Below are 57,671 nucleotides of genomic sequence, written 5' to 3'. Positions count from 1 at the left end.
GTGTCCGGTCGAAGGAGCGGTCTCAAGGGACGCTCGCGGTACCTTTCTCATGTGTTGGAAACAGGTCTGGAGCAAGCCGTAAGCCCCCGGCATTTTTGCCGCAACGCGTGGTGCGCAACCCGGAGTTTAAATGTAGGGTCCGGCACGGCACCACACCCAAGGACAAGGACCAGAGTGTGGTGTGCTTTGCGTCCGAACGTACGAGACCGAAACTTCGGTTAGGGAGCATTTCGGCCGGGTTTGTCAAGGCGCGCCTCGCCCGATCCAAGCGATTGTGGCAAAAACACAAACTGCATTTTTTTGCCGTGAATAGTCCGCAAACGATTACTTATACTTTCCGGACCTCGTTCTCCGAAGCGCGTCGCATGCTACAGGAATGGCTCGAATATCGTCAGCTTGTTAGCTGGAACAGCCCAATAGCTTTGGCGCTGGCGTCAAGCGCGGTCGGCTCCGTCGTAACGCTCGCATGGATCTCCGCGAGAAATGTCAGGGAACGCAGGTCTCAGCGACGCGATACCGCGCTGGAACTGGCGTTATCGTTGGAGAGCTACGCCCGAACCTGCAGGACAATGATGCATAGGGCCGCGTGGGCGGCGACAGAGCTGGCCGACTCGATGGGCCGTGAAGCGGTCCAGACCGTGTCCGTTGCTGCCTTTGGCTACCCAGACAAACTCCGATGGAATGTCCTGAGCCGCAAGGTCGTTTCCGAACTACGCGAGTACCCGGCCACCGTGCACGCCGCCCGGGAGTATGTCGAAGCATTCCGGGAATTCGGCGAGCCGATCGAACTTTGCGGTCTGGTTGAATACGAATGTGCGAAGGCTGCAATGGCCGCGTTAGCCATTGCCCGGACCACACGCCGACGGCACGGAGCCGCGTCGTGGAAGCCGGGCGCCAAAGATTCAGCCATGGAGCGCGAACTGTCCGACTTCATCGCGAGCACTGAAGAAAAACGCAAGGCGTCGCTCCAACGTCGAACGGAATCTACGGTTGCTCGGCGAGCTGACACACAGGCGTTCAAACAGGCACCAAGCGCCTGAAGACACCAAAATTAAAAACGAAAACCAATGCGTCAGGCGTCTCGCGCCCCATTTGCCGCGAGTCGCATACGCGAAAAGCAGACGTTCGCAGCCCGGCGTCGACGGCTATCTCAGCGCGCTGGCAGCGTGAATCCGGGAAGCGCCATTTCCTGGGCCTTGTCCTCCAGCAATCAACGTTCGTGAGCAGCGAAGATGCTATGGCGATAATAGGTAAGCTCGTCTCCTTGGTAAGCCGTCGCACCCTGCGGGCGGAAGGTCATGTCTTCGCAATAACGCCCGAGCGCATTGGAATTGCGGAAGGGGCGCACGCTGCGCTTGCGATGGCGCCAATGCTCTGTGCCGCGGCGATTCTCGGTCGTTCGGATATCGCTTTCGGAGCCGTGGCGGCGTTCTGGAACTGTCTTTGCGATCCGCAAGGGTCCAGGTCACAGCGCCTGAAGGCGATGGCCATCTTCACGGCCATGGGCGTTGTCGTCATGCCGCTGGCGTCCTATGCCGCGCATTGGGGCTATGCCGTCAGCATTGTCACCCTGTTTGTCCTGGTCTTCCTTTGTGGACTGACGCGGTCCTACAAGCCCTCGCTCGGGCCCATGCCGGCGCAGGCGGGGTTGATTGCCTCGCTCGCGGTCGTGATCGGCGTTGCGTCGCCCGAGCCGCTTGCCGCTGCACTCGCTCACGGCGGCTATTTTCTGCTCGGGTCAGTCTGGACCATGCTGTTTTGCATCTTCCTCTGGCCCATCCCGTTCCCACAGTCCGCGGGCTTCACGCTCACGACGATCTTCGGCAGGCTCGGAGACATGGCCTGTTTTTTGGAGTCGCTGGATTCGCGGCCTGGAATGGATGTGCAGGGCTGGATCGAGTTCGATACCGTCTATCGCCGCGGGGTGCGCATGGCGATCGAGCGCGGCAGGACATTGGCGGCGCATGATGTTCGCACCGGCGTCGATCTCGGCCCGGGCATCGATGCCGCGGGCAGGGTGTTTTCCACGCTGATCGCAATCGGTCATGTCCGACGCAATGCGACGATTGCCATCGACGATGGATCGCGGCGATTGCTCCATGGCCTGCGACAGTTGCTGCAAAGCGTGGTCGCGCAGGCCCAGCGAGAACTACCCATTCCCGATCAGCTGATGGCTCAGGCACACGCGTTGTTGCGGCAGACGGCTGACCGGACGGACCAAACGGCAAGCGCCGTTGCCTTTGCGGCAAGGGCCATCGCTCGCCTCGCGGACCGTCGGTACGCGCTCGCAATGGACTCCGAGACACCCGCACCTGCCGCCGCGGGCGCGGTCAAGATTGAAAGGCTGGTCTGGGTCCATGCGCTGAGGGTGGCTGTCGCATCGGTGCTCGCTTTCATGATCGGCACATCGCTGAGTGTCACGTTTGCATACTGGGGCGCGATCGCTGCAATCGTCGTGACCCAACCGGTTTCCGCAAATACATGGTTGCGCGTGCTGGAGCGTGCATGCGGCAGCCTCATCGGCGGAACGATCGCCGCGGTTCTTCTGACGAGTCTGTCCGGTCCGGTTGCGGTGACATTGGCAATCTTGCCGCTTGCCGCGGTGACCGTCGCATTGAGGTTGGTGAACTACGGTCTGTTCGTTGTCTTCCTGACGCCGATGTTCATGCTGATGTCGGATTTCATCCATCCGGCGGACGGACTGATTGTCGCGCGTCTTATCAATGAATTCGTCGGTGCCTGCGTAGGCGTGGCGGCGAGCTTTCTTCTCTGGCCGCCGAAGGAGAGTAACGCGCTGAATGCCGCGATCTCAGCCGCGATTTCGGCCAACATGGCATTCGCGTCCGCCTCCCTTAGGATGGCTGGAGGATCGACCGCCACCCTCGATCGCCTCCAACGCGAAGCCGGTCTGGCCAGCTCACGGCTTGAAGTTGCGAGAGAACGTATGCTTCTGGAGGGCCAGCGGCGATCTGCGCGGCTCGAACAACTGCAGAACTTGACCGTCGCGACGCGGGTGGTTTGCGGCGCCGCAGCGGTGATCGAAGTCCTTCGGAGCGGGGAACCGGACGCATATGACCGGGAAAGGGCCCATCGCTACGATGAGATGACCGCCAAACTGCTGGAAGCCCTGACGTCGAGAGAAGCAATGCAACTGATTCAGTCTTTTGAAACGCCGGCAGATGACCTCGAACAGGCGATCCAGCATCTCATGACCGCATTTAATCGTTACGTGGGAACCGTATAAGAACGCTAGCGTGCCTCTGTTTGACCGCGACCTTGCGTCGGAGAATGCCCGCGTTTCCATGACCGCATTCTTTCAAGCGAAGTGACGAAAAGTCCGCGCTCGTTAGCATGATCGCAATAGCACATGCTCCCATTCCCACATGACAATTGACAACTGCGTACTGTTGTCAACGATCTATAAAGCAGCATCGACCGACCGCTGTTGGCCGACTCTTGCCGAACGGCCAGCGGGCAGAACGCGACCCAATGCTGCCGTTCGGAGCTCCGGCAGGGCAACGACAGCTTCCAATTTGCAACAGCCATTTGTCCGCTCGGCGCGGGCGGCAAGTCATCGCCCATTCCCGCACCCATTAGCCGGCCCACGGCAGTCGCGAAGCCACGAGCACGAAGTTCTTGCTGCTGATTGAAAATGCGTTGGGCGCGATGCCGGCCTCACGACCTGACACCCCGTTTCCTCGCGATAGCCCAGTTCCATCGCGAAGCGGCTGGTGGATTCAATGCACGTATTCGCCAGCAGGCCAATAACAATCACTTGGGTAAGACCTTGCCCATCCCGAAGATGCGGGAAAGCCGGAACAGGCTGTTGGGCCTGACCGCGCGGCACCGCATCCCCGCGCCGAAGGAAAGCAAATTACTCCCGCAATTGGATTTCGTATTTGGACCGACCTACGATATGCCTAATGTCTACGACGGCGGGCGTTGCCAGAGCAGGGGTGCCTTCTGCGTACGTCGACGCTGGTGTCCGCCCGATGCCAGGCCAATCGTCGACGGTGTCCAGATTCCCGAGCCGGAGAGTCGTGGCAACCGTGCGCGTGCCGAACCCGGGTCCGACGTGCTCCCCGTGCGGGACCAGATCCGAGCGATGCTTCGCGGCAGCCGATCCTGCCCGGCAAATCGCATCTGGCTCTCTTCGCTACGTGTTGCTGTCGGCAAACCTGAGGGCCGCGTTGCGGCCTAAGCAATGGGAGGTTCACATGAGCAGCGCTGCAGTCGGGACCCCGAACGTGCGGGGCGTGGACATGAAGCTCGAGGTCATCGTCATCCCTGTTTCCGACGTCGATCGTGCCAAGAGCTTTTACGGCGGCTTGGGGTGGAGGCTTGACGCCGACTTTGCCTCCGACGATGGCTATTTCCGCGTAATCCAGTTCACGCCTTCCGGTTCCGGGTGCTCGGTCATCTTCGGCAAGAACGTCACAGCGGCCACACCCGGATCCGCGCAGGGGCTGTACCTGATCGTTTCCGACGTCGAGGCGGCTCGCAATGAACTGCTGGGACGGGGAATTGAAATCAGCGAAGTGTTCCACGACGCCGCGGGCGCGTACGCCGGCCCGGACGAGCCCTACCTGTTTGGGCGGATACGGCTCGACGGTCCCGACCTCGAGCATCGCAGCTACCGCTCGTTCGCCTCGTTCAGCGATCCGGACGGCAATGGCTGGCTGTTCCAGGAACTCACTCACCGGGCGCCTGGGCGCGTGGACACAGACGCCACGACCTTCACCTCGTCAGCGGATCTCGCGGCGGCGCTCCGACGGGCCGAGGCGGCGCACGGCGAGCACGAGAAGCGGTCCGGCGGCCAACGCGATGAGAATTGGCCGGACTGGTATGCGAAGTACATGACTAGTGAGCAGGCAGGCAAGGACTTGCCTTTGTGAGCTTTCCTGACCTCTGCGCGGAACGGGATCCACTCTATGCTTGGCCACCTTGATACGAAGATGCTGCAGATACGCCAATGGCGCCATCCCAGTGGCCCATTTGAAGCGACGGTTGAGCGTGCGTTCGCGGACGGCGAGCGTGGCCGCGAGCTTATCGAGCAGGAACCCGTCCTGAAGCGTCGCTTCCATACGCTGCTGAGCGCCCGGGACAAGCGGACCGGCATGTCCGTTTTCCTTAAGATGCGTCGCGTACGAGGGTGAGAAGTCCGGTTCATATCGATCAGCAGCGATTTCGCGATTCTCGCTGCGAGCCACGACGTTGAGATACGACGTGACCGAGCCGCCTTGGGAAAATGCCGTCTCCCGAAGTCAGGACCTCCGGGCTCGACGCGTGCCCGAACATCTCATCCGGCATCTCTCGGCGATGGGCGCGCTGCACGCTCAAGGCCGTTACGACCGTCTCACCGACGACCTGTTCAAACTCACCGGGAAAGCGCCGACGAGCATGCACGAATTCGTCGAACGAAATGCCGTCGAATTCGCTCGCGCATAACAACATGCGCTGAATCAGCGTTGCCCCGATGCAGGCGCGGACGAGATCCTTTTCATCTGGAGTTCTCATGTTAAATAATAAAGTCCTTCCCCAGTCCCCTTCCCGCCGCCGCTTCGTGGGGGGCGCGGCGGCCAGTGTCGCAGCGGCTTCGCTGAGCCAGCTCGCTTTTGCCGAAACGAACACATCGATTGTTTCAGTCACGAAGGCGGCAAACGGTGACAAGGACGCGATTCGACCGCTGCGTGTGCACGTGCCCGAGGCGCAGATCACCGATTTGCGCCGACGCATCCGGGCGACGCGCTGGCCGGAACGCGAGACCGTTGCCGACGACTCGCAAGGCGTGCCGCTCGCGCTGACGCAGGAACTCGCGCGTCACTGGACCACGGATTACGACTGGCGCAAGTGCGAGGCGAAACTGAACGGCTATCCGAATTTCATCACCGAGATCGACGGGCTCGACATTCACTTCATTCACGTTCGCTCGAAACATGAGAGCGCGATGTCGCTCATCGTGACGCACGGGTGGCCCGGTTCGGTCATCGAGCAATTCAAGATCATCGATCCGCTGACGAATCCGACCGTGCACGGCGCGAGCGCGTCGGATGCCTTTCATTTGGTCATCCCTTCCTTGCCGGGCTACGGGTTTTCAGGCAAGCCAACGGCGACCGGCTGGGGCCCGGAACGCACCGCGCGCGCCTGGGTGACGCTCATGAAACGGCTCGGCTACGACAAGTTCGCGGCGCAAGGCGGCGATCTGGGCGGTGTGGTCGCGAACGTGATGGGCAAGCAGGCGCCCCCCGGATTGCTGGGCATTCACGTGAACTTCCCGGCGAGCGTTCCCACGGATATCGCCAAAGCGCTGCAGGCCGGCGATCCGCCGCCCGCGGGACTCAACGATGAAGAGAAGCATGCGTACGACCAGCTCGCGAGCGCTGCTAAAAAGCGCCGCGCATACGCGCTCGAAATGGGCACGCGCCCGCAAACGCTCTATGGCATCGCCGATTCCCCGATCGGTCTTGCCGGCTGGCTGCTCGATCACGGCGACGGCTACGTGCAACCGGCCGCGGCGCTGACGTCGGCCGTGTTCGGGCGCGACGTCAACGGCGAGTCGTCCGGCGCGATGACGCGCGATGACGTGATCGACGACATCACGCTCTACTGGCTGACGAACACCGGCGTCTCGGCCGCGCGCTTTTATTGGGAATCACACTTCAACTTCGTCGGCGCGGCGGACGTGTCCGTGCCCGCCGCGGTGAGCGTATTCCCGCGCGAGAACTATCAGGCGCCGCGAAGCTGGACGGAGCGCGCCTATCATAATCTCATCTGGTACAACCGGCTCGACAAGGGCGGGCACTTCGCGGCGTGGGAACAGCCCGACCTTTTTGCCAAGGAAGTGCGTACCGGGTTGAGGTCATTGCGCACATAATCGTGGTCCGCGTCGCCATCGTGTAACAAGCCGGTTATTGCCAGACGGGCCCGCCGAGCCGGGGGGCTGCGAACAGTCGGCTGAGATGCTAGGACGAGATTTTTGTGTGCTACAGGTTTGCTACAGCAACGTGCAGGTCAAACCGGGAGGGCTTCGGAAGAACAGGCTCCCGTTCAAAAACTTGACGGACCACCTCAGGGCGTGAAACGGTCGGTCAGGAACCTCAGCAACGGTCATTCACGTGTGCCGATGCGTTACCTCCCTGAGCACGTCTACGAACGCCCGCAGTCCAGTAGGCACGTGGCGATGCCCGGGATAGTACAGGCAGAGCCCCGGGATAAACGGGCACCAATCTTCCAGCACGGTCACCAGCCGGTCGTCATCCAGGCAGTCGCGAGCGGCGGACTCCGGTACATACGCAAGACCCAACCCATCGGACGCGGCCTCGACCATCAGCCCGGTGTGATCCAGCGTGAGGACACCGGGAACGTCGATCGCGACTTCCTGCCCGTGCTTGCGGAACTCCCAGCGGTAGCGCTTGCCGCTCGGCAGTCGCTGGCGAATGCAGGTGTGATCGCGAAGATCGTCGGGCGTGACGGGTGGCGTTCGTCCCGCGAGATACAAAGGCGCCGCAACGACCACGAAGCGAAGGTCATCGCTGATACGCACCGCCACCATGTCACGCGGGATCGACTCGCCAAGCCGGACGCCGGCATCGAACCCCTGCTCGACGATGTCGACGAGCCGCCCTTCCGCGACCAGATCGAGCGCCATGCCGGGAAACCGCTCCAGAAAGCGCGGCACCACCGTTCTCAACAACAGCCGCGCCGCACTCTCATTGGCGTTGATCCTGAGCGTGCCACTCGGATTGCCGCGCGCATCGGCGACGGCGTCCAGTGCTTCGTCGAGATCGCGAAGCACGGGTGCGAGCCGCGCGAGCAATGTTTCGCCAGCTTCAGTCGGCGCCACGCTGCGCGTCGTGCGATTGAGCAGGCGCACGCCCAGGTCACGCTCCAGAGCAAGCATGGCGTGACTGAGGGAGGAGCGCGAAACGCCGAGTGCATCGGCGGCACGGCGAAAACTCCGATGTGCCGCGACGGCGGAAAACGCAGTGAGGTCGGCAAGTGTCGGTTTGGTCATTGGTGAAGAATTTTCACGGGGTCATACGCACTATAGCGACTTCCCGAACCAATGACTGGTACCTAGACTGTTCATCAGGCAATGCCATTCCATCCAGTCCATGGGAGATATCCAGCATGATTAAGACCTGGCTTATCACCGGTACGTCGTCAGGCCTCGGCCGGCTGCTTGCCGAGCAACTTCTGCAACGCGGCGATCGGGTCGTCGCGACGCTGCGGCGCGAGGGAGCGCTCGACAATCTGAAAAAACAGTACGGCGACCGCTTGCGTGTGCTGACGCTGGACGTCACGGACACGCCGACACTGCGCACGAGTATCGCTGGCGCTTTCGACGCGATGGGCCGTATCGACGTGGTCGTGAACAATGCGGGCTACGGATTGTTCGGCGCGGCCGAGGAAGTGACCGACGAACAGATCGACCGGCAGATCGCCACCAATCTCACCGGTTCGATTCAGGTGATCCGCGCCGCGCTGCCTTTCCTGCGCCGCCAGGGGGGCGGCCGGATCGTCCAGGTCTCGTCCGAAGGCGGACAGATTGCCTACCCGAACTTCAGCCTCTATCACGCAACCAAATGGGGTATCGAAGGATTCGTCGAGTCTGTGGCGCAGGAGGTGGCGCCGTTCGGCATCGACTTCGTGGTCGTAGAACCGGGGCCGACGAACACGCAGTTCGGCGCCGGTCTCGATCACGCGGTGCCGATGCCCGAGTATGACGACACGCCAGCGGGCGAAGTCAGGCGAGCGATTGCGTCCAACAGCTTTGCGATTCGGGGCGATGCCGGCAGAACAATTGCCGCAATGATCGTCGTGGCAGACTCGGCACATCCGCCGTTACGCCTGACGCTCGGCGGCAGTGCATACGAGTCGATCAGCGCTGCATTGGCTGAGCGCCTAAGGATGCTCGAGGCCCAGAAGGACATCGCATTTTCAGCCGACTCGACAAGCTAAGCGGAGCGCGCAAGGGGCGCGTTGCCGTAATAGCTGCATCCGGGATGACGAATGATTGTTGGCAAATAACGGCATGCTGTCGATCGTCCGTTCCTGGCCGGTTGCCGAAGCTCGCAGTTCGCACGCCCTGCATACGGCGTCCTCTACCCGAACTTCCGGACCGGACCCCGAACCGGTCCTTCGGATTTACCGAAAGCAGCCATTCAAGAATGTTAGACCGGGGCATTTAGACCATGTAAGATCATCGAAAACGGTCATGTAGCTGAAATTTAGGAGGTTCGTGTACGAAAGCCCATTTCGAAGTGATGTTCAAAAAATCTACTCTCAGTACATCATCGCAATGGAATCATGTCCAACTCGAACCGCGACCCATTTCGCTTTTCTACGATTGCACACAGTAATCATCGCTACCTCAGCCCACTCTCGGATGGAAAAGCCCAAGGCCTACTCCGAAGCCTGACAAGTAATCTCTCAGCCGAGGACATCGTACTTGATGCCGGCTGCGGGAAGGCTGCATTGCTGCGTGACACGCTTAACATGTCACCTGTATGTGGTGTGGGTGTCGATATCAACCGTGACTTCCTCGATGAGGCGCGTTCGCTCTTCAGCGATGAAGCGCGTCTCACTTTATTCGATTGCCCTTTACTCGAACACAGCCGACCAAGCCAAGGTTACTCAGCTATCATTTGCGTTGGGTCTACGCATGCATTCGGCTCGTTCGAAGAATGCCTGCGCATCAGCATGGATTGGCTTAAACCCGGTGGCCGCATCCTGATCGCCGATGGTTACTGGAAGCAATCTCCATCCCAAGCCTATCTGGATGTTCTTGGCGGAACAGCAGATGAGTTCGTGTCTCATGCTCAAAATGCCGCGCGTGCCCACACACTGGGTTATGCCGTGTTACGGACGGCAACCAGCAGCGACGATGAATGGGACGAGTACGAAGGCGAATATTGCAATGCGATGATGCAACACCTCGCGACGCATCCAGATGATCCTGACTCGGAGAAATTTTCACTCCGTATGCAACGATGGCATCAGGCCTACTTGGAGTGGGGGCGAGCCACTCTCGGCTTTGGCTACTATCTACTCGCTCGTTCATAACAAGCGGTGAGATAGTCATCCGGCTCGGCTGCTTTCTGGCGGGCGAGTTGGATGCCCGATTGTGGTCGGCTACCGGAGTCCAAATCGCGGTTTGTCCAACGACCGCGTGACGCCGAAAAAACCCGGAAATCGTTCAAAGGCCCTGTCGCGCCTTTTACCACCTGCGGAGCGCCATATAAAGGTTTGAGCAACAACCTACGCCATCGCTCGGCGGGTCATCGGCCGAAGTGGCCATGGCCGAGATTGGCCGCGAGTCACGGCTAACGTCCGCTCCTAAACCGCTATTATCGACGTTCGCCCTAAAGGAGAACAACCGATGAGCCGACCAGATTTCATCAAACACTGGACTGAACTCGAAGAACCGGATGCGCATTCCTATCGCGCCGATACCGAGCCAATGGCGCTAGACGCGCCGCTTTCCGCCGCACTCGGCATTACGCGTATTGGCATTCATCATGTGAGGCTTCTGCCCGGGCGGCGGACGTCATATCCGCACGCCGAGAGTACCGAGCAGGAGTTTGTGTACGTGCTCGAGGGCAAGCCCGACGTCTGGATCGACGGCGTGCTGCATCCCATTGCTGAAGGCGATTCCGTCGCGTTTCCGGCAGGCACCGGAATCTGCCACACCTTCATCAACAATACGAAGGACGAAGTCAGGCTGATGGTGATCGGCGAACGTCCGCGCGACGACAACCGTATTCGTTACCCGCTCAACGAAGCGCACGAACTTACCCGCGCGGACCGCTGGGTGGACTGGCCCGCTAGACCACTCGGCGACCATAACGGGATGCCGGACTGAGGCTTACGCGGATGACCGCAATGGCCGATGAAGCACGATTCGTCCTCGCGAATTGAGTGGCCGCTTGCTGGGTGGATCCGACATCTGAACGTCCGCGCAATGGTGCGGGCGAATGACGCTTCATGGGCCGGGTCCTGCCTGTTGGGGATCCGAAGGACACGACCCGTTCGAGTCAGTCCCGATTCGCAAAATCGCACCTGTGCCGCAAGGCAATCATCTCGGCTGAGTGGTGACATCGTGTCGGCAGAACCTCGCGTTTGTAAGGTCGCTGTGCAACACTTTGATGTCAACCTATCGTCACCGCAGGTGAATGCGATGGATCAGCAACGTACTGTCATTACTGCCCCCATTCTTGGCGCCGACTCTGCGGTGTGGTTTTCCGCCTACGGGTTCGGCTGGGGATACCATGCCTTCGCGCTGCCATTTGAAGTTGTTTGCGAAGAGCTTGGCGCTCGCGATGAGACTGCACAACAGGTGCGACTCGCATTCGAGTTGAACAAACGCCGAATTCTGAGGACTGTGCAACCATATGGAGCAACATCTGCAACAGGCGAGCGCATAACGCTCTCGGTCGCAGATCTTCAGCGGGTGACGCCCGAGCTCGACTACTTCGGAGCGTAAAGGCCGACACACCGCTCTTGGCCGACTTTTTCTTGGCAGCGACCGGCAGGACGCGACCCAACGCGGACAACCGGTGGCCCTGTTGGTCGATGTCCGTTCTTTGAGTACAAGGGTCATTGAAGACTCCCGTCAGGCTCCGTTACGCCGCCAATTTCTTCGCTTGATTAAACGGCGCCTGGAGCAGAGACTACACCGGACAGTGTCCGAAACGATCATGCAAGATCAACGGTACGCACGAACTTCAGCAGTTGATCGCTGACATCGGCGGCGGCCTCATGCTGAACCCAATGCCCCACGTCGTCGAGTTCGAGTCCTCCCACAAGGCCCGGTAAGCCGGCGCGAAGGTCGTCGAGGCTAAGCGGATATAGCTCTTTCAGACCGTCCGCCTTGCCCCAGATAAAGAACGACGGCTGAACGATCTTCGCGCCCTTCCACGGAGCGGACAAGGCGAAATACGGCTCCGCCGCGCGGTAGTAATTCAACCCTCCGTGGAAACCGGTACGCTGAAATTCCGCGATGTTATGCGCGACATAGTCCGTTGGCGCCCACGAAGGCAACGGTCCAGGGGCAGCACGATGAAGGCTTCGAGCCGGATCCATTGGACTCCACTGCTGGCCAACTGGCGCGGTACCTGACGCCCAATACAGAACGCCGGGAACGGTCACCGCTGCGTTGGCCCAGATTTTGTCGGCGTCGGCCCGAATCTGCTCGAACATATAGAACTTGTCTTGAAGCCCCGCCTTTCGCATCCTGTCGAAAACACTAACATCTCCGCGCGGCACGAAAGGGACGCTGAGGCAGAACACCGCCGCGAACCTGTCCGGGCGCATCAGCGCCGCGTTCCATGCATGGGTCGCCCCCCAGTCATGTCCGACGAGGACGGCGCGGGGAACCGCTAACGCATCGAGCAGGCCAATCAGATCGCCTGCCGTGTGCAACGGTGTGTAGAGGCTTGCGTCGGCCGGAGCCGAGCTTCGCCCATATCCACGCATATCCGGGGCAATCGCACGAAAACCCGCCGACGCAATGGCCTTCATCTGCCGCCGCCACGTATACGCGGTGTCCGGGAAACCGTGGCAGAACAGCACGGCCGGTCCCTCCCCTTGCTCCGTCACGTGCAAGGTAATGCCGTTGGTCGCAATGTCGTATTGTTTGATGCCATTGCTGTCCGAGGCGATCATGTCATTCCACTCCTTTAGTCGATGTGCAGGACTCTATGCGGGTCAATATTCGTTCGTGATGGCTACGACAGCGCCTTCGCCTCGAGCCAGGCGCGGATGGCCTGGACCAGTTCAGCCTTGTGTTCGAGCGGAAGCCAGTGGCCTGCGCCCAGCGTCGTCACAGACAGATCCGTGCAGGCGTCTCGCATGGGCTCGCCGAGAGCGCTGCGGGTGATGTCGCAGATGCTATCGAATTCACCGTTCACGAACAGGACGGGCTGGCTCAGACGGCCGCTGTCGGGCGCAGTTCGAGCGTAGGCAATGTTGGCGTCATCGTTCAGATACCAGGCGTTACCAGGACGAAACCCGGTCACACGGAACGCATCGACCAGCGCGTCGAAGTCGGCCGACGGCCAGAGCGCCTCGTCCGGCGCCACCGTCGGCGCACGACGTGCCGAGCCGAACCAGCCGCCATTGCGCGAAACCAGCGCGGAGCGACAGACGCGGTCCACCGACTTCGGGTCTCCAGACCGGTAGATCGCCGCCAGTGTCGCTGGTATGTCGGCATTGAAGTCGGCAACGGTCTGATCGAAATGCGTCAGATAGAAACGGTAGTAATCCCATTGCCCGTCCGGATACTGGTCGGCGGGATAGAGTGTCCGGTCAACTAGCGGCAGCAGACTGCGCAACCCGAAGCTCTCGGGCATATACGGAACGGAGACGAACACAACCGCGCGGCTGCGCCTCGCGTGATGCGCGGCGAGCGCCCCGGCCACCGGGCTTCCCAGGTCGTGGCCGACCCATATTGCCGGACCCCCGCCCAGATGGTCATCAAGTTCGACCATGTCGTCGACCACCTCCTTGAGCGCATAGGCATCGGGCGCGCCCGGAGTCGACGAGCCGCCGTATCCGCGCATGTCCGGCGCAATGCAGCGCCAGCCCGCCGACGCAAAAGCCTCGATCTGCGCGCGCCACATCAGACCGACCCCGGGCCAGCCGTGCAGGAAGATCATCAATGGCCCATCGGCGGGACCGGCCTCCCAATAGCGCGTGGAATGACGGGGTGAGGCGAAGGTGCGGGCGAGCATGACAGGAACATTCTCCGATGTACGGTCGTTCGGGTGGGACGCGGTTTTCGAATTCCATTTGCAGCGGGCGTTCGCGAACGCAGCCACACGCGCTTGCCGGCTACGTCGCGAACGGCATTCCGCAAAAGACTAGTACGGAACTCATCTATCGCTGTTCTGGATTACGACTATACTCCAGTTCAGATCCGGTGGCTGAAGCACTCACCACCTTGCCAATTAATGAATTGAGCGTAGCTTTCAAATGGCTTTTCGTAGATTTTTTATCGCAGGCGCGACTGGTGACACGGGCGGAGCAGCGACAGATGCCCTTCTGGCTGCAGGCGAACAGGTACGAACCCTGGTGCGACGCGAGGACGCCCGTTCAGAACGGCTGCGCTCGCGAGGCGTCGAGGTGCTGGTTGGCGATCTCTCGGAGATCGACGATGTCGCACGCGCTCTTCAAGGCATCTCATCGGCCTATTTCGTTTATCCGATCGAGGCTGGTGGGATAGCGGCCAGCGCTTCGTTTGCACAGGCCGCCCGCGAGACCGGAATCGAATCGATTGTGAACATGTCGCAGATTTCGGCTCGCCGTGAAGCGAAAAGCCATGCCGCGCGAGACCACTGGATCTCGGAACAGGTGTTCGACTGGGCCGGCACGCCGGTCACACATCTGCGCCCTACGTTCTTCGCTCAATGGTTGACCTACCCGGGTCAAGTCGCGTCCATCAAAAAGGACGGGATGCTGCGTCTGCCCTTTGGCGAAGGGCGCCATGCGCCGATTGCAGCCGAGGATCAGGGTCGCGTGATTGCCGCGATCCTTCGCGATCCGGCGCCGCACGCGGGCAAGGTCTATCCGCTCTATGGGCCGGTCGAGATGAATCACCATGAGATTGCGGCCGAGATGAGCCAGGCGTTGGGTAGGACGGTCACGTATCAACCGGTCGATCTCGACCTGTTCAAAAAGCGCCTGCATACGGATGCAAAATTCAGCGACACTTTCACGCAGCATCTGCTGTCGGTTGCCGTCGATTACCAGGAAGGCGTTTTCGCCGGCACCAATTCGTTCATTGAGGATTTGACCGGCACTCCGCCGATGACGGTCCAGGCTTTTATCAGGAAGCACGCGGCACGGTTCGCCTGACCACGATTCCACAGCAGAGAAGACGAACAAAACAGGAGCTTGTCATGCAGTCCTCCCACATCGATGCAGCCAAGTGAGATCGCGACCGAGGAATACCTCGCCAATCCCGTATGGATCGCGCTGAGCGAAGCGCCTCCAGCCTTCATCGAGCGCCGCGAAGGCGGTGCCCGGTATCGCCCGGAATTTGCGCCGTTCGGGGCCGCGCAGAATTACTCGGCGCAAAACGTCTCGCAAGTTGCAGCGATGCTCCAGCCGGGACAGCGCCTATCATTTTTCACGGCGGTCAAGCCGGACTTGCCGTCTGGCTTCGACGTCGTGCGCGAGGCTGTGGCCAATCAGATGGTTGCCGCCAACCGGTTCACCGTATCGTCCGACGCGCGGATCGTGCGACTCGGCGTCGACGACACACCTGATATGCTCCGACTCGCCGAGCTAACGGAACCCGGACCATTCAACGCCCGGACCAACGAACTAGGTCACTTCTTTGGCATCAGGGAGGGCGGCCGGCTGGTGGCGATGGCGGGCGAACGAATGACTGCCGGGAAGTACGTCGAAATTAGCGCCGTGTGCACGCACCCGGAATCGCGTGGCCGAGGGCTGGGCCGGCTGTTGATGAAGCATCTGTCGGCAACAATCCAGGAACGCGACAGAGTGCCGTTCCTTCACGTGTTCACCAATAATCTTTCCGCCGTTCGTCTGTATCGGGAGCTCGGCTTTCGCATTGCCAGGACTTTGCAACTGACGGCAATTGTGAGGTCGTCGGGCGACGCGAGCTAACCGCTGCTGAGGGAGCACCGGGCGAACGGCATTGCCGGTTGACTCACAGCACAATACATCTTTGAGACTGAAAAATGGGGCACTCACAAGCTGACAAACTGGCCACGCATCAGCGGATTGTGCAAGTCGCCGCATGTCGTTTCCGCGAGCGTGGCATTGATGGGATCAGTGTCGGCGACATCATGAAAGAAGCTGGCTTGACTGTTGGCGGCTTCTACAAGCATTTCGAGTCCCGCGATACGCTTGTGACCGAGGCTTTCATCATGGCGCTGCAGGACATCGAGCATTTTCAGGCCGCGCTCAAGACGGCGCCTGAGCGCGCAATAAGCACATATGTGTCGGAAAGCCATCGGAACAACCTCCGCAGAGGTTGCCCAATTTCAGCGTTAGTCAACGACGTACAGCGCGCGCCCGAAGCAACCCGCGAGGCATTCACTGAACGTGTCAGTGAGATCATCGCTTTGCTCGCACAGTCTTTGCCGGATACAGAAGACGCCCATGCTAAAGCGGTCATGATCTTCAGCACCTGCGTGGGTTCAATAGCGCTCGCTCGCGCCGTGAATGACCCGCGTCTGTCGAACAGGATAATCGAAGGAGCTCTGGCGGAGATGCTCAAGATGTACGAATGATGCCCATCAGCGGAAAAGGATAATTTGCTGCCTTCGACCGTAAGCCGGTTGATGGAGCAGAGCGGACGCTCGAATGTCTGCGCGGATCAGCGGCCGAATGGCCGCAGTTGGCCGAACCCGGTCCGACGCGGGACCGCCGAGGGGGCCGCCGTTGGTTGTTCCGCATCCGGCAGAAGTCGACCCGGTCCAGCCGTTTGAACTAACCAGACAACTAATCCGCCCAGCGTCTCAAACTCGACACGAAGCTGCCGTACGGGTATAAAAGGTCGCGTAGAGCAGAGAGGGACCGAGCCGGCTTCAGACACCTGTGAGGCCGCTATGAGGCCAAAGTCCAATTGTCTTGACGGCAAGCATGTACCGTTATTGATATGACTTGGGAAGACCCCGAGGCGGGGCGTTCGTTTTAGCCAGATCGATTTTCGAGTGGAGCGCGTGTCATGACCAGGTATCTGCGGCTTTTTCTTACAGTCCCGATTCTGTTGTTCACGATGGCCTGTTCGACGCAGCAGAATGCTCCCTCAGGCATGGGTGATCCAGAACTGGAGGCACAAGCGCGCACGGCGCTCCAGCAACTGTTTGACACGGCTCCCAGGGCTAGAGACCTTCATGACCGGGCGAAAGCAGTTCTTGTGTTCCCGAACATCTTCCGGGCGGGCCTCGGAGTCGGCGGGCAAGGCGGAAGAGGCGTGCTGTTCGGTCCCGACGGCAAAGTCTTGGGCTACTTCCGAGCCACAGGGGTTTCGTGGGGCCTGCAGGCTGGTGCGCAGACGCTCTCGGAGGCGTTGTTCCTGATGAGCGACGCAGCCGCGCGCCAGCCCTTCGATAGCAGCGGATGGTCCGTTGGCGTAGGCCCAAGTATCGTAGTCGTGGACGCGGGCGCAGCCAGGTCGATGAACACCACAACGCTGCAGGCAGATGTCTACGCATTTATCTTCGGCCAGCAGGGGTTGATGGCCGGGCTCGGCGTGCAAGGCCAACGGATTACGAGGCTCAACCTGTGACGTGAGCGACGGCCCCGTCGAGCCGGGGCGTCTCCCTCCAGATTTGCGACTTCGCCGCGACTGTGTTCCCCTCTCGCCCGTATAAGCTCATTGAGGCCACTCGCGACCCCTCCGTCGTCGAGGACACTTACTATAACCTCGGGCTATAGAAGCGTCCCGGACTGAACCTGCCGGCGGTAGGGCGAAGTGCGCCGAACTCATTGTCATCTGTGCGCCGAAGTTCGGCCGTTCGATCGGGCGATATGAATGTCCCTTGATGGCCGAACCCGGTCCGACGCGGGACCGCCGAGGGGGCCGCCGTTGGTTGTTCCGCATCCGGCAGAAGTCGACCCCCAACGGACCTTCGCGTCGCGCGAAAGCAGACGCTCGCGAATTGGGCCTCCCGACCCGCAGTCCGCCTTCAGTTTTCGCCAAAGCCGGCGCTCGCGAATGCCCCTCGATCCCTCAAAACCGTGCTTGCGACGATCAGGTCGACTCCCAAACATAGCGCTGAGTCGAGTTGGTTTCAGTCGCCTGTGAAGTAGCTATGTGACCAAAGTCCAATTGCTTTGTCGGGAAGCCAGCACCACTATCGACGTGACTCTCGAAGAGAATTCGAAGCGGGAGTGCGTTTCATACCTTTCCATCATTTTCTGAATGGAGCACGCGTCATGCTCAAGGCTCTTCGCCTTATTCTCGCGATCCCGCTGCTGCTGCTCGGGGTGGCTTGTTCAATGCAGCAGACTTCGTCACCTCGAACTGGCGATCCGGAACTGGAGGCAGAAGCACGGTAAGCACCTCACGACGACCGTCGTAGACGGCGGCGAGAACCGACATCAAAGTGGTGCCCATCATTTTCGATTTGATGGACATCACTGTGACAGAGTCGGAAGCCAAGCCGGGTAGCCGCAAGGGCGTTGTCACGGTAACTGGTCGGGCTGGTAGAGTGATGCGATGAAGACAACCATGCCGCTGTACCATCGCCATCGATTCCCGGGCGCCGTTATCAGTTGCGCCGTTCGCTGGTATTTTTCGGTTTCAATTGAGCCTGCGCGACATTGAAGAGTTGCTGTTCGAGCGCGGTGTAATCGTCAGCTATGAAACAGTGCGGCGCTGGTGCGACAAATTTGGCGCTGGCTTCTCGCATCGCGTCAAGGCTGCTCGTCGCAAGCCCGGCACCACGTGGCATCTGGATGAGGTGTTTGTGACGCTACGCGGTGAGCCTTATCTACTTTGGCGGGCAGTCGATCAGCATGGCGCCGAACTTGATATCCTGCTGCAGAAGCGGCGCGACAAGGCTGCGGCAAAACGATTCTTCAAACGTGTACTGGCGGCTTGTCCTGAGGTGCCGCGCAAGATTGTCACTGACCAGTTGCGCAGCTATCCGGCGGCGAAGGCCGAGATCCCTGAACTGGCAAACGTGAAGCACGTTTTCGTCAAAGCCAGCGCCCGAGTGAACAACCGGGCCGAAAATAGTCATCAACCCACGCGAGAACGCGAGCGCCGCATGCGTGGTTTCCGCGATCCTGAGCGCACGCAAGCATTCCTGTCGAATTTTGGACCGATCCGGCAGCACTTCGCACTGAAGCGACATCTACTACGTGCCTCGCTCCACCGCAAACAACTCGGCGATCGCTTTGCCGCATGGCATCGTTTCACCGAGCTTAGCCAAAATCCGTCCGGTTTTTGAGAAAAGCTCCGTTCATCGCACTACGGCGACGCGAACACTTTAATGTGACAACGCCGTAATGCAGAGGTCAGCCTCGCGTCACCCCATCAGCGGACAATATAGGTTACTTACCCTTGCGGCGGTGGCGCGGCGACACCCGAGGTTCCGTTCATCGCGTGTGAAGCTGACTATATTTAACTTGACAGGTAGTTCACCATGAAAACTCTGATCTATGCAGCGTTGGTTGCCAACGCGCTCGTCGTCCCCGTGGTCTCTTTTGCACAGGACTCCGCTGCCCCGCTGACGCGTGCCGAAGTGCGCGCCGACCTGGTGCAAATGGAACAGGCGGGGTATCGCCCGGGCCTCAAGGATTTGCACTATCCCACCGATGTTCAGGCTGCGGAGGCACGCATTCATGCGCAGGATGCCACGACGCCGAGCAGCACGGCAGTCGGCGGAGTGCCGATGAACGGCTCCTCGCAGTCGGGTGCGCCGTCGACGACCGCAGGGACTCACTCGATCTACTTTGGTCACTGATGGTGTCGATCGGCACTGAATCCGGCCCTGGGTCCGGGGCCGCATCGCGTGGCTTGCGCGACCGCTGCCAGCGGTCGTTGGACGCACCGCGCTCGTTTGTTTTGTCACGGCCCTAGCGAAGCCCGATTCGAACCCCGCGTTGCCGCGGCTCAACGCTTTGAAGGCGCGCTGTCAGCTTTCCTCTTCACACCTTCATGCGCATGTCATGCGTGAATTGTCGCTTGACTCTCGCCTTAAGGAGATCTTCACGGAAGGTAAGTGACGATCATTCTGGACGATAGGCGCAATAACGCGAAGACCTCGTCTTCAGAATGGAGCCAACCCTTTGAATGCCGTCTGAAAGGAGGCACGAGAACCCTTGGTGGCCTCTCAAAACAATTGGTAATAAAAATCTCTAACGCTTTAATCTTCGCTGGAAATTACGCTAGTTCGCGTCCGTCTGAATAGTGCCGAGCATCATTCCATCCAGCATGGACAAGGTTTTCCCGATATGCGCAGATAGAAAGAAATTGACTCGCCTGGCATTCAAACGTTGCCCGGATGCTATTTCTCCGTCTGCAGGAATCCAGAGCGTTGTGTACATTCGCACTTTGGTTGCGTTTGGGAACACCCGACATAGGTCACAAAGCAATCATCCTCATTGCGAACATCTTCCTGCGCCAGATCTCTGCAAGATGCTCTTGCGTTTCCCCCAAGCCCTGGAATTCTCATGCTCGGTCTAGTTCGTATCGCGCTCCGACGACCCTACACTTTCGTCGTTCTGGCAATCTTCATCCTCATCATCGGGCCACTGTCGGCGATGAAGACGCCCACCGACATTTTCCCGGATATCAGAATCCCGGTGATTAGCGTGGTGTGGCAATACACGGGGCTGCCGCCCGACCAGATGGTCGGCCGGATCACGTCGCCGTTCGAACGCACGCTGACTACCACCGTGAACGATGTCGAACACATCGAGGCGGAATCGGTCGCCGGTTTCGGGATCATCAAGATCTTCTTCCAGCCGGGCGTGAATATCAGCACGGCGAACGCGCAAGTGACCGCGGTCGCGCAAACTCAGTTGCGGCAGTTGCCCGCGGGCACTACGCCGCCGCTGATCCTCAATTACAACGCGTCGACAGTGCCAATCATCCAGTTGGCGCTATCGGGCAAGGGGCTGTCCGAGCAGAGGCTGGGCGACCTCGGTCTGAATGCGGTGCGTCCCGTTCTGACGACTGTCGCCGGTGCGTCCGTTCCCTACCCGTTCGGCGGCAAGACGCGCCAAGTGCAGATTGACATTGATCCTGCGGCACTGCAGGCGCGCGGTTTATCCGCGCAGGACGTCGCCAATGCGCTGGCGGGTCAGAACCTGATCACGCCGGTCGGCACCGAAAAGATCGGCGACTACGAATACACGTTGCAACTCAACAATGCGCCTTCGGAAATCAAGGCCTTGGGCGATCTACCGGTCAAGGCCGCCAATGGCACGACGGTCACTATTCGAGACATTGCGAATGTTCGCGACGGCAGTCCGCCGCAAACCAATATCGTCCATGTGAACGGCCGGCGCTCGGTGCTGATGTCGGTACTCAAGAACGGCTCGGTTTCGACGCTCGGGATCATCTCCGGCATCAAGCAGCAAATCGCCAACGGGAAAGCGTCGTGGCCCGATAACCTCAATGTCGAACCGATCGGCGACCAGTCGATCTTCGTGCGCGCAGCCATCACCGGTGTGGCACGTGAAGGCGTGATCGCGGCCGTGCTCACCAGCCTGATGATTCTGCTGTTCCTCGGCAGCTGGCGTTCGACGATCATCATCGCAACCTCGATCCCACTGGCCATTCTCGGCTCGATCGCCACGCTCTCTGCACTCGGCGAAACCTTGAACATCATGACGCTCGGCGGTCTCGCGCTAGCGGTGGGGATTCTTGTCGACGATGCGACCGTGACGATCGAGAACATCAACTGGCACCTCGAGCACGGCAAGGAGGTGGAGACCGCTATCCTCGATGGCGCCGCGCAGATCGTCACACCCGCGTTCGTTTCCCTGCTGTGCATCTGCATCGTGTTCGTGCCGATGTTCTTCCTGAACGGCGTGGCGCGCTTCCTGTTCGTGCCGATGGCGGAGGCCGTCATTTTCGCGATGATCTCGTCGTTCATCCTCTCGAGAACCCTCGTGCCCACAATGGCCAAATACCTGCTGAAACCGCATACGCAGGGTGAGCACGCCGATGAGACCCGACGTCCGGGTCCGCTCGGACGCTTCCAGCGCGGCTTCGAGGCGCGCTTTGAAAAGGTGCGTGGCGTGTATCGCGTGTTACTCGAGCTCGCGCTGAACCATCGGCGTCCGTTCGTCAGTTGCTTCCTCGGCTTCGTCGCGCTCTCGTTCGCCCTCGCGCCCTTGCTCGGCCGCGACTTCTTCCCGGCGGTCGATGCCGGGCAGATCCTGATGCATGTGCGCGCACCAGTTGGGGTGCGCGTCGAAAAGACTGCGCAATTATTCGCGAATGTCGAAGGCGCGATCCGCCAGATCATCCCGCCGTCCGACCTCGGCACGGTGGTCGACAATATGGGGCTGCCGGTCAGCGGCATCAATACCGCTTACAACAACACCGGGACGGTCGGTTCGCAGGACGGCGACATCCAGATTGCGCTGAACGAAGGGCATCGTCCGACCGACGGGTATGTCCGCATGATGCGTGAAAGATTGCCGCGGGAATTCCCGGGGGTCACGTTCTCTTTCCCACCGGCGGACATCATCGGCCAGATCCTTAACTTCGGCTCGCCAGCACCGATCGACCTGCAGATCCGCGGCAACAACCTGAACGCCGACTACGCGTATGCAGACCATTTGCTGCGCGCGGTACGCGACGTGCCCGGCGTGGTCGATGCACGGATCGCGCAGTCGCACGGCAACCCCACCTTCAACGTCGATGTCGACCGCACGCGTGCACAGTTGCTCGGCATCACTGAGCGCGACGTGACCAACAGCATGGTGGTGAACCTCGCGGGTTCGAGCCAGGTGGCGCCCACGTACTGGCTGAACAATGCAAACGGCGTGTCGTATCCGATCGTGATGCAAACGCCGCAATACAGTCTCGATTCACTGGCAGCGTTGCAAAACCTGCCGATCACCGCCAGCGGCGGAGGCACCGCCCAGATTCTCGGCGGTCTGGCGACGGTCGAGCGCACCACCAGCAACGAAGTCGTCAGCCAATACAACATCCAGCCCATGGTCGAGATCTTCGCGACCACCCAGGACCGCGATCTCGGCGCGGTGTCGGCCGATATCCAGCGCATCATGCACCAGAACGCCAGCACCTTGCCGAAGGGCTCGAGCGTCGCGCTGCTGGGTCAGGTGCAGACGATGAACAGCGCCTTCGCCGGCATGTTGTTCGGCCTGCTTGGCGCAGTGGTGCTGATCTATCTGCTGATCGTCGTCAATTTCCAGTCGTGGGCCGATCCGTTCGTGATTGTGAGCGCATTGCCGGCGGCGTTGGCGGGCATCGTCTGGATGCTGTTCGCGACGCACACGACGCTCTCCGTACCCGCACTCACTGGCGCGATCATGTGCATGGGGGTGGCGACCGCCAATTCGATTCTGGTCGTCAGCTTCTGCCGCGAACGTCTTGCCGTCCATGGCGATCCGTTCAAGGCGGCACTCGAAGCGGGCTTTACGCGCTTTCGCCCGGTGCTCATGACCGCGCTATCCATGATCATCGGCATGGCGCCGATGGCGCTCGCCCTCGGCGAAGGCGGTGAGCAAAACGCGCCGCTCGGCCGCGCCGTGATCGGCGGTTTAATGTTTGCCACCACGGCTTCGCTGTTCCTGGTCCCCGTCATCTTCTGTATTGTTCACGCGCGCCCCGGGCGCGCGGCGACCCCAGCATCCGTCCCGGGAGGTCCTGCCCATGTCGTCTGAATCCGCTTTTCCCACTCACACGCCCCCGTCGCGCCGTCCGCTCCGGATCGCGGGCGTGATCGGCCTGTTGATCGCCTTAGGCATCGTCGTTGGCGGTGTCGCGCTGCGAGCTGTCGACGCCCGCAAGCTGAAAACCTGGACGGAGGCTCAGGCCGTACCGACAGTCAATCTGATCCAGCCCATGCGCGATCCCAACGGACCTTCACTGCGACTGCCCGGCCGGCTCGAAGCGTTTACACGGGCGCCGATTTTCGCGCAGGTCAGCGGCTACCTGAAATCATGGAGCGTCGATATTGGCGCGCCGGTCAAGGCGGGTCAGGTGCTCGCCGAAATCGAAACACCCGAGCTTGATCAGCAGCTCCTTCAGGCACGCGCCGATCTGCAGAGTGCGCAGGCGAATGCCGTCGTAGCGGGTACGACGGCGAAGCGCTGGGAGGCGCTAAGAGGCACCGATTCCGTGGCCCAGCAGGACGTCGACCAACGCACTGCTGATTACACCGCGAAGGAGGCGATCGTGGCGGCCGCGAAGGCCAACGTCGATCGCCTCGCCGCGACGAAGGCCTTCGCGCGGATCGTCGCGCCGTTCGACGGCGTGGTGACCGCGCGCGACACCGACGTTGGCGCGCTGGTGAATGCCGGTAGCGGCGGCGTCGGCCAGGAGCTGTTCGCGGTCTCCGACGTCAAGCAGTTGCGCGTGTATGTTCAGGTACCGCAGAACTACGCTCCGGCGATCCACGATGGCACGACCGCGACCCTGACCGTTCCCGAGTACGCCGACCAGCAGTTCACTGCGCGCGTGATTGCAGCGGCAGACTCCGTCAATTCGAGTTCGGGAACGACGCTGGTGCAGTTGCTGGTCGACAATGCCGACGGCAAGCTGCTGCCGGGCGGTTTCGCCAGCCTGAAATTCACGTTGCCCGCGTCCGCCGATTCACTTCGGGTGCCGGCTAGCGCGCTCGTGTTCGATAGCCGCGGCGTCGTGGTCGCCACGCTCGGTGCGAACAGTCACGTACTGTTCAAGCAGGTGAAGATCGACCGCGATCTGGGCGACTCGGTGGAGATCGGCTCGGGACTCGCCGCCAGCGATCGCGTGATCGATACGCCGCCCGACGGACTCGCCGACGGCGACGTCGTGCAGGTTGCGCCGGCCACGGACACGAAGGCGGCCGCACATGGTTAAGCCTGGACGGGTCGCGCTTTTAACGGGCGTCCTGGCGCTCTCCGCCTGCTCGCTCGCGCCACAATATCAGGTGCCTTCGGCGCCAATAGCGGCGCAATACAAAACCGTTGGTCCTTGGACTGCCGCTCAGCCTGCCGACCGGATTGACCGTAACGGCTGGTGGAAAATATATGGCGACGCGCCACTCGACGATCTCGAAACGCGTCTGCTGGCCAACAACACCGATCTGCACGCCGCGTACGCGCACTATGCGCAAGCGCAGGCTTTCGTCGCGCAGGTCGCGTCGGGACTGTATCCGACCATCAGCGCAAGCGCCGTGCCGCAGCGTGTTCGCCAGTCCGACAACCGGCCGTTGCGCGCGGGCGGCCCGAACGACTACAACTCCGTCACGCTCGGCGCCGAAGTCAATTACGACCTCGACCTGTGGGGCCGCGTGCGTGACTCCGTGGTGGCCGGCAAGGATGAGGCTCAGGCGACCAAAGCCGATCTGGCGTCGGTGAAACTGAGCCTGCAAGTGGCACTCGCGGACAATTACATCAGTTTGCGGGGCCTCGACCAGCAGACCGAGTTGCTGAACGAGACGGTCATGGCGTATGCGAAAGCGCTGCAACTCACGCAGACGCTGCATGACAACGGCATCGTGGCGGGCCTCGACGTTTCGCGGGCTCAAACACAATTGTCGTCGGCGAAGTCCCAGTTGTCGCAGAATCTCGCGCAACGAGCGCTCATCGAACACGCGATTGCCGTGCTCGTCGGCACTTCCGCGTCCGAATTCAGCCTGCCGCAGCAGACCGCCGACATCGCATTGCCGGCGATTCCAACCGACCTGCCCTCGACGCTGTTGCAACGTCGCCCCGACGTCGCAGCAGCGGAGCGCCGGGTTGCCGAGGCCAACGCAAAGATTGGCGTCGCGCGCGCGGCCTATTTCCCGGACATCACGCTGAGCTTGCAGGGTGGCGTGCAAAGTGCCGCGTATGCTGGACTGGTTAGCGCGCCTAATCTGTTCTGGGCGATTGGACCGCAGCTCGTGCAATACGTCTTCGACGGCGGCTACCGCCGCGCGCAACTCGACGCCGCGAAGGCGGCAACCGAGGAAGCCGGAGACCGCTACCGCAGCGTGGTTCTGTCGGCATTCCAGCAGGTCGAGGACAACCTTTCGCTGCTGTCGTATCTCGGCACCGCGCTTGGCGAGCAAAAGGATGCCGCGAATGCCGCGCAATACTCGGTAGATCTGGCGCTGCGCCAATATCGCCAGGGCACTGTAGGTTACCTCGATGTCGTGCAGGCGCAGACCGTCGCACTCGAAGCACGACGCAGCGTGCTCGATATCCAGACACGCCAGCTAAGTGCCAACGTGCAACTGCTGCATGCACTGGGCGGCGGATGGTCGAGCGATGAACTCGCCCAAGTGGCTGCCACGCCTGCACTGGTTGCGACAAAGATAGCGCACGGCGCATATTGAAGGTCTGCACAGGGCGCAACCGGGAAGGTGACCCGGTTTGCGCACGCTGTCGATAGCACGCGTAGCAGTCCGATGTGGCGGAACGCGGCCACCTGTGCGTCATGAATCACAAACGCCGCGTCGATATTCCATCTCACGCCCCGCCGCGGCGCCAGATGCTTCTCGAGATTGTCTGTGTGTAGTTCGACCAAGCCCGGCAACAGATAGTCACCGTCCCAGTCTTCGGCTTCGGCCGCCGACGTCGTCCCTCGTTGAAGGTCGACAATGACGCCGTTTTCAATCCGCAACGTTCCCGTAAATTCCTCGTTCCGCGTGACGACGCGAGCGTTCCTGATCAACATCGACATGCTCCGTAGGTGTCGGCTTTCGCGTGGTGCTGTACGACGCAATGTTGGTTGTGATCCGAAGCGATGAGTCGTGCTGTAGCGCCCGCGATCTCGACGCGCCGCACGGCAGAAAACGACGCTGGTTAAGCAAGCGATCTTTAGGTCGAACGCCCTTTCGATGCGTCCGCAACAGAAAGGAGCACAGAAGCCGGCCACCGACAGGAATACAGCATCAAGAAGTGGCTGATGTTACCTTTTCAGGCCGGTTTGGTAATGAAGGAGAGCTTATACCGACCTATCATGTGCGCTAATTTGTCACTCCCCCGGGCAGCCGACACGGGGATTCTTTTCCGGAGCAGTGATGTACGCAGACAGTATTGATAAGTTCTCGAAAGCCGGTGCGTATAAAGTATCGGTCGTTCTCCGCTCGCCGCTCTCTTTCCTTATCGGCGCGGCAATGGCTGGCGCCTATATCGGGTTCGGCGACATTCTTATGTTTTCAGTTGGCTCGCATGTCGATCCGGCTTATGTGCACCTCATCATGGGGGCGGTTTTCGCGTGTGCCCTCACCATCGTGGTATTCGCTGGCTCCGATTTGTTCACCGGCACGGCGATGTATATGCCGCTTGCTGTATTTCGGGGCGAGACCGGCGTGGGTGGCATGGTCCTGGTGTGGGTGACATGCTGGATCGGCAACCTGATCGGCGCTGTCGTGCTCGCGGTGATACTGCACGCAGCCGGAGGGGGAGTACTACTAACCGATGGTTCAGAGATTTTCTTCAAGACGGTCGAAACGAAGATGGCAACGCCAGGGGTTCCGCTGTTCGCGAAGGGCCTCCTTTGCAACTGGCTTGTCTGCCTGGCGATCTGGATGGCAGCTCGCACGAACAATGACGCTGCAAAGCTGGGACTGATCTTTTGGCCGGTGTTTGCGTTTGTGGCCTGCGGCTTCGAGCACAGCGTCGCAAACATGTTCGTGTTCGCGCTTGCACTAACCGGCCAGCACCCGGCCAACATCACGTTTTCCGGTGCTTTGCATAACGAACTTTTTGTCACGCTAGGCAATCTGGCCGGTGGCGGAATCTTCGTCGGCCTTGGCTATTGGCTGCAAGAGAGCGGTCTTGGTAATCCTTCGAAAGCCCGCGCAGCCGTGTCCGCGAGCGGCGTTCGCACGAACTAACGGGGTGATTTTTCCTCTGCAGCAATCGTCAAGGCGCGGGCTCTCGTGTTCACTGAAAGTCTGTCCCGCTTTATTGGCGAATGTTGCACCGGCGCATCTTTTTCGACGGCGAGTCGGTTCCAACCCAGGTCAGCTATCGCGACGACGAAGCGCAATCACGCCCTGGCGCTTCATGGTACGTACCTGTACAGAAAACAGCGTCATGACGATGAAAAACAATCAGCCTGCGACTAAAGCTTCCACTCCGCCGCCGCAGAGCCAACGAATCGGTTACGCGCAATTCCCCCGACCCGGTTCGCCATCCGGCCGGCCGGCACGACTATCGATCCCTCGTTGAGTTGCGCGAGCGTAGTCCGATCCCGGCGTTCGTGTTCCGGATCATCGCGATTCGACCATAACCAGCCGTTCGACCGCGCTCTCAGATTGGACATTCGAACGTCGGTTCCGCCCCAGTAAAGGACGTTCCCCCGACGATCACGATCGTCTCGTCCTCGGCCGTTCAGGCCGGCCGTGCCAAGGTTCGTGCCTCAATCAAATCGGTGCTTTTCGAAACATGGACCAACTGCCGCTATCGCATTGTCAGGTTGCTGGGGTCGTCGCGTAAGATGACGCGATGAAGAAACCCAAAAAGCTCTGTCACGGCCACCGCTTCCCTGCCAACGTAATCAGTAGCGCCGTGCGGTGGTACTTTCGCTTCGAGTTGAGCTTGCGCGACATCGAAGAACTGCTCTTCGAGCGCGGCGTGATCGTGACATACGAGACGATCCGATGCTGGTGTGAAAAGTTCGGTGCAAACTTTGGACACCGCGCGAAATCGACCCGGCAAAAGCCGGGCAGCACATGGCACCTTGACGAGGTGTTCGTCACGCTACGCGGCGTAGCGTTGCCTGTTGTGGCGCGCGGTCGACGAGCATGACGCCGAACTCGACATCCGGCTTCAGAAGCGGCGCCCACCAGCCGCGTAATTTCTTTGCCCGCGCAAACGCTTCACAATTCTGCCGAATGCATGCCACTGCTGCGCGATCAATCCATTGCCATACGAACGTCCTGGACCATGCGGCGCGGGGAGTTGGTCGCGGATGCCGGTCGGTTCGACGACGGGGTTCCATGAAGCGGTGCGGAACAACATATCCCACCACGGAAATAGCACGCCGAAATTGCAACCGTAAGCCGTGCCTTCGTGACCGTAACCAATCGCGTGGTGGCGCCGATGAAAAGTCGGGCTGACAATCACGCGTTCGAGCAGCCAGCCATACGGCAGTCGTGCATTGACGTGCTGGATGCTCTGCATGAAGTTGCTGACTGCGACCAGTACCACGAACTGGTTCGGCTGCACGCCGATAAACAGCGAGATCGCCGCGAAGAACGCTATCTGGATGATGTCGTCGAGAAAGTGGTTGCGGTCATCGGCCCACAGCGACATCTGCTGCTGGCTGTGATGCACCGCATGCAGTTCCCACCACACTCCGAAACGATGCTGCCAGCGGTGATACCAGTAGCCGGCGAAATCGAGCACGACCAGGTAGATCAGGAACGATACGACTGGCTGATCCGTCACGCCTGGCCAGAGGTTGTCGATATCGATGTTCGGTATGCCGTAGATCGCGATCAGACTCTGCCAGTGATCGAACAGCGGCTGCAGCATGAAAAAGAACGCAATGTTAATGATGCCGAGCTTGGTGATCCACGTGTAGATCACGTCGGCGCGCAGCGCCTTTCGACCCTGCCACAGCTCGATGGGGCGCAGCGCTTCGAGCGGCCGTAACGCGAGATACGTCACGACGATTTCCAGCACGCCGATGATCACCCAGTACAGTGCGTCATAGGTGTCTTCATCGTAACCCATCAAGCCGAAGCGATAGAAGAACGGCTGCACGACATCGACATATAACTGCGTCTGCAGCGCGGACACCATATTGTCGAGTTGTGCGACGATTTCATGAAACATCAGAATCCTCGTGTTTTTCCAGTTCTGCCACTGCTCATGTAACGGCAAGTTTTAGACGACTCGCCCAGCTTAGTCCGGATTGGGCGACGCGACCGGCGCGCGATTGTCGAAATAGATGCCGTGCGGAGAGCGGCCCACCGCAATAGTGTCGATCAGCTTGCGGGTGGTCAGATCGATGATGCCCACATGCTTCGCGAATCGGAACCCCACCCATAGATAGCGCTTGTCGGGAGTTAGTTCCATGTCGTCGGGCCCAGGCATCAGGCCCGTGATATCGCCGGTATTGGTGAGCGTGGTGTAGTCGATGATGCTGATGGTGCTTTCGACGCGATTGGAGACCACCACATGCTTGCCGTCATCGAGGTTGCGGAAATTGTGCGCGCCACGGCCCGTGTGGATCTTCCTGACGACCTGCTGCTTGTGCCAGTCCACCACGGTCACGTCGTCTTCGCCGGTCATGCCGACCAGCAGGTAGCGGTCGCCGGGGGTCATCCACAGACCTGCGGGTTCATCTCCCACGTGCATTTTCCAAAGCACTTTCTGCGTCGGCAGATCGATCGCCGCGAGTTCGCCGGAATCCTGCAACGTGACGAACACGGTGCGGTTGTCCGAAGCGAACGTCATGTGGCTAGGAGTCTTCGCCAGTTCGATATGCTTGACCAGCGCCATATTCGTGCCGTCATAGCGGTAGATGTCGACGCGGTCCATACGCAGCGCAGCCGTGACAAACCACTTGTGATCAGGAGAGAAGCCCAACTGATACGGGTCTTCGATGTCCTGCACAGTACGCTGCACCTTGCCGCTATGCGGGTCGAGGAACATCAGGTTATTCGACACCGAATCGGCAACGATCAGCGAGCGGCCGTCGGGCGTGATCATCAGATGGTGCGGTTCCTTGCCGGTCGGCTCCGTGCCGATAACCTTATGCGTGGCCTCGTCGATCAGCGTCAGTTGCGATTCACCTGAATCGAGAACGATCACGTTATCAGCGGCATTCGCACAATTCGCCACGGCCAGGATACCGCTCAGCGCGGCGAGCGCTCCGATCCTTTTAATGAAAGCGAAAGAAAATGGCATTTGGATCGTAATCACGTGGGAAGTTACTTTGAGGTTGAATGTAATAAAGATGGCGGGGTTTCATCGACCGCGGTCGATACCATCACCATTCAACGTTTGTAACGCCGCTACCGATGACACGACAGTCAAGGCCAGATGCGGAAATTGCGGCGCCTGTTTCGCATACGACTGCATTGGCAATGCAACGTTCACGCGATCCGATTCGCCGCTTCGATGAGCGAGTTGCTGCTTCGGTCGGGACCTGGCGTGGGACCAAATCGTTCTGTATTGCGCGTCGTACGGAGAGGCGCCGTGAGCACACTCGTCATGCGCCAGTTACGAAGCAGGATGTGCAAGCAGATTCCTGGTAAAGCCGTTTAGTAGTTGGCCACAATTTCATTCTTCGACACGAGGTTCAACACACCGGCCAGACGGCGTTGTCAGGTTGTTGGGTTGGTCACGTAAGATGGTGTGGTGAAGAAATCAAAATCGCTTTATCACGGTCATCGTTTTCCCGCCGCAGTCATCAGTTGCGCTGTGCGCTGGTATTTTCGCTTCCAGTTGAGCTTGCGCGACGTCGAGGAACTGCTCTTCGAGCGTGGCGCGATCGTGACATACGAGACAATCCGATGCTGGTGCGACAAATTCGGTAAGGGCTTTGCTCACCGGGTGAAAGCCACACGACGCAAGCCAGGTAGCACGTGGCATCTCGACGAGATGTTCGTGACACTACGCGGCGAGCCCTGGCTGCTGTGTCGTGCAGTCGATGAGCACGGCATTGAACTCGACATCCTGCTTCAGAAGCGCCGCGACAAGGCGGCGGCCAAGCGATTCTTCAAGCGTGTGCTGCGCTCCAGCCCAGTGCCCGAAAGATCGTCACTGACCAGTTGCGCAGCTACCCGGCCGCCAAAGCAGAGATCCCTGGGCTGGCGAATGTGAAGCACGTGCATGGACGCCCCCGACTTGCCAAGCTCTCAGTTCATGATGGCGCGAGGGTCAAGACTGCATGCGTACATTCGGACTTTGGTACGGGCTTGCCCGCTGTCCCTGATGGAATCCGCTGGTCGGGGCTCTATCGTGTTCATGCACTCGGAGGTGCTCATGCTTCATCGAGCTGTCCCAACCCCGGTCTAACCTGTTATGCCATCACTGCGTGATTACCTGAGCAATCTGTGAGGGTGCGAGTTCCCCTTGTATGTCGTTCGCTGAGATTGAACTTCGGTCAACCGACCCGGCTATGCGACAGCGACAGCGGCCGTGTAGTCAGGCCGGAATTCGCGATCGCGTGCCAGCAGCGCCCACACGATGCGCGCATTCTTGTTGGCCAATGCCACGGCAGCGACATTGGCGTCGCGGCGCCCGATCAATGTGCGCAGCCAGCCGTCGGCCTTGGTTCCGGCCCGTAAGATCACTGAACGCGCCCCGTGGATCAGCAATGTGCGCAAGTAGGTATCGCCGCGCTTGCTGTATCAGTCAGTTACACTACGCATTCAAGACCATAGCCTACACGATGATCAATCTACGACACTATTGCGGTAGTTGATCTGGCAGTCGAGGTCCATGCTTCATGTCCGGCTCAGCGCGCCGTGATCACCTTCGTCCTCACCCTGCCGAAGTACATCCATGACAACGCAAAACTGCCTCGTCGCCGACCTCGACGCGCCTGGTCTCGCCTGCTTGCCGATTCCGTTGACCGCCGCCAGATCGCTTCAACCGAAACTCGCAACCAGTTGACAGTCTGGGCCAGAAACGGCCCGTCACGAGCTGTTCGCGAACGTCAACTCATGAGGAGCGAGCGGCCCTTCGACGCGGCGACGCCTCGATCGATAGCTGCGCCTGAAAGCGGTCGATGAGCTATCAATGCCTCGACGAGGCTCGCCAGTGACGCCGATCATTTACCGTGGCGGTATGTGAGCATAATGTCATTCGTGCGGCCCACCAGCCCCAACTTTGAAAGAAAGGTGAATATGGCGGCCCCTGAAAAAATTGTTCAAACACTTTTCGCGAACCCTCCGTTACGGAACGGGAGAAGGGGCCTACGTCGAAGAATTGATTTCGTAGAGTGCGAGACAGCGTGGTCGCAGTTCAAATAGACAGATGAAAAGAATCTATACGTACAAAGGCTTCGAGATCGCGGTCGAGCTTGAACCAGTGTGGGAAGCCTCTGGCAACATTACATTGCTGCCACCGCGTGGCTTCATCGCCGTCGTGCACATTAGAACGGCGGGCGCTACTCGGCTCATGATTGCGCCGATACGGCTGACAGCAGATAACCAGCAGCCTTTCGCGACGGAAGCCGCCGCGCTCATGGCAGGGTTCAGCGCTGGGCAGCGGGTCGTAGACGACACACTCGTCCAGTGAGTTCGCCCAATCGCGATGGATTGAAGATTGGATGAAGGTAACGGCGGAAGCGGTTTGGCTTCCGCTTAGTATCGGTTTTGTCCGCAGTATCGCGTGAGCATGACCAAGCTGATTCTCGCGAGCGCTAAAACTGGGGAGTTCTCGGCGATCATGCAAGATGAAAATGTCGACGCTGACCAGATCAACAAGCTATCAATACAATCACCCCCCGTACCGCAACAACAGGGGGGCGAGCACAGAGATTCAATGCCGGGCGCTGCTCCAATCCCACCAGTCGCGATGGTAATCCAGCCGTCCAAGCAGTTTTCGGCGCATTTGCTCCCGGTGATAGTGAGCGGCGACGAACGCTGTTGCCGTCACCAGCACGAATGAACCTACGACGATTGCCACTGCTTCGCTCATGGGAACCTCCATTGCGGATCTCTCGGGTTCACTGCAGGTGCTGCCCTCCATTGATCGCGATGTTGGCGCCGGTCACGAAGCCCGCCTCGCGCGAGCACAGGTACAGCACGAGTGCGGCGACTTCGTCCGGCTGCCCGAGCCGGCCGACCGGAATCTGCGGAATGATCTTGGTCTCGCGGATGTCCTCGGGCACCGCCATCACCATCTTCGTCGCGATATAGCCGGGCGAGATCGTGTTGACAGTGACGCCTTTTTTCGCCACCTCGAGCGCCAGCGATTTCGTGAAACCATGCATGCCGGCCTTTGCCGCCGCATAGTTAGTCTGGCCGAACCCACCCTTGGAGCCAATGATCGACGACACGTTGATGATGCGGCCCCAGCCGCGCTCGACCATGCTGTCGCACACCGGCTTCGTCATGTTGAACACCGAATCGAGGTTGGTGCGGATGACCGCGTCCCAATTGACCTTGTCCAGTTTTTTGAAGCTGGCGTCGCGCGTGATGCCGGCGTTGTTGATCAGGATGTCGACCGGTCCGACTTCCGCCTGGATCTGCGCAATGCATTTTTCGCACGAGTCGTAGTCGGCGACGTCGACCGCATACGCGCGGAACTGTCGTCCCTCGGCTTCCATGCGTGCGAGCCACTCGTTCGCACCGGTGTTGCCCGGCGAATGGGTAACTACGACCGCATGACCGGCGTCATGCAACTTGATGCTGATCGCCTCACCCAGTCCACCCATGCCACCCGTTACTACCGCGATCTGCTTTGCCATCGAATCGTCCTCACAAATTCCGGCGGCGTGCCCGTCTGGAGCACCACTGCCTTCAGTCAAGAATTGGATGCATTGAAATGCCGGATCCTTATCCAAAATGAATAAGAGGAATCCTACATACAGATATGGAACCGACAACGCGGGCATCGCTGCCCGCGTGAGTCTTAGTGCTTCGCGCTCGCGACTACGGCAGCCGACTCGGCGGCACTACGTTTGGTGGCCTTGGACGCTGAGGCCGTGACGGCTTCGAGATTGGTCCCGGCCATCTCCACGGCCTGCTGCCCCGTCTTTTGCAGCGATTCGCACAGCGTGGCGGTGGCGCTGATCGCGGATTTCCACGCGGCGATCGCCGCTTCGGAACCCGCGGGAGCACTCTTCGCCGCTTCCTCGATCAATTCCTGCATGCGTGCGCTATACCGTTCGTACTGCGTCTGTGAGAGTTGCGCGACCTCAGCCTGCGTGGTTGACGCGATGTCGAAGAGTTGACGGCCGTATGACAGTGATTTCTCCGCGAAAGGCGCGGTGAAACCGGCTTGCAGCGTGAACCACTGCTGCGGGTCGGTTGTGCCGGGCGCCTTCCTCAGGTTCTCCTGCGACTCCGCCAGCGTGGACCTGACGACCTGCAGGTTCAGGGCGACCAGTTTTTCGACGCCTTCAAAGACCTTGCCGGTCAATCCGAAGAATGCGTCGAGGCCAGCCTTCTGCGATGCGGCGATTTGCTCGGGACTCGATAGAGCCATTATTGAAATTCCTCAGGATTCAGTCCGCCGCACGAAGCCCCGAACGACCGGTTTCGCGCGACGAATGGCGATAATGGATGGACCGACGCGCAAGGACGCCTGCCAGGCAGCATGCGTCGCGAATACTCGGAGGGTCGTTACAGCAAGAGGCACTACACATTAAAGTCCAACTAAAGCTACTTCGCTTAGTTTTTCTTCGGCGCGCGCGCCGCAATTCCCTAGCGCCTACGCGCGACGACCTTAAGAATGGCAGCGCCTTCGCTTGTGACTTGAGGACGTGGATAGCCCGATGCGAGGCTTTCCAGCGATATGAGTTGGCGCTCCAGCAGCGTGTCGAGCTCGGCGCGGCCCAGTTCGATCTGATCCGGCGCGTCCTTGATGAGCATTAAGGTGGCGAATTCATGGGGACTCAGCATATCGTCTCCTCGATTTAGTCTGTCTGCGCCGCGCAGCATTAATTACCCTCTCCACGGCGAATGGCGGCAAATATTTCCTTGCCATGCAAAGCAAATGTCGGGAAATCCTTACGGAGACGTCATCATAACCGCTCAGTTTTCGATTGCAATATGCGGAGTACTTTTTTGATTTGTCTGTTTATTTAGCCTGCATGGAAGGCGACGTTTGCCATTCCCTGCCGGCGAGTGACCGTGGAAGCCTTGATGGGCTGGGCCCGGGCAGATCTGGACGCGCACCTCCATGTCTGAATTGGCAGTCCAATCAATGGCGCCGTGCAGCGCCCCCTATTCATATTTGAATAGGGCATTTATAGGGCAGTGTCTTTTTCAGTCATGGCCGCTTATAACCTGATATTGAGAAATATTTATTACATCCCACGCGAGTCGCTTATCCTCAGAATTCTCGCCAGTAAAGGCTCAATAACATTGACTTCTCCCGCGTCGCGAAGGGAAGTCAACAGGTCATCGACAATACGTCATTCCGCGCCAGAGCCGCCCACCAGCGCATCGGCTTCGCTGAAAAATGGCTTGCCGCGCGATTCGCCGAAGCGCAGTGGGGAGAACACGGCGACAGCGGCATGGGCCTTGCGGATCCTCGCGACCGCCACAAATCCGATGCTGGTTGTCGTGCTGGGTCCGGCCTTCCAGTTGAACTCAGTCACACCAAAGCCCATATCGACGTTCGGCGACACCCGAGGCCGTCGTTTTCTCTCCGGTAGCTCTGCATGGCGATTTGTGCCGTCGAAGTTAGCGGCACCGGATACCCGGTGCAAGCGCCGGAGATAGCCCGAATGATGGGGATAGGGGCAGGCCTCACGGCCCGACCCCTCCCACACCACAGTGCGTACGGGTCCGTACACGGCGGTTCGGATCGGTTGCCCGGCTAGATATTCAACGTTGGAAGACCAAGCGATCGCAGAAGGCGATTGGTCAGCGCCCGTTGCAACGCGGGGCTATTACTCAGCCGCCAGGCGTTGTGCGGGGATCCAGCAGTCTGGACGGCAAGATTCCGATCGACACCGCGCGCCAGCAGCTCCCGGAGGCGGGTACTGCCGCGTCGCCACTGCTTCCAGAAGAAGCAGCGGGTGCGGCGGCGTACCCATTCATCCAGTCGCTGAAGAACACTCGGCGTTTCGCAGAAACCGAAGTAGCCGCGCCAGCCAGTCAGATAGCGTTTCAGCGCCCCATTGAAGATTCGCAAAGCTCGCAAACAGGTGCGCGGATGCGACTTTGCTGAACGCGCCTTCGAGCATCGTGCCGCCATAGAGCTCGATGCCGGCGGCATCGGCAATAGCGGCGACGCGCTGGGCGGCGAACAAGCCGCCGCTCTGCTCGATCTTGATCGAGAACACATCGGCGCCTGCGTTCTTTGCAATCTCGAAGGCGCTTTCCGGTCCATGGAGAATCTCGTCGGCCATCAACGCAACCGGAAAGCGCCGTGTGAGGCGCGCCATTGCGGCCGGCGATGCTACCGGTTGTTCGACCAGTTCGCAGCCAGCATCGGCCAGCGCCAGCACTGCCCACGATGCCTGCGCCTCGCTCCACGCCATGTTCACATCGACGCGCACTGCTGCGCGATCGCCAAGTTCGCGCTTGATTGCTTCGACGTGTCCGATGTCGGCCTTGATCGGCTTTGCGCCGATCTTCAGCTTGAAGATGTTGTGGCGGCGTGCTTCGAGCATCATGTGTGCTTCCGCGATGTCGCACGCGGTATCTCCTGAAGCAATCCGCTATCGAATACCACTTGATTGCATATGCTCCGGCGTGAAGTAGCTATTGCTGAACTTGACATTAAAAAATACACCCGGTGATTCACTGGCATGGTTCCCGAAAATATAGACACCACTCTGAAAATCGTAGAACCAGTTCGGCAAAGAGTACGGAATCTTGTAGTCGTATGCTGGAACCGTCGTTTCAAAACCAGCCCTATACAACTTCCCGGCCTGGTCGTACGCATCCATCATTCCGCCGCCACCATCTTCATCCATATAGAGCACCTTTTTGCTGTAGACGTGACGTGCACCGGGTTTAAGCGTCAATTCAACGACCCAGACACGGTGAAGCTCCCAACGTCCGTAATCAGGATTTACGAAATGGGGGGTGAGAATCTTGCTCGATGGGACTTCGTACGTTTGCTGATAGTCGTTGTAAGGGATGTACATCTCCTTCTTTCCGACCAGTTTCGCGTTCCATCGATCCATCTTCCCAAAGAACAGGAATATATCGTCCATCGTCATGGCGCCCGAATAGCTAGGCTCGGGCGTATCGTAGGCAAGATCGGGAGAAACTCGAACATGGCGCTGTCCCGGGTTGTATTCCCACGTCTGTTCATCATGATCCGCCATGTCCATTGGCATCCAAAACAATGACATGGCGCCTATCATCCGGGCTGGCGCTGAATAATCGTTGAAGATCTGATACCAAATTGCCTCCCCCCCTTCTTCTTGAACTCGCTTTCGCGATCCACGTCATAGTAGGGGTAGTATTGGTCCGCCTTGATTTGTGAAACCAAGATCGGTGTTCCGCTCGAATCAACCATCCAGATTTTGGTACGATTGGATTGCGCTATACCGTCATATCGCATCTCCCAATTCCAAAGAGCCTCAAGACCCGTTTGCGGCACCGGGAATGGTTTTCCCGCGAAAGCCTCCACTACTGACAGCCCGTTCTTCTCAAGCTTTGCTGTCTCAGAGTTCTTCTCCGAGTTCTTGAGGTACCAGTCATGAAACGAGGCACTGCGGTGCGTTTGGTAAACGTTGATGCGATAATTCGGGTAGCGCTTGAACAATTCGATTGCGCCGGCGTTTAGTTTATCCGAGTACTGCTGGTAGTTTTGGGCCGTAATCTGCAAAATCGGCTTTTCTTCCGCGAATGGGTCGACCCACTTTCCAGAATCCGGCTTGAAACCCGCAGGCAATTCTTTTATCCCACCCGTGTACGCTGGAATCTGATCATCCTTGCTTCCGGCGATCTCCGCGCCGAATGGCGTCAGCCCACCTTCAGCCGTCGCAGCGACGGCTGCGTACGTCGTTAAGATCGCCGCAGACAACGCGACTGCCCGGCTCAAACCTGAAAATCTGTTCACGGCTGTCTCCAGTTTCATGATTTATATTCGTACTACGAACTATTTCGGTTGCAGAGGGGTGGTTGGCGGACCACTACAAGCACACGACTTCGCTTCTGGTTGGGTAATCCTTTGCCCGACGCTCGAAAACGAAGGGCCATCAAGAATTTTCTGGTTTCCTTGATTGTCCTTAAAGGAATCTCATGGGCGTTGTCACATTAAAGTGTTCGCGTCGCAGTAGTGCGATGAACGGAGCTTTTCTCAAAAACCGGACGGATTTTGGCTAAGCTCGGTGAAACGATGCCATGCGGCAAAGCGATCGCCGAGTTGTTTGCGGTGGAGCGAGGCGCGTAGTAGATGTCGCTTCAGTGCGAAGTGCTGCCGGATCGGTCCAAAATTCGACAGGAATGCTTGCGTGCGCTCAGGATCGCGGAAACCACGCATGCGGCGCTCGCGTTCTCGCGTGGGTTGATGACTATTTTCGGCCCGGTTGTTCACTCGGGCGCTGGCTTTGCGTTATTGACGAGAACATCGAGTCTTCCGTGACGTGCGCGGCAGTGTTCGACCATCGCCTGCACAGCCTCCGGCTGTGAGACATCGCCTCTGTAAAACTCCACCCGGCTATCGACCTCTGCGACATCTTTACCAGCATCACTAACAGATACAGCGATGACCTTCGCGCCCTCCGCGGCAAACCGCAATGCAATGGCCCGCCCCAATCCACGACCGCCACCAGTCACAATGCAGACCTTATCTTTCAATCGATCGCTCATCAAATCCTCCCTGCTTATCAGAGACATGCTAGAGCGGCGAGCCCTTGTGCACATCCAGAAAGCCCATCGTGTGCAGCTTGTCGAAGATCCTTTCCACAGCCGCCTCGGCAGACATCTTCGTGGTGTCGACGCGAATCTCCGGCTTTTCCGGCGATTCGTACGGTGAATCGATACCCGTGAAGTTCTTTAATTCGCCACGTCGCGCTTTCTTGTACAGACCCTTCGGATCCCTCTGCTCGGCAACATCCAGCGGCGTGTCGACAAACACCTCGATGAACTCGCCCGCCTCCATCAGATCGCGCGCCATCGCCCGCTCTGCGCGGAACGGTGAAATGAAGGCCGTAATCACGATCACGCCCGCATCGGCCATCAACCTGGCGACCTCGGCGACGCGACGGATGTTCTCCACGCGATCTTCCGCGGTAAATCCAAGGTCCTTGTTCAACCCGTGACGCACATTGTCGCCATCGAGCAGATACGTGCGTTTTCCCATCGCGTGCAGGCGCTTCTCCAGCAGATTCGCTATGGTCGACTTCCCTGCTCCTGAAAGGCCCGTCAGCCACACGACACCGCTCTGATGCCCATTCAGCACGCGGCGCGACCGCTTGTCGACTTCAAGCGTCTGCCAGTGAATATTGCTCGACCGCCGCAATGCGAAGCGCAGCATGCCTGCCCCGACCGTGTTGTTGCTCATCCGGTCGATCAGGATAAAGCCGCCCGTTTCGCGATTCTCCTCATAAGGGTCGAACGCAATCGGCCGGTCCAGTTCGAGTTCGGCGACACCGATCTCGTTCAACGTCAACGTCTCGCCCGGCACGTGTTCGAGCGTATTGACGTTGACCTTGTACTTGAGCGGAAGCACCGTCGCCGTCACGGTCCGCGCGCCGATCTTCATCAGATAGCTGCGTCCACGCAGCATTGGCTGGTCGTTCATCCACACGATGGTCGCGTCGAACTGATCGGCAGTCTGTGCGGGCGAATCCGCTGCCGATATCAAATCGCCGCGCGAAACGTCCACCTCATCCGAGAGCGTGAGCGTCGCGGATTGCTCCGCAACAGCCTCGTCGAGATCGCCATCCGCCGTAACGATCCGTGCCACGGTACTCTCCCGTGCTGATGGCTGTACCTGGATACGATCCCCTACACGCACGATCCCTGATGCAATCGTCCCGGCGAAGCCACGAAAATCAAGGTTGGGACGGTTGACCCATTGCACGGGGAAGCGGAACGGCTGCGCCTGCAGACGCGCCTCGTCGATCTCGACCGTTTCCAGATGATGCATCAGGGTAGGACCGTCGTACCAGGGTGTCTTCGCGCTCTTCTCCACGATGTTGTCGCCGTTCACGCCCGAGATCGGTATGGCCGTCACATGTGGAATACCAATCTTGTCCGCGAATTCACGATACTCACACGAAATCTCGGCGAATCTCTCAGGGGAATAATCGACGAGATCCATCTTGTTGATCGCGAGCACCACGTTGCGGATGCCGATCAGCGATACGAGGTAACTGTGTCTGCACGTTTGCTGCAGCATACCTTTGCGCGCGTCGATCAGGATGATGGCGAGATCCGCGGTAGAAGCGCCGGTGATCATGTTACGGGTGTACTGCTCGTGCCCTGGCGTATCGGCAACGATGAACTTGCGGCGGTCAGTCGAGAAGAACCGGTAAGCGACATCGATGGTGATGCCCTGCTCCCGCTCGGCGGCAAGACCGTCGAGCAGCAGCGCGTAGTCTATCTCACTGCCCCGCGTGCCCACTTTCTTCGAATCGGCTTCGAGTGCCGCGAGTTGATCCTCGAACAACATCTTCGATTCGTAAAGCAAGCGCCCGATAAGCGTGCTCTTGCCATCGTCCACGCTGCCGCATGTGATGAAACGCAAGAGGCTCTTCGTCTCGTGCTGCTTGAGGTATCGCTCGATATCGGCGCCAATGAGGTCGGAGACGTGTGCCATCAGAAGTACCCCTCTTGTTTTTTTCTTTCCATCGACGCCGAACTATCGTGATCGATCATGCGACCCTGCCGCTCGGATGTCGTGGTCAGTAACATTTCCTGAATGATTTGTGGCAACGTCGTGGCTTCCGACTCCACCGCGCCAGTCAGCGGATAGCACCCGAGCGTACGGAAGCGCACCATTCTCTCCTCCGGACATTCACCGGGTTTGAGCGGCATGCGTTCGTCGTCCACCATCACGAGCACACCGTCCCGATTCACCACCGGCCGTTTTGCCGCGAAATACAGCGGCACGATCGGGACGTCCTCAAGATAGATGTACTGCCAGATGTCGAGTTCGGTCCAGTTCGAGATCGGAAACACGCGAATCGATTCGGCTTTGTTTTTGCGTGCGTTAAACAGACGCCACAATTCGGGACGTTGGTTCTTTGGATCCCAATGGTGCGTCGCGGTTCGAAACGAAAAAATGCGCTCCTTGGCGCGCGACTTCTCTTCGTCGCGTCGCGCGCCACCAAGGGCGGCATCGAAGCCGTATTTGTCGAGCGCCTGCTTCAGGCCCTGGGTCTTCCACATGTCGGTATGGACTTGCGAGCCATGATCGAACGGGTTGATTCCCATTTCCTTCGCTTCGGGGTTCTGGTGCACGATCAGTTCCATTCCCGTCTCACGGGCCATACGGTCGCGCATCGCATACATGTCGCGAAACTTCCAGGTGGTGTCCACGTGCAGCAATGGAAATGGCGGCGGCGCCGGATAGAACGCCTTTTTCGCGAGATGGAGCATACAGGCGCTGTCCTTGCCGATCGAGTACAGCATCACGGGGCGCTCGGCTTCTGCGACCACCTCCCTCATGATATGAATGCTTTCGGCTTCGAGCCGCCGCAGGTGAGTCAGGGTAGTCATGGCGAATCCTTGGGTAAAACGACTTATCGTAAAGCCGCGATGGCGGCCAGCAACGGCTCGGCAATTTCGGGGCGGCACACCAGGAGATCCGGCATCGAAACGTCCGCGCAGTTGTAGGCACATGCGCTTCCATCGATGCGGCTCGCATGGAGGCCAGCCGCAAGAGCGACGCCCACGGGAGCACACGAATCCCACTCGTACTGACCGCCGGCATGGAGGTAGGCGTGCGCTTCGCCGCGCAGTATCGCCATTGCCTTCGCGCCTGCCGAGCCCATCGGCACGAGTTCGGCGTTCAGGCGCTGTGCGACCTTCAACGCCAGCTCGGGCGCACGGGTACGACTCACGAGAATCTTCAGGCGGCCCGCCGGCGCTTGTGGCAAGACCGGCGGCGCTGCCGTACCGAACGTCACGCCCAGAGCCGGCAGGGCCACCGCGCACGCGACGGGCCTGCCGCCGACGGTCAGTGCAACATGCACCGCCCAGTCGTCGCGCCCCTCGGCGTGCTCGCCATATTCCCGGGTGCCGTCCAGCGGATCAATGACCCATACGCGGTCGAGGCCCAGGCGCTTCGGATCAGGAGCGGCCTCTTCGGTGAGAAAGCCGTCATCGGGTCTCGCATGCGCGAGCAATCGGGTAATCAGTTCGTTTGCCGTGGCGTCGCCCACCATGCCCAACGGCTTGCCCGCCAGCACAGCCGACGCGCGTATCGCGTTCAACACGCTTCCCGCCGCGGTTGCCACGTCTGCTGCGAGCTGGTGGTCGTCGTGCCGCAATGCAGTCGTATTCGCCACGTTCATTGTCTGCCTCCATTGCGCGGCAGTTGCTCCAAGCCAGCAAGCCCTGCGGGCGTGTACCAGATATGCTCGAAATAGTGCCCCAACGTCGCACGATGGTCCGTGTAGAAATAGCGGGCAGTCCCGGGCAGCTGGCCATCCAGGACGATCGGCGCACCCTGTGCGGCGAGTTCCTCGCGTTGCCTGTCGAACTCGGCTTCGGTGGCGATCAGTTGCGCGATGTGGTGATGGCGAATCGCAAATTCCGATGCTGGCAACGCGTCGCGGTAAATGTGATCGTCACCCGAGAGCGGCTGGATCAACTCGAGTTGCGTCGCGCCGACAAACGCAAGTGCGATATTCAAGGTGCAGGTCCGTCCGGGCGTCGACTCGATTTCGATGGCCGGCAGCCTCGCCCATTCCGGAACGTTGTGTTCGCGGTCGAAATAGGCAATCGCCTGGTCGATGTCCGAAGTCACGTAGGCGATCTGCAGCAGGCCCGCAAACGGAGAAAGCGTCGGTGTCATGTTCAGTGCAGTCCGTAGGTGGTGATGTAGCGGGAGAAGCGTTCCTTGATGGCTTCTGGCGCGATGCCGAACTCGTCCAGTGCGTAACTGTGGGTGCCGTGTGAGCGCTCCGGATTGTCCTTGATGCGTTGATGCATCACGTTCTCCGTGTCCGGGGCCAGCGTGAAGCCGAAGTGCCCGTATATTTGCCTCACGGTGCCAAGCGGATCGGCGTAAAAGTCTTTTTGGCGGATATCCAGAAAGCGCGTCGGCGGCATTCTGGTGCGCGCCTGCATCGCGGCCTCAGTCGCACGCGCCCAGTTCTCGACTTCACGCCGGCCGATCTCGTGCAGGTCGACGTGTTCGCCCTCGGAGACGCGACGAGCCATCGTCAACACGCTAGCCAATGAAGGCAGCGCCTGAACCGGATCGCGATGGGTCTGCACGACGCAGGCATCGGGGAAGACTTCAAAGAGCGCCGGCAATTGCATGATGTGTCCGGGATTCTTTAGCAGCCACGTCTTTTCAGTGTCGTGCGCCCCAATCAGACTGATTGCCTTGGCGAAGTACCGGTAAGTACTCAGCTCACTCTGTTCGAGCCACCACCGGTCGTATTGGGGCACGCGCAATGACGAGCCCCACAGGTTGCTGCAAAAGCCCTGCTTCAGTATTTCAAGGCATTCGTCGACTTCGTCGGCCACGATGTTGTGTGCCGCACGCATATCCGGTGCTGCCCTGAAGAAGGCCTCCAGACCATCGGCTGTCGCCTTGAACTGCGTATTGCCGCTCCATGTGTCGCGCGGCGGCCTCGGCTGCGGAAAGACAGTCAGCCATTTCTCCAGCCCCTGAAACTGCGGGTCCACCGACAAGAGCTTGTGCAATGCCGTCGTGCCCGTCCGCGGTATGCCGGTAATGATGAGGGGCCGCCGGGGAGCCGGTTGCAAGCTATCGCGATGGGTACGCAGGCCGTCAAGTAACGTCAATCGCGATACCAGCGCGCCGATAATCGCATTCCACACAAACTCCCGCCCGCCGGGCGCGAAACGCGGCCCGTCTTCGTCGAGAGCGATCAGAAGCTGCGACAGTCCAGGCAGATATTCAGTACTTTCCCCGAAATCGCTCAATCCAGCGGCGGAGCTAGCGGCGCAGTGAAGCGCATCTTCTGTTCCCGTAAACCTTCCAGACAACGACATTTACTGTCTCCTTTGATTTCTTCGGCGAGACCATCCTGCATCGCAAGGATTGCCACTCTGCGATTGCGGCCTTTCAATCGGAGCGCTCACCATCGCCGCCTCAATTGCGCACCGACCCGACGTTCGCTCAGGCGTTTCGCTCGCTCCGCATCGCTGACGGCAGGTGTTGCATCGGGAAGGTGCTGACGCACTTCGGACCGGGGCACACGCTTGAGCGTCGGCACCGGCTCCGAACTGCACGCGTACCATCTGCCGATCGCGGTGCCGCGATTGCGTCCGCATGTGTCCAGCCAGTTCGGCACCCCGGGATCGCTGTGGGCGATCACGGCGCGGAAGCGTCCGTCGTTGTCGATGTGTGCCTGATGACCGTTGAGGCTGCTCTGGTGATCGATAAAGTCGAGCGTGTTGAACAGTGCGTCGTTGAGTTGCACGTTCCAGTAGCGCCGCTTCCCGGGTAAATCGGTCTCGAGTATCAACGCCTCGTCAGGACCGAAATCGAAGATCGCTTGCCAGTACGCCTGCTTCGCGAGTCCGCCACCGAAAGCAAAGAACTCGAACTCGTTCACCTTGATGCGCGCGCGCAATTGCTGCATATGCAGGAGCCAGCGGCGCGACAATCGCCCCGCATAATCCATGACTTCGCCGGTACGCCGCGCAATTTCTTCATATCCCAGTAGCGGCTTGACCAACGGCGCATCGAGGCACTCGATAGCGATTCGCGCGTCACGCTCTACACCCCATTCATACGAACGCTGGCGCAACATCGCGAAGTCGGCGTCCCGATGCAGCGGCAGCCAGTTTCCCCCGTAGCCAGCGGGGCGCTGCGCGCTCAGCAGCACTTCGAAACAGCCGTCACTATCGATCTTCAGATCGTCGAGATCGAACTGACCGAGCGGCGGATGAATCTGGTCGGTGGTGCCCATGATTCCGCGACCGATATCGAGCGTAAGCAGATGCACGCTGCCGCGCTCGCCCGTCAACCGGTATCGCAAGTCCCCGCGCAAAGGCGCAATGAAGTAGGTGTCATCCGGGTTCGGTTGCAGCATGAACACCGAGTTCAGGAACGGCAGCCAGTCGGGATGCTCCGGAGTGGACTGAAAGTAGATGAAGTAGGCCAGCGACAGATTCATCTGGAACTGGCGATATAGATCCGCCCGCGTTTGTGGATCATGCGGCGTTTCCGTCAACTCCAGCAATGCTTCTGCCGGCGCAAGCTGCGCGAGGTAGTCCTTCCAGGATTTCAGCTGAGCCATGGATTCACCATTACCTTGCATTGGGTCGAGCGGGTACGCAGTGCCTCGAATGCGTCTGGCAATGCGTCCAGCGAGACCCGATCGGTGATCATCATGCGCGGCTCGACATAGCCAGCATCGAAAACGTTCGCGACGTGCGTGAACTCCTGCAAGCTGTACGTTACGGCGAACTGGATCCGGATTTCCTTCCATACGGCCGCCGCTGGGACGAACTGGTCGGGCACAGTACAAAAGCCGAGCACCACCACATCGCCTTGCGGCTTGACGCAATGAATCGCCTGGGCAATCAGGTCCTTCTGCCCGGCGCATTCGAACACGACGTCAGGCGGACCTTCGAGCGCATCAGCAGCCAGTGCCGCCAGATCCTGTCCCGCCTCCGGGACAACAAACGCATCAGCACCCATGTGCCGTGCCAGCGATTCGCGGCGCCGTGAGGAAGCAGTCGCTACGATGCGCCCGGCACCCACGCGTCGCGCCCAGAAAATTGCGGCAAGTCCGACGGGGCCTGCGCCAATCACAAGCACTCGCGCGCCCGGCGTCAGTTGCCCCAGAGCGACGCCGTGCAAGCCGACCGCCATCGGCTCGATTAACGCGCCGTCTTCCATGCTCAACGTCTTGGGGAGCTTCGTTGTGACGCGCTCGGCGACCACCGCGTATTCCGCGAAGCCCGCCGCCGCCCCCTTGAAATCCGCGCAGAAGTTGGGCTTTCCGGCGAGACAGGTCGCGCAGCGCCCACATCCCGTGAATGGAAGCGCCGTAACTGGATCGCCGACCTTTAGTCGCTCGACGTCCTTTCCCACGGCAACCACCTCGCCGGCGAACTCATGACCCAAGGTCGAGTTTTCCGGCAGCGTGAAATGCGGTGCATGTCCGTCCGTCATGTGAAGATCCGAGCCGCAAATCCCACAGCGGTGGATCTTTAGTACGACCTCTCCGGAACCTGGGGCGGGATCATCCACGCTCCTGACTTCCAGCGGCAAACCAACTCGCCTGAAATAAGCGGCTCTCATCGCTCGGATCTCCGTTTAGCGTGAATGTCCGGGTCACATTGATCATCCTGAATTTACTTTACTGGGAAAGTATATTTATGCCACTGGGGGTTTGTACTGAGATGGCGTACGAAGTGGATTGCCGGTCACGCACGGTAGTGTCGTATTCGCAGCGGACAGCAGTCCCCCGCATTGCCAGAGGTATATTTCTGCGCAAAGGGAAATGCGATGTAGGCCGTTGGTCACGACCGCGCCAGGCAGATGGAGAGAAGAAGGGAGCCGGCAGAGGAAGCCGGCCCGAGTGGGACGTGCGTCTTAGCCGCACGGTCCGCAGTGAATCGTTACGAGAGGGAGTTACGAGCGCGGACGTTTCCTGCGTTCACGGCTGGAAGCTTTATGTCCGCTCCTGACTTCGACGTACGGCCTCCGCGTCGGCATACAACTGAAGCTCGCGTAGCAAGCTTGACAGTGTCGCGCGGCGTTCGGGCGCCATATGACTGGACGCCACCCAGTCGGTCCCATACGTACCTTCGCGGAGAATATTCTCCAGAATCTTGCGCGCCTTTGGCTTCATCCGCACCAGGATGCCACGCCCGTCGGCGGGGTCTGGCCTGCGCTCGACCAGTCCCATCTGCTCCAGCCGGCTCACGCACTTCGTGATGCCGCCCAGTGTCATCGCCAACGGCTTCTGAAGTTGCGTCGGAGATTGCGTGTAGGGCGGCCCGGAAATCAATAGCGCGTCAAGCAGCAACAACTCGGCTGCCAGAATGCCCTGACTGGCCGCGGCCCCCTTGAGAGCGCGGTCGATGTGCGCAGACAGCCGAAGAAGCCGTTGACCGATGAGATAGACGTTCACGTCCTCTGCTGGCCACTCGCGCGCCCACGCCGCGGCCTGTACGTCCAGCACATCGCTTGCGCCGGGGTCCGCTGGCGCCTGCAACGCCGCGCATTCGGCAAGAAACTGCTGTTCGGCCTGGGGGCGCTTCGAATAGAGCGCGTCACCACTGCCTTCGTCAGTGACATCGACCCAGCCGGCTTCGCCAAGCGCGTCCAGATGACCGAGCACGCTTGCGCGCGACATGTTCAGTTTGCGCGCCAGTGCAGGCGCGCTCTGCGTACCTGCGCTCAACAGCGTCAAGAGTTGTCGTCGGGAAGCGTGGGCGAGCGCGGCAAAAAGCGGATCAGCGGACTTGTGAGCTACCATACCATTGTTGATCGATCAGGGCCCGCGTGCCGGTTCGCAGAACAACGATGTGAACAAGAGCGCGATTGACACGGACCGCAACTTGACGGCCCACGCCTGTACGCTCGACAGGCGCCGTTTCCTGTAACGCGGGCCAATTCGGCCACGCTAAGTTACCAGAAAAAGCCAACACCGAAAGCAACGCCGAAAACCCTCGAATCGACTCGCATTCAAAGTAACCGAACGGGATAGGCGCAAGGGATCTGAAGATCAGTCGCTGATCATTGCGTTCAGGCGTGCGCGAATGACGGACTGCGCCTCGGCCACCATCCGATCGACAACTCCGCGACGCTGGGCAAGTCGTGAATCAGTCCGACGGCGAGCCCGACAGGGAATGCCCCACCGTCAGTGTCACCGCGTTGCGACGCGTCAAGCCAGCGCTCTGCGCCGATCATTGGAAGCAGGCTCGCATAGTCGCTGCCGCCAGCTTTCTCAAGAGTCAGCACGTCTTCCACGAGGCGGTTGTTCAGCACGCGCGACGAGTCGTGCACGCTACGTCCAATGACCCGGGTGTCCTTCTCTGTCGCAGCAAGCATGCGTGCCTTCACGGCGGGATGCAGCGGCGATTCCCGTGTCAGCAGGAACCGGGTGCCAATTACCGCACCGTCTGCCCTAAGTCCCCGCACAGCGGCGAGCCCGCGTCCGTCGGCGACGCCACCTGAAGAAAGAATCGGCAACGTCAGTTGGTCCGCCGCGGCCGGAATTAGCACCAATCCCGGGATGTCGACCTCGCCAGGATGGCCTCCGCACTCAAAGCCGTGGATACTGACCGCATCGGCGCCGAGTTCCTGAGCCTTCAAGGCGAAGCGAATCGACGACGGACACTTGTGGGTCGCCTTGATCCCCGCTTTACCGAACAGCTCGATATACTTCGCCGGGTTGCTGCCTGCCGTTTCCACAACAGGCACGCCCATCTCGACGATGACGCGGCAAAAACCCTCGTAGTCCCGCTTGATATTGGGAAGAACGGTGAGGTTGACGCCGAACACCCCTTGGGTCAGCGTGCGGGTCCGCGTGATTTCCCTGCGCAAGCTCTCAGGCTCGATGTGGGTATGAGCAGAAAGAAAGCCTAGACATCCGGCATTCGCCACTGCAGCCATCAGTTCGGCAAGGGCAATACCGCGCATGCCACCCTGGACGACAGGATGACGTACTTGAAAGAGTTCGGTAATACGGGTCTTGAGCATGGAGGTTGATGCGCAATTGGCGGGATCGGCGGGAGCGTCTAAACGGGATCAGTCGAAGCGCGTTTCCGAAGCAGTCACGGCCCACGCGTCCAGTTCCTGAGACATCCGCTCTGTCTTCTTGCGCAGAAAATCGACCGAATTGGCTCCAAGAGGCAAACGCAACGGTGGGTTAGGGGAATCGAGCGCCCCAAGGATGACCTCAGCGCCTTTTCCCGGGTCGTTGCCCTAGACCCCATCCATCCTGTCTAGCCCGCTACGGACAGCGCCTGCGGTCGGCGCGTCGTCCTCGATCACCCGTGCGGAACGGACGATCGCTGTGGCGGACGACCAGTTCGTACGAAACGCGCCAGGTCCACGATCATCACCTTGATACCCAGATGTCCGCATTCAGCCGCGAGCGATTCGGAAAAGCCCTCAACGGCAAACTTCGAAGCGCTGTACATCGACATACCGGGAATGCCCTGATAGCCGGCGACAGACGAGATGTTCACGAAATGACCGCCTTTGCGCGCGCATAAACGGAAGAGCTGCCTGGGTGACGCCGACCAGACCAAAGAAATTGGTTTCCATCTGCGCGCGGCTTTCGGCGTCGCTGAGTTCCTCCGCAGCGCCACACAGACCATAGCCGGCGCAGTGGACCACGATGTCCACACCTCCCGCGCGCTCGACCGCTTGGGTCACGGACTCGTGCAACGTGTTCTCGTCGGCGACGTCGAGCTGGCAGGCAACGGCACGCCCTTGCGCGAGCGCCTCGAATTCGACCATCTGCGCTGCTTGACGCAACGTTCCGATCACCACGTCACCGCGCGACAGCGCCGCTTTGGCGATAGCGCGTCCCAACCCCGATGAGACGCCGGTAATAAACCATGTGCGCTTGCTTTCAGACATGTGTGCTTCTCCCTTTATGCGTGTCGCAATCTCGGCTTTCGCTGCCGAACCCAAGTCAATTTTCAGGAGCTTCGTCGCTGATCCATTTCATGAAGCGGTGCAAGGGGATGCCGGCATCGTGCGGCATGCCGCCGAACCCAACCCCGCCGCTCACTTCCCCGAGCGTGACGATCCGTTGCGCGGTTCTGTCGCGCTAATGCGCTGGGATAAAATTCAGCGAACGAAAATTGCAGATGCTGAAGATGACCAGGAAGACAAAGACACCGCGTGAGACGTTGCCGCCTGGGATCGCCAAGGTGCTGAAGCGACTGCACTACCCACTGGAGGTGATTTTGCTGTGCGTGCGGTGGTACGTGGCGTACTCGCTGAGCCTGCGCAATCTGGAAGAGATGATGGCGGAACGCGGTTTCGAGGTGGACCATTCGACGGTACACAGCTGGGTGATCAAACTCGTGCCGCTGTTCGAAAAAGCGTTTCGCCAACATAAGCGGCCGGTCGGCAGGAGCTGGAGGATGGACGAAACGTACGTCAAGATGCGCGGCCAGTGGAAGTACTTGTATCGTGCGGTGGATAAGGCCGGAAAGACCGTCGATTTCCTGCTGCGAGCCCATCGTGACAAGGCTGCCGCGCGTCGCTATTTCGAGAAATCCCTCGATCAGAACGGCGAACCGGAGACCATCACCGTAGACAAAAGCGGTGCCAATCTGGCCGCACTGCAAGCCATCAACGCCGAACGGAAAACGCCCATGAAGGTGCGCCAGGTCAAGGTTTCTGAACAACGTTGTCGAACAGGACCATCGCGCGATCAAACGTATCGTCAAACCCATGATGGGTTTCAAGGATTTTCGTTGCGCCCGCATCATCCTGTCCGGCATCGAAGTAATGCATATGATCCAGAAAGGGCAGATGAAAGACACTCAAATTCAGCGGACTGCCGCCGAGCAATTCTATTCGCTGCTGACGTAAGCAGTCCTAGTTATAACGGGAATTGCTCGTCCTACCTTCCTTATCGCGACAGAACCGGCGGATTGCCCTACGCAAAACAGTTCGGCTCACACCGTGCGTGTACATCAGATCCTGCTCCGAGCCGAGAGGCAGTCCCACAGGCCACCCCTGATCGACAACGCGCTTAAGCGTAGAGGTAAAGAGCGTCTCAGCGCGAGTCGCTCGTGTCGGGGTGGAGTTAAGGCCTTGGCCCGCGGTGTCAGCGCGGACAGCATCGACAGCCAGTGCTGACGTGACGCGCCGGCCGGCTACCCGACTTCGCGATACCTTTCGCGCCGCTCCGCCGCGAACTGGCTAAACAGGCTGACGTCGGCCGCAGGCACGACGAGGGACAATGTCACCATTCCCTCAGCCTTTTTGCGGGCGCGGTAATCGGCAACGCGTTCAGCAGGAGTCTTTGGCAGATCCCGGCGCAACGCAAGTGTGACTGGAAACGAGGCGCGGCAGCGGCGTCAATCGGGACTGGATCAACTCGCGCTTCCGAGCCGCGACATGATGAACGGGCCTGGTGCATCCCGTCGAACAGAGACTTAATATCCGAACGATGTTCAGTATACCGCATTCAAGACGTTACATGTAACGAAGCTCTCGGTATGGCAAAACGGGGCCGCGATGCGCACGGGAAGGATGCCTGCAAATCAATGCATTAGCGCCGGTTGGCGGTTCTGATTTCGCCGGGAGGGCGCTTCCTGGCAATGCAGCGGATTGTCCGATTTCCATGGGGACAAGGAGAGACCTATAGTGGATCGCTCCAACATTTCCTTCATTGTGAAGAGTACCTCGACCATGAGCGACACGAAACTCAATCTCCCGCGCCGCGGTGACTTCGGCTGGCAACCACTCGTCAGCACTTTCGAACCCACCGTCGAGGACATGTTGTCAGATAGAGCTTACTTCGGGATGCCTCCTGAAGCGCTCTACCTCTGGGGAACATTTCGTGATGAGGACGGTGAGATCTACTGTCCGATGCGCCGGATTCCCGCAGGTCTGTCCACAGATGCCAAAGATACGCGCCGTCGCTTTTGACCTTTGCACGACGCTCGGCCACGACGACGGCATGCATATGCACCCGGTGGGCAAGGAGTCCGTTCCTTACGATGGCTTCTCCAGAACCCTGGAAGGTGACCGAATCCACTGGCGAAGCCACCCGCAAGCACCAGGCAACCGCTTTCACGTGACCTGGACGCCCGAGGAATGCAGTTGGTACGAAGAGAACGGCATGGACATCAAGGGCAAGCTCGTCAAGCCCGGCATGCATTGGTATCTGCCTGGCCGTGACGCCGGCATGTACTACGTGGCGAATATCTTCGAGATGGAGGGCACGATTCTCGGCAAGAAAGTGCGCGGCATGATTGGCTTCGACCCGATCTATATGTACGAGGGAGGGGAGATTTACAAGTCGAAGGACGCACTCGTGCAAGAGAAGCTCGAACTCGTCTGGTACACGTGGGCTACGCGCTACAAGGACGGGAGCATTGATTTCGGGCACTTCACGCTGGGCAACGATATGTTCGGTTTCGCCATTCTCGGCAACGAGAATGGCGAAGTACGCTTCACGTACGACGTGACCGGCGAGATAGATTTCGGTGCCAACGGCTATTGGCAGGAAGGCATCAAGTACTCGGCCTTTGGCGAACAGTGGGAGTTTATGCCCGATCCGAAGGGGCGCCTTGTCGGTCTCGGGACGCTAAAAAATCCACAGGTGGACGGCCGCTGGCGCCGCGTCGGCGACAACCGGGAGCCCGACGTCTGGTTCGCGTGGGGTGAGGCGGCGCCTGAACACGGCAGCCGCCCCGTGAATCGTCTGGCGGGGATGGGCACACGCGTCGGAGTGGATTTTCGAAAGTACTAAAAATGCCGGACAACATTGCCTTCATTTGACTGGCGCGGCGAGAAGGTGCGGGATCAACGGAGTAGCGAACCGATTCGGCTGGGCAGGCGCATAGTCGACATGGTCCCCCAACGAAAGGGAAAGCCGCAGCCGTCCCGGCACCTCGTTCGCAGAGGTACCGGACGTTGCCTTATCAAAGTCCCTGGAAAGCGAGGAGTAAGCGTGGAAGCGATTGAAACGAAACAGAGTGCTGCGGCCAAGGCGGCCGGCGCTGGCTCAACTGATCACGTGGCAATCCGGGTCGCGGACTTAGCCGCCCGAGAACAGCAGTTTCGCGACGCGATGCCGTTAGCGGCCGTCAGCGAGGCGAAACTTCGTCCGGGTCTGGGGCTGGCGCAAGTCGTGGCAATTTGCATGCAAGCCTATGCAGACCGGCCAGCGCTGGCCCAGCGCGCGACCAGGCTCGTGACCGATCCGGCTTGCGGACGCGCCTCGCGCCAGCTCGAGCCAAGATTCGAAACGGTGACGTATCGGGAACTGTGGTCGCGAGTCTGCTCGCTCGCCAACACGTGGTACCACGACGAGGTGCGGCCGTTGCGTGCCAATGATCTCGTGTGCATCATCGCGTTCGCAGGCACTGACTTCACGACCGTCGACCTCGCGGCGATCCACAACGGCGCGATCGTGGTTCCGTTGCAGACCAACGCTCCACTACAGCAACTGCGCGACATCATCGAGGAGGTGGAACCGCGTTGGCTGGCGACGAGCTCCGAAAGCCTGGAGACTGCGGTCGAACTCGTGCTGGATGGGCATCGGCCTGCGGGACTGCTGCTGTTCGACTATCACCCCGAGGTAGACGACGAACGGGAACGTTGCGAGCGCGCACAAACGAAGCTCGCAGCAGCAGGTCTGCCGGACCTGCTGCTGACCCTGCAGACCGCCATTTCGCGTGGGAGCCAACTCACGCCTGCGCCGCTGTTTTCCGAGCCGGCAACGGAAAAGCGGATGTGCACGATTTACTACACGTCCGGCAGCACCGGGGCTCCCAAGGGAGCCATGTACCCGGAACTAATGGTGATGCCGAGTTGGCGCATGGTCTCGCCGATCCCGTTGTTGTACATGCACTACATGCCCATGAATCACTCGTTTGGGCGCAGCGGCGTATTTTCGACGCTCGGCTCCGGGGGGACGTGCCACTTCACCGCAAGGGCCGATCTTTCGTCGCTGTTCGAAGACATCCGCCTCGCTCGCCCCACCTTTATGGGGATCGTTCCGCGTATTTGCGAAATGGTTTATCAGCAATACCACGTGGAACTTGAGCGCCGCGGCCCGGGGGCGGCGCATATCGATGCGCTAAAGCAGGAGTTGATGCTCGACGTGCGCAACAGGGTGCTCGGCGGCCGTTTTCTGAGCGGTAACTTCGGTTCGGCTCCCCTTGCCCCCGAATTGCGCCAGTTCATCGAAGCCTGTCTCGGCTTTAAGCTGGATGACCATTACGGAGCGACGGAAATTTCGGGTGCGGTGCGCAATACCCGTGTCCTGCGCCCCCCTGTTATCGACTATAAACTCGATGACGTTCCCGAACTGGGGTATTTCAGAACAGACAGGCCTTTCCCGCGTGGCGAGCTGCTTATCAAAACCCAGAGCATCATGCTCGGCTACTTCAAGCGGCCGGAGGTGACCGCGGCGGTGTTCGATGCGGATGGTTACTACAGGACCGGCGATATCATGGCCGAGACCGGCCCCGACCAACTGGTCTACGTTGATCGCCGTAACAACGTGCTCAAGCTCGCCCAAGGCGAATTCGTGGCGATATCCCGATTGGAGGCACTCTATACCAACGGCCACGTGGCGATTCGGCAGGTTTATCTCTACGGCACCAGCGAGCGCTCTTACCTGGTCGGTGTGTTTGTGCCGAACGACGAGGCGTTGAGGGAGATGGGCATCGCGGGCGACGAGACGGCGATCAAGGGGGCGATTCGGGAAGCGATCAAGGAAGTCGCCCGGGCCGAGCAGCTCGCCGGCTACGAGGTGCCGCGGGACTTCATTGCCGAGCGTGAGCCGTTCAGTGTGGAAAACGGTCTGCTAGCCGGTATCGGCAAATATCAGCGTCCTAAATTCAAGGAGCGCTACGGCCCGCGCCTTGAGAGCCTTTACGACGAAATTGCTGTAAGCCAGGCCAATGAGCTCGATGTGTTGCGCCGCGAAGGCCGCGATGCCCCGGTGGCGCGGGTGGTCGCTCGCGCGGTGGGTGCGACACTTGGCATCGATATCGCGGATCTGTCCGGGAGCCTTACCTTCGCGGAGCTGGGCGGCGACTCGCTATCAGCGCTATCGTGTTCCATTCTCCTCGAGGAAGTTTATGGAATTGAAGTACCGGTAGGCATTATAAACAACCCAGCCGGTGGCTTGATGCAGGTGTCGCGCTACATCGAACGGGCCAAGGACGCGGATTCTCAACGACCGACCTTCGCTTCGATCCACGGGCGCGGTGCCACGGAGATTCGTGCAGGCAATCTCACGATCGACAGATTTCTCGATGTCGAGACCCTCGAGCATGCCGGTTATCTGGCGCCAGCCCGGAGCGAGATACAGACCGTGCTGGTTACAGGCGCGAACGGTTATCTTGGCCGCTTTCTCTGTCTCGAATGGCTGGAACGAATGGCTGCCGTTGGCGGGAGGGTCATTTGCATTGCGCGTGGCCGGGATGCTGCTGCGGCCCGGGAGCGCATCGCCGAGGCCTTCGACAGCGGAGATGCCGATCTCAAGCGCCAGTTCGAGGACCTTTCCGGTAAGCATCTCGAGGTTCTGGCGGGCGATCTTGGTGAGCGCGATCTCGGATTGAGTTCGGACGACTGGCAAAGACTCTCGGAGACGGTGGACCTGATCATTCACCCGGCGGCCCTCGTGAACCACGTCTTGCCGTATTCGCAGCTCTTCGGCCCCAATGTGGTCGGCACTGCGGAATTGATACGTCTTGCGCTGACCCGACGTCTCAAGCCGATCAACTATATCTCGACGATTGCTGCGGCGGGAATTCCAGGCGGAGGCTTGATCGATGAGGACGCGGACGTGCGCGTGGCCACCCCGGTCCGCCCTCTCGACGGCGATCGCTACGCAGACGGCTATGCCAACAGCAAATGGGCAGGTGAGGTCCTGTTACGCGATGCCCATGACCGCTTCGGACTACCCGTCGCAGTGTTCCGCTCCGACATGATCCTGGCACATAGCAGGTTCAAGGGACAGGTCAATATCCCGGACATGTTCACGCGCTGGCTGTTCAGCGTCGCCAGTACTGGCCTGGCACCGCGCTCCTTCTACTCGGCCGGCGATCAGTTGCCGCACTACGACGGGTTGCCGGTGGACTTCACCGCGAAGGCCATTGCTGCCCTCGGCGTCAACGCCTTGAGCGGCTACAGAACGTATCACGTTACGAATCCGCATGACGACGGCGTCTCGATGGATACGTTCATCGACTGGGCGATAGCGGGCGGCTGCCGGATCCAGCGTATCGACGACTACGCCGACTGGTTTGTCCGTTTTGAGACGGTACTGCGCGCCTTGCCTGAGAAGGCGCGCCAACTGTCTTCATTGCCTCTGATTCATCAATTTAGCCAACCGATGCCTCGTGTCGCGGGGACGACCTTGTCGTCGTCCCGCTTCCAGGACGACGTACGCAAGTACGCCGTCTGCGTCGATGGGCCGATTCCGCACCTATCGGCCGATTTCATTAGCAAGTACCTGGCGGACCTGCGTCATCTTCAACTGATGAACTGACACACTCGCCGTGCCTATATCCCACGAACGGAGCTACCATGTCAGGTGTAGTTAATGGGTACGCGGCGACAGCCCCCGACGCCGAACTCGCGCCTTTCCAGTTTTCCCGGCGTCATCCGCGCGCCGACGACGTAGTGATCGACATCCTGTACTGTGGCGTGTGTCACTCGGACCTGCATCAGGCACGCAATGACTGGGGCAACACACGCTACCCGGTTGTGCCGGGCCACGAAATCATCGGCCGGGTCATCAGTGTGGGCGGCTCGGTGACTCGTTTCAGAGCAGAGGATGTGGTCGGCGTTGGTTGCCTCGTTGATTCCTGTGGCGATTGCGGGCCTTGCTGCGAAGGTGAAGAGCAGTATTGCCTAAAAAAGCCGACTCCGACCTACAACGGCGTTGACCGTCGCGATGGGCTGCCCACCTATGGTGGCTATTCCGAGCGCATCGTCGTATCCGAGAAGTTCGTTCTGCGCATTCCCGACGGGCTGGACGCCAGGAGGGCGGCTCCCTTGCTCTGCGCCGGCATCACGAGTTATTCGCCGTTGCGGCACTGGAACGTGGGGGCCGGTCATAGGGTGGCGGTAGTCGGTCTCGGTGGCTTGGGCCACATGGGCCTGAAATTTGCCAAGGCGATGGGTGCCGAAGTCACTCTAATTACGCGCAACGCGGGCAAGGAGCAGGAGGCGCGACGCCTTGGCGCGGAGCACGTGCTGGTATCCAGTGACCCCGGCCAGATTGCCGCTGCTGCGGGGTGCTTTGATCTCATTCTGGATACGATACCCAGTCCGCACGACCTCAATCCCTACGTTGCCATGCTGCGCCTGAACGGCACGCTGGCATTGGTCGGGTTGATTGGCCCGGTCGAGCCACCCGTCCACACCGGCCTGCTGATCATGGGACGTCGATCGATTGCGGGATCGGCCATCGGCGGGGTTGCGGAAATTCAGGAAATGCTGGACTTCTGCGCCGCACACGGTATTAATTGTGACGTTGAGATGATCGAGCTGCACGATATCAATCGCGCATACCAGCGGCTGCTCAAGAGTGACGTGCGCTATCGCTTCGTAATCGACATTTCGTCGCAGAAGCGGTAGGGATGCCT

The 57,671-nt window shown here is 59.8% G+C and carries 50 protein-coding genes and 8 pseudogenes; 30 read left to right on the top strand and 28 right to left on the bottom strand.

The window, feature by feature from the left end; all coding sequences use genetic code 11:
- Positions 1-272 precede the first annotated feature (272 nt).
- The 6 genes from B0G69_RS20795 to B0G69_RS20770 all read left to right on the top strand — a co-directional run bounded on the left by B0G69_RS20795 (position 273) and on the right by B0G69_RS20770 (position 6,874).
- Positions 273-1,040, top strand: coding sequence for a hypothetical protein (locus tag B0G69_RS20795; protein ID WP_241991418.1), 768 nt, complete (start codon positions 273-275; stop codon positions 1,038-1,040).
- A gap of 179 nt (positions 1,041-1,219) precedes the next feature.
- The gene (locus B0G69_RS20790; RefSeq protein WP_147440746.1) at positions 1,220-3,244 is read left to right on the top strand and encodes an FUSC family protein; all 2,025 of its coding nucleotides are present in this window, start codon (positions 1,220-1,222) and stop codon (positions 3,242-3,244) included.
- Positions 3,245-4,217: 973 nt separating this feature from the next.
- Positions 4,218-4,895 (top strand): VOC family protein, encoded by a 678-nt coding sequence (locus B0G69_RS20780; RefSeq protein ID WP_121320585.1) that lies wholly within the window; start codon positions 4,218-4,220, stop codon positions 4,893-4,895.
- Positions 4,896-4,931: 36 nt separating this feature from the next.
- Positions 4,932-5,156 (top strand): hypothetical protein, encoded by a 225-nt coding sequence (locus B0G69_RS20775; protein ID WP_121320583.1) that lies wholly within the window; start codon positions 4,932-4,934, stop codon positions 5,154-5,156.
- Positions 5,157-5,286: 130 nt separating this feature from the next.
- Complete coding sequence (locus B0G69_RS41060) at positions 5,287-5,448, top strand: hypothetical protein (RefSeq protein WP_158608961.1); 162 nt, start codon at positions 5,287-5,289, stop codon at positions 5,446-5,448.
- Between the two features lie 67 nt (positions 5,449-5,515).
- Positions 5,516-6,874, top strand: coding sequence for an epoxide hydrolase family protein (locus B0G69_RS20770; RefSeq protein WP_121320581.1), 1,359 nt, complete (start codon positions 5,516-5,518; stop codon positions 6,872-6,874).
- A gap of 237 nt (positions 6,875-7,111) precedes the next feature.
- On the opposite strand, the gene B0G69_RS20765 is transcribed toward B0G69_RS20770, so the two are convergent.
- On the bottom strand, positions 7,112-8,014 hold the full coding sequence (locus tag B0G69_RS20765) for a LysR family transcriptional regulator (protein ID WP_121320579.1): 903 nt from the start codon (positions 8,012-8,014) through the stop codon (positions 7,112-7,114).
- A gap of 116 nt (positions 8,015-8,130) precedes the next feature.
- On the opposite strand from B0G69_RS20765, the gene B0G69_RS20760 reads away from it, so the two are divergent.
- The 4 genes from B0G69_RS20760 to B0G69_RS20745 all read left to right on the top strand — a co-directional run bounded on the left by B0G69_RS20760 (position 8,131) and on the right by B0G69_RS20745 (position 11,485).
- Positions 8,131-8,961, top strand: a complete 831-nt coding sequence (locus B0G69_RS20760) for an SDR family oxidoreductase (protein WP_121320577.1) — start codon at positions 8,131-8,133, stop codon at positions 8,959-8,961.
- Between the two features lie 348 nt (positions 8,962-9,309).
- Positions 9,310-10,065, top strand: coding sequence for a class I SAM-dependent methyltransferase (locus tag B0G69_RS20755; RefSeq protein WP_121320575.1), 756 nt, complete (start codon positions 9,310-9,312; stop codon positions 10,063-10,065).
- A gap of 316 nt (positions 10,066-10,381) precedes the next feature.
- Positions 10,382-10,864, top strand: coding sequence for a cupin domain-containing protein (locus tag B0G69_RS20750; RefSeq protein WP_121320573.1), 483 nt, complete (start codon positions 10,382-10,384; stop codon positions 10,862-10,864).
- 315 nt (positions 10,865-11,179) lie between these two features.
- Positions 11,180-11,485, top strand: coding sequence for a hypothetical protein (locus B0G69_RS20745; RefSeq protein ID WP_199731307.1), 306 nt, complete (start codon positions 11,180-11,182; stop codon positions 11,483-11,485).
- 212 nt (positions 11,486-11,697) lie between these two features.
- On the opposite strand, the gene B0G69_RS20740 is transcribed toward B0G69_RS20745, so the two are convergent.
- Together B0G69_RS20740 and B0G69_RS20735 are read right to left on the bottom strand one after the other, a co-directional pair.
- A complete protein-coding gene (locus B0G69_RS20740) occupies positions 11,698-12,666 on the bottom strand; it encodes an alpha/beta hydrolase (protein WP_121320571.1) in 969 nt (322 codons plus the stop codon).
- Between the two features lie 62 nt (positions 12,667-12,728).
- On the bottom strand, positions 12,729-13,733 hold the full coding sequence (locus tag B0G69_RS20735) for an alpha/beta hydrolase (protein ID WP_121320569.1): 1,005 nt from the start codon (positions 13,731-13,733) through the stop codon (positions 12,729-12,731).
- Between the two features lie 241 nt (positions 13,734-13,974).
- Between B0G69_RS20735 and B0G69_RS20730 the strand changes: the two genes are divergently transcribed.
- From B0G69_RS20730 to B0G69_RS20690, 10 genes and pseudogenes are all read left to right on the top strand, one after another.
- Complete coding sequence (locus B0G69_RS20730) at positions 13,975-14,856, top strand: NmrA family NAD(P)-binding protein (RefSeq protein ID WP_121320567.1); 882 nt, start codon at positions 13,975-13,977, stop codon at positions 14,854-14,856.
- A 63-nt stretch (positions 14,857-14,919) separates the two neighbouring features.
- A complete protein-coding gene (locus tag B0G69_RS20725) occupies positions 14,920-15,633 on the top strand; it encodes a GNAT family N-acetyltransferase (RefSeq protein WP_121320565.1) in 714 nt (237 codons plus the stop codon).
- A 74-nt stretch (positions 15,634-15,707) separates the two neighbouring features.
- Entirely contained in the window at positions 15,708-16,262 is a 555-nt protein-coding gene (locus tag B0G69_RS20720) for a TetR/AcrR family transcriptional regulator (RefSeq protein WP_121320563.1), read from the top strand.
- Between the two features lie 437 nt (positions 16,263-16,699).
- Positions 16,700-17,263: a YSC84-related protein gene (locus tag B0G69_RS20715; RefSeq protein WP_121320561.1), complete on the top strand. Its 564-nt coding sequence runs from the start codon at positions 16,700-16,702 to the stop codon at positions 17,261-17,263.
- A 650-nt stretch (positions 17,264-17,913) separates the two neighbouring features.
- Positions 17,914-18,036, top strand: a complete 123-nt coding sequence (locus tag B0G69_RS42790) for a hypothetical protein (RefSeq protein WP_277873555.1) — start codon at positions 17,914-17,916, stop codon at positions 18,034-18,036.
- Between the two features lie 160 nt (positions 18,037-18,196).
- Positions 18,197-18,932, top strand: a pseudogene (locus B0G69_RS20710) (IS6 family transposase).
- Positions 18,933-19,127: 195 nt separating this feature from the next.
- The gene (locus B0G69_RS20705) at positions 19,128-19,448 is read left to right on the top strand and encodes a DUF4148 domain-containing protein (RefSeq protein ID WP_121320559.1); all 321 of its coding nucleotides are present in this window, start codon (positions 19,128-19,130) and stop codon (positions 19,446-19,448) included.
- 709 nt (positions 19,449-20,157) lie between these two features.
- Positions 20,158-23,349, top strand: a complete 3,192-nt coding sequence (locus B0G69_RS20700) for an efflux RND transporter permease subunit (RefSeq protein ID WP_121320557.1) — start codon at positions 20,158-20,160, stop codon at positions 23,347-23,349.
- Positions 23,339-24,529, top strand: coding sequence for an efflux RND transporter periplasmic adaptor subunit (locus B0G69_RS20695; protein ID WP_121320555.1), 1,191 nt, complete (start codon positions 23,339-23,341; stop codon positions 24,527-24,529). The genes B0G69_RS20700 and B0G69_RS20695 overlap by 11 nt, the downstream gene beginning before the upstream one ends.
- On the top strand, positions 24,522-25,991 hold the full coding sequence (locus B0G69_RS20690; protein WP_121320553.1) for an efflux transporter outer membrane subunit: 1,470 nt from the start codon (positions 24,522-24,524) through the stop codon (positions 25,989-25,991). The genes B0G69_RS20695 and B0G69_RS20690 overlap by 8 nt, the downstream gene beginning before the upstream one ends.
- An 83-nt stretch (positions 25,992-26,074) precedes the next feature.
- Here B0G69_RS20690 and B0G69_RS20685 read toward each other — a convergent pair.
- Positions 26,075-26,332 (bottom strand): annotated as a pseudogene (locus tag B0G69_RS20685) (alpha-D-ribose 1-methylphosphonate 5-triphosphate diphosphatase); the annotation flags it as partial.
- 346 nt (positions 26,333-26,678) lie between these two features.
- On the opposite strand from B0G69_RS20685, the gene B0G69_RS20680 reads away from it, so the two are divergent.
- A complete protein-coding gene (locus B0G69_RS20680) occupies positions 26,679-27,497 on the top strand; it encodes a formate/nitrite transporter family protein (protein ID WP_121320551.1) in 819 nt (272 codons plus the stop codon).
- A 613-nt stretch (positions 27,498-28,110) separates the two neighbouring features.
- Positions 28,111-28,447: pseudogene (locus tag B0G69_RS20675) on the top strand (DDE-type integrase/transposase/recombinase); the annotation flags it as partial.
- Here B0G69_RS20675 and B0G69_RS20670 read toward each other — a convergent pair.
- Both B0G69_RS20670 and B0G69_RS20665 read right to left on the bottom strand, forming a co-directional pair.
- Positions 28,435-29,445, bottom strand: coding sequence for a sterol desaturase family protein (locus B0G69_RS20670; RefSeq protein ID WP_121320549.1), 1,011 nt, complete (start codon positions 29,443-29,445; stop codon positions 28,435-28,437). The pseudogene B0G69_RS20675 and the gene B0G69_RS20670 sit on opposite strands and share 13 nt — an antisense overlap.
- Before the next feature lie 69 nt (positions 29,446-29,514).
- A complete protein-coding gene (locus B0G69_RS20665; RefSeq protein ID WP_121320547.1) occupies positions 29,515-30,522 on the bottom strand; it encodes a beta-propeller fold lactonase family protein in 1,008 nt (335 codons plus the stop codon).
- 453 nt (positions 30,523-30,975) lie between these two features.
- Here B0G69_RS20665 and B0G69_RS20660 point away from each other — a divergent pair.
- Positions 30,976-31,448 (top strand): annotated as a pseudogene (locus B0G69_RS20660) (IS6 family transposase); the annotation flags it as partial.
- A 288-nt stretch (positions 31,449-31,736) separates the two neighbouring features.
- Here the strand turns inward: B0G69_RS20660 and B0G69_RS20655 are convergent.
- Positions 31,737-31,967 (bottom strand): annotated as a pseudogene (locus tag B0G69_RS20655) (IS110 family transposase); the annotation flags it as partial.
- 631 nt (positions 31,968-32,598) lie between these two features.
- Here B0G69_RS20655 and B0G69_RS20650 point away from each other — a divergent pair.
- On the top strand, positions 32,599-32,862 hold the full coding sequence (locus tag B0G69_RS20650; RefSeq protein ID WP_121320545.1) for a hypothetical protein: 264 nt from the start codon (positions 32,599-32,601) through the stop codon (positions 32,860-32,862).
- Positions 32,863-33,105: 243 nt separating this feature from the next.
- On the opposite strand, the gene B0G69_RS41445 is transcribed toward B0G69_RS20650, so the two are convergent.
- The 21 genes and pseudogenes from B0G69_RS41445 to B0G69_RS20555 all read right to left on the bottom strand — a co-directional run bounded on the left by B0G69_RS41445 (position 33,106) and on the right by B0G69_RS20555 (position 49,956).
- Positions 33,106-33,264: a hypothetical protein gene (locus B0G69_RS41445; protein ID WP_199731434.1), complete on the bottom strand. Its 159-nt coding sequence runs from the start codon at positions 33,262-33,264 to the stop codon at positions 33,106-33,108.
- 28 nt (positions 33,265-33,292) lie between these two features.
- Positions 33,293-34,036, bottom strand: coding sequence for an acetoacetyl-CoA reductase (gene phbB, locus B0G69_RS20645; protein WP_121320543.1), 744 nt, complete (start codon positions 34,034-34,036; stop codon positions 33,293-33,295).
- A 164-nt stretch (positions 34,037-34,200) separates the two neighbouring features.
- Positions 34,201-34,776, bottom strand: a complete 576-nt coding sequence (locus tag B0G69_RS20640) for a phasin family protein (RefSeq protein WP_121320541.1) — start codon at positions 34,774-34,776, stop codon at positions 34,201-34,203.
- A 218-nt stretch (positions 34,777-34,994) separates the two neighbouring features.
- Positions 34,995-35,192: a hypothetical protein gene (locus B0G69_RS20635; RefSeq protein ID WP_121320539.1), complete on the bottom strand. Its 198-nt coding sequence runs from the start codon at positions 35,190-35,192 to the stop codon at positions 34,995-34,997.
- A gap of 515 nt (positions 35,193-35,707) precedes the next feature.
- The gene (locus B0G69_RS20630; RefSeq protein ID WP_241991416.1) at positions 35,708-35,923 is read right to left on the bottom strand and encodes a hypothetical protein; all 216 of its coding nucleotides are present in this window, start codon (positions 35,921-35,923) and stop codon (positions 35,708-35,710) included.
- Between the two features lie 191 nt (positions 35,924-36,114).
- A complete protein-coding gene (locus B0G69_RS41960) occupies positions 36,115-36,495 on the bottom strand; it encodes a group II intron maturase-specific domain-containing protein (protein WP_241991415.1) in 381 nt (126 codons plus the stop codon).
- Positions 36,413-36,958: pseudogene (locus tag B0G69_RS20620) on the bottom strand (enolase C-terminal domain-like protein); the annotation flags it as partial. The pseudogene B0G69_RS20620 and the gene B0G69_RS41960, both read right to left, overlap by 83 nt.
- A 3-nt stretch (positions 36,959-36,961) precedes the next feature.
- Positions 36,962-37,615 carry a DUF1329 domain-containing protein gene (locus B0G69_RS42785; RefSeq protein ID WP_277873554.1) on the bottom strand — a complete coding sequence of 218 codons (654 nt, stop codon included), beginning with the start codon at positions 37,613-37,615 and terminating at the stop codon, positions 36,962-36,964.
- The gene (locus B0G69_RS42780) at positions 37,612-38,334 is read right to left on the bottom strand and encodes a DUF1329 domain-containing protein (protein WP_277873553.1); all 723 of its coding nucleotides are present in this window, start codon (positions 38,332-38,334) and stop codon (positions 37,612-37,614) included. The genes B0G69_RS42785 and B0G69_RS42780 overlap by 4 nt, the downstream gene beginning before the upstream one ends.
- 222 nt (positions 38,335-38,556) lie before the next feature.
- A pseudogene (locus tag B0G69_RS20610) lies at positions 38,557-38,793 on the bottom strand (IS6 family transposase); the annotation flags it as partial.
- Complete coding sequence (locus B0G69_RS20605; protein WP_158608960.1) at positions 38,790-39,068, bottom strand: SDR family NAD(P)-dependent oxidoreductase; 279 nt, start codon at positions 39,066-39,068, stop codon at positions 38,790-38,792. The gene B0G69_RS20605 and the pseudogene B0G69_RS20610, both read right to left, overlap by 4 nt.
- Before the next feature lie 28 nt (positions 39,069-39,096).
- Positions 39,097-41,022 carry a sulfate adenylyltransferase subunit CysN gene (gene cysN, locus B0G69_RS20600; RefSeq protein WP_121320534.1) on the bottom strand — a complete coding sequence of 642 codons (1,926 nt, stop codon included), beginning with the start codon at positions 41,020-41,022 and terminating at the stop codon, positions 39,097-39,099.
- Positions 41,022-41,924 carry a sulfate adenylyltransferase subunit CysD gene (gene cysD, locus B0G69_RS20595; RefSeq protein ID WP_121320532.1) on the bottom strand — a complete coding sequence of 301 codons (903 nt, stop codon included), beginning with the start codon at positions 41,922-41,924 and terminating at the stop codon, positions 41,022-41,024. Before cysD ends, cysN begins: the two co-directional genes overlap by 1 nt.
- Before the next feature lie 23 nt (positions 41,925-41,947).
- Positions 41,948-42,721 (bottom strand): 3'(2'),5'-bisphosphate nucleotidase CysQ, encoded by a 774-nt coding sequence (locus B0G69_RS20590; RefSeq protein ID WP_121320529.1) that lies wholly within the window; start codon positions 42,719-42,721, stop codon positions 41,948-41,950.
- Positions 42,718-43,224, bottom strand: a complete 507-nt coding sequence (locus B0G69_RS20585) for a VOC family protein (protein WP_121320527.1) — start codon at positions 43,222-43,224, stop codon at positions 42,718-42,720. The genes B0G69_RS20590 and B0G69_RS20585 overlap by 4 nt, the downstream gene beginning before the upstream one ends.
- 2 nt (positions 43,225-43,226) lie before the next feature.
- The gene (locus tag B0G69_RS20580) at positions 43,227-44,396 is read right to left on the bottom strand and encodes a sulfotransferase (protein ID WP_121320526.1); all 1,170 of its coding nucleotides are present in this window, start codon (positions 44,394-44,396) and stop codon (positions 43,227-43,229) included.
- 86 nt (positions 44,397-44,482) lie between these two features.
- A complete protein-coding gene (locus B0G69_RS20575; RefSeq protein WP_121320524.1) occupies positions 44,483-45,649 on the bottom strand; it encodes a DUF1214 domain-containing protein in 1,167 nt (388 codons plus the stop codon).
- Positions 45,637-46,629 carry an alcohol dehydrogenase catalytic domain-containing protein gene (locus tag B0G69_RS20570; RefSeq protein ID WP_241991414.1) on the bottom strand — a complete coding sequence of 331 codons (993 nt, stop codon included), beginning with the start codon at positions 46,627-46,629 and terminating at the stop codon, positions 45,637-45,639. Before B0G69_RS20570 ends, B0G69_RS20575 begins: the two co-directional genes overlap by 13 nt.
- Positions 46,630-47,032: 403 nt before the next feature.
- Complete coding sequence (locus tag B0G69_RS20565) at positions 47,033-47,842, bottom strand: ArsR family transcriptional regulator (RefSeq protein ID WP_121320520.1); 810 nt, start codon at positions 47,840-47,842, stop codon at positions 47,033-47,035.
- 269 nt (positions 47,843-48,111) lie between these two features.
- Entirely contained in the window at positions 48,112-49,068 is a 957-nt protein-coding gene (locus B0G69_RS20560) for a nitronate monooxygenase (RefSeq protein ID WP_199731306.1), read from the bottom strand.
- A gap of 290 nt (positions 49,069-49,358) precedes the next feature.
- A pseudogene (locus tag B0G69_RS20555) lies at positions 49,359-49,956 on the bottom strand (SDR family NAD(P)-dependent oxidoreductase).
- On the opposite strand from B0G69_RS20555, the gene B0G69_RS40690 reads away from it, so the two are divergent.
- The 6 genes from B0G69_RS40690 (at position 49,943) to B0G69_RS20535 (ending at position 57,663) form a co-directional block, all read left to right on the top strand.
- Positions 49,943-50,227, top strand: a complete 285-nt coding sequence (locus B0G69_RS40690; protein ID WP_147440745.1) for a hypothetical protein — start codon at positions 49,943-49,945, stop codon at positions 50,225-50,227. The pseudogene B0G69_RS20555 and the gene B0G69_RS40690 overlap by 14 nt on opposite strands.
- Positions 50,199-50,922, top strand: a protein-coding gene (locus B0G69_RS20550) for an IS6 family transposase (RefSeq protein WP_121323792.1) whose coding sequence is annotated in 2 segments (ribosomal slippage) — positions 50,199-50,723 and positions 50,725-50,922 — 723 coding nt in all. Because the reading frame shifts where the segments join, the coding sequence is not laid out codon by codon here. Before B0G69_RS40690 ends, B0G69_RS20550 begins: the two co-directional genes overlap by 29 nt.
- 780 nt (positions 50,923-51,702) lie before the next feature.
- Positions 51,703-51,987, top strand: a complete 285-nt coding sequence (locus B0G69_RS41955; protein ID WP_241991412.1) for a hypothetical protein — start codon at positions 51,703-51,705, stop codon at positions 51,985-51,987.
- A complete protein-coding gene (locus tag B0G69_RS20545; RefSeq protein ID WP_241991411.1) occupies positions 51,959-52,813 on the top strand; it encodes a hypothetical protein in 855 nt (284 codons plus the stop codon). Before B0G69_RS41955 ends, B0G69_RS20545 begins: the two co-directional genes overlap by 29 nt.
- A 201-nt stretch (positions 52,814-53,014) precedes the next feature.
- Positions 53,015-56,569: a carboxylic acid reductase gene (car, locus tag B0G69_RS20540; RefSeq protein WP_199731304.1), complete on the top strand. Its 3,555-nt coding sequence runs from the start codon at positions 53,015-53,017 to the stop codon at positions 56,567-56,569.
- Between the two features lie 38 nt (positions 56,570-56,607).
- Complete coding sequence (locus B0G69_RS20535) at positions 56,608-57,663, top strand: NAD(P)-dependent alcohol dehydrogenase (protein ID WP_121320518.1); 1,056 nt, start codon at positions 56,608-56,610, stop codon at positions 57,661-57,663.
- Positions 57,664-57,671: the final 8 nt, after the last annotated feature.

The organism is Paraburkholderia sp. RAU2J (assembly GCF_003634845.1).
GTDB lineage: Bacteria > Pseudomonadota > Gammaproteobacteria > Burkholderiales > Burkholderiaceae > Paraburkholderia > Paraburkholderia fynbosensis.
The sequence above is the reverse complement of the archived record's forward strand: the minus strand, read 5'-3'. Positions and strand labels throughout refer to the sequence as shown.

Excerpts from the sequence above, each read along its gene's own strand:
- B0G69_RS20780 (WP_121320585.1), top strand. The coding sequence starts at position 4,218 with ATGAGCAGCGCTGCAGTCGGGACCCCGAACGTGCGGGGCGTGGACATG.
- B0G69_RS20775 (WP_121320583.1), top strand. The coding sequence starts at position 4,932 with ATGCTTGGCCACCTTGATACGAAGATGCTGCAGATACGCCAATGGCGC.
- B0G69_RS20770 (WP_121320581.1), top strand. The coding sequence starts at position 5,516 with ATGTTAAATAATAAAGTCCTTCCCCAGTCCCCTTCCCGCCGCCGCTTC.
- B0G69_RS20765 (WP_121320579.1), bottom strand. The coding sequence starts at position 8,014 with ATGACCAAACCGACACTTGCCGACCTCACTGCGTTTTCCGCCGTCGCG.
- B0G69_RS20760 (WP_121320577.1), top strand. The coding sequence starts at position 8,131 with ATGATTAAGACCTGGCTTATCACCGGTACGTCGTCAGGCCTCGGCCGG.
- B0G69_RS20755 (WP_121320575.1), top strand. The coding sequence starts at position 9,310 with ATGTCCAACTCGAACCGCGACCCATTTCGCTTTTCTACGATTGCACAC.
- B0G69_RS20750 (WP_121320573.1), top strand. The coding sequence starts at position 10,382 with ATGAGCCGACCAGATTTCATCAAACACTGGACTGAACTCGAAGAACCG.
- B0G69_RS20745 (WP_199731307.1), top strand. The coding sequence starts at position 11,180 with ATGGATCAGCAACGTACTGTCATTACTGCCCCCATTCTTGGCGCCGAC.
- B0G69_RS20740 (WP_121320571.1), bottom strand. The coding sequence starts at position 12,666 with ATGATCGCCTCGGACAGCAATGGCATCAAACAATACGACATTGCGACC.
- B0G69_RS20735 (WP_121320569.1), bottom strand. The coding sequence starts at position 13,733 with ATGCTCGCCCGCACCTTCGCCTCACCCCGTCATTCCACGCGCTATTGG.
- B0G69_RS20730 (WP_121320567.1), top strand. The coding sequence starts at position 13,975 with ATGGCTTTTCGTAGATTTTTTATCGCAGGCGCGACTGGTGACACGGGC.
- B0G69_RS20725 (WP_121320565.1), top strand. The coding sequence starts at position 14,920 with ATGCAGCCAAGTGAGATCGCGACCGAGGAATACCTCGCCAATCCCGTA.
- B0G69_RS20720 (WP_121320563.1), top strand. The coding sequence starts at position 15,708 with ATGGGGCACTCACAAGCTGACAAACTGGCCACGCATCAGCGGATTGTG.
- B0G69_RS20715 (WP_121320561.1), top strand. The coding sequence starts at position 16,700 with ATGACCAGGTATCTGCGGCTTTTTCTTACAGTCCCGATTCTGTTGTTC.
- B0G69_RS42790 (WP_277873555.1), top strand. The coding sequence starts at position 17,914 with ATGCTCAAGGCTCTTCGCCTTATTCTCGCGATCCCGCTGCTGCTGCTC.
- B0G69_RS20705 (WP_121320559.1), top strand. The coding sequence starts at position 19,128 with ATGAAAACTCTGATCTATGCAGCGTTGGTTGCCAACGCGCTCGTCGTC.
- B0G69_RS20700 (WP_121320557.1), top strand. The coding sequence starts at position 20,158 with ATGCTCGGTCTAGTTCGTATCGCGCTCCGACGACCCTACACTTTCGTC.
- B0G69_RS20695 (WP_121320555.1), top strand. The coding sequence starts at position 23,339 with ATGTCGTCTGAATCCGCTTTTCCCACTCACACGCCCCCGTCGCGCCGT.
- B0G69_RS20690 (WP_121320553.1), top strand. The coding sequence starts at position 24,522 with ATGGTTAAGCCTGGACGGGTCGCGCTTTTAACGGGCGTCCTGGCGCTC.
- B0G69_RS20680 (WP_121320551.1), top strand. The coding sequence starts at position 26,679 with ATGTACGCAGACAGTATTGATAAGTTCTCGAAAGCCGGTGCGTATAAA.
- B0G69_RS20670 (WP_121320549.1), bottom strand. The coding sequence starts at position 29,445 with ATGTTTCATGAAATCGTCGCACAACTCGACAATATGGTGTCCGCGCTG.
- B0G69_RS20665 (WP_121320547.1), bottom strand. The coding sequence starts at position 30,522 with ATGCCATTTTCTTTCGCTTTCATTAAAAGGATCGGAGCGCTCGCCGCG.
- B0G69_RS20650 (WP_121320545.1), top strand. The coding sequence starts at position 32,599 with ATGAAAAGAATCTATACGTACAAAGGCTTCGAGATCGCGGTCGAGCTT.
- B0G69_RS41445 (WP_199731434.1), bottom strand. The coding sequence starts at position 33,264 with ATGAGCGAAGCAGTGGCAATCGTCGTAGGTTCATTCGTGCTGGTGACG.
- phbB (WP_121320543.1), bottom strand. The coding sequence starts at position 34,036 with ATGGCAAAGCAGATCGCGGTAGTAACGGGTGGCATGGGTGGACTGGGT.
- B0G69_RS20640 (WP_121320541.1), bottom strand. The coding sequence starts at position 34,776 with ATGGCTCTATCGAGTCCCGAGCAAATCGCCGCATCGCAGAAGGCTGGC.
- B0G69_RS20635 (WP_121320539.1), bottom strand. The coding sequence starts at position 35,192 with ATGCTGAGTCCCCATGAATTCGCCACCTTAATGCTCATCAAGGACGCG.
- B0G69_RS41960 (WP_241991415.1), bottom strand. The coding sequence starts at position 36,495 with ATGGCGGCACGATGCTCGAAGGCGCGTTCAGCAAAGTCGCATCCGCGC.
- B0G69_RS42785 (WP_277873554.1), bottom strand. The coding sequence starts at position 37,615 with ATGATAGGCGCCATGTCATTGTTTTGGATGCCAATGGACATGGCGGAT.
- B0G69_RS42780 (WP_277873553.1), bottom strand. The coding sequence starts at position 38,334 with ATGAAACTGGAGACAGCCGTGAACAGATTTTCAGGTTTGAGCCGGGCA.
- B0G69_RS20605 (WP_158608960.1), bottom strand. The coding sequence starts at position 39,068 with ATGAGCGATCGATTGAAAGATAAGGTCTGCATTGTGACTGGTGGCGGT.
- cysN (WP_121320534.1), bottom strand. The coding sequence starts at position 41,022 with ATGGCACACGTCTCCGACCTCATTGGCGCCGATATCGAGCGATACCTC.
- cysD (WP_121320532.1), bottom strand. The coding sequence starts at position 41,924 with ATGACTACCCTGACTCACCTGCGGCGGCTCGAAGCCGAAAGCATTCAT.
- B0G69_RS20590 (WP_121320529.1), bottom strand. The coding sequence starts at position 42,721 with ATGAACGTGGCGAATACGACTGCATTGCGGCACGACGACCACCAGCTC.
- B0G69_RS20585 (WP_121320527.1), bottom strand. The coding sequence starts at position 43,224 with ATGACACCGACGCTTTCTCCGTTTGCGGGCCTGCTGCAGATCGCCTAC.
- B0G69_RS20580 (WP_121320526.1), bottom strand. The coding sequence starts at position 44,396 with ATGTCGTTGTCTGGAAGGTTTACGGGAACAGAAGATGCGCTTCACTGC.
- B0G69_RS20575 (WP_121320524.1), bottom strand. The coding sequence starts at position 45,649 with ATGGCTCAGCTGAAATCCTGGAAGGACTACCTCGCGCAGCTTGCGCCG.
- B0G69_RS20565 (WP_121320520.1), bottom strand. The coding sequence starts at position 47,842 with ATGGTAGCTCACAAGTCCGCTGATCCGCTTTTTGCCGCGCTCGCCCAC.
- B0G69_RS20560 (WP_199731306.1), bottom strand. The coding sequence starts at position 49,068 with ATGCTCAAGACCCGTATTACCGAACTCTTTCAAGTACGTCATCCTGTC.
- B0G69_RS20545 (WP_241991411.1), top strand. The coding sequence starts at position 51,959 with ATGCCAAAGATACGCGCCGTCGCTTTTGACCTTTGCACGACGCTCGGC.
- B0G69_RS20535 (WP_121320518.1), top strand. The coding sequence starts at position 56,608 with ATGTCAGGTGTAGTTAATGGGTACGCGGCGACAGCCCCCGACGCCGAA.